The 57,671-nt window shown below is 45.5% G+C and carries 37 protein-coding genes and 1 tRNA gene (1 of these 38 running past the window's edge); 22 read left to right on the top strand and 16 right to left on the bottom strand.

Going from position 1 to position 57,671, the window contains the following annotated elements; genetic code table 11:
- Positions 1-267 precede the first annotated feature (267 nt).
- From QUB70_RS00910 to QUB70_RS00920, 3 genes are all read left to right on the top strand, one after another.
- Entirely contained in the window at positions 268-1,716 is a 1,449-nt protein-coding gene (locus QUB70_RS00910; RefSeq protein WP_332977858.1) for a RecQ family ATP-dependent DNA helicase, read from the top strand.
- A gap of 304 nt (positions 1,717-2,020) precedes the next feature.
- Positions 2,021-2,959 (top strand): RluA family pseudouridine synthase, encoded by a 939-nt coding sequence (locus QUB70_RS00915; RefSeq protein ID WP_442927673.1) that lies wholly within the window; start codon positions 2,021-2,023, stop codon positions 2,957-2,959.
- 30 nt (positions 2,960-2,989) lie between these two features.
- Positions 2,990-3,424, top strand: coding sequence for a hypothetical protein (locus QUB70_RS00920; protein WP_332977860.1), 435 nt, complete (start codon positions 2,990-2,992; stop codon positions 3,422-3,424).
- 287 nt (positions 3,425-3,711) lie between these two features.
- On the opposite strand, the gene QUB70_RS00925 is transcribed toward QUB70_RS00920, so the two are convergent.
- Positions 3,712-4,470: a phycobilisome rod-core linker polypeptide gene (locus tag QUB70_RS00925; protein ID WP_332977861.1), complete on the bottom strand. Its 759-nt coding sequence runs from the start codon at positions 4,468-4,470 to the stop codon at positions 3,712-3,714.
- 300 nt (positions 4,471-4,770) lie between these two features.
- Positions 4,771-5,367, bottom strand: coding sequence for a phycobiliprotein lyase (locus tag QUB70_RS00930; RefSeq protein ID WP_332977862.1), 597 nt, complete (start codon positions 5,365-5,367; stop codon positions 4,771-4,773).
- A 135-nt stretch (positions 5,368-5,502) separates the two neighbouring features.
- On the opposite strand from QUB70_RS00930, the gene QUB70_RS32580 reads away from it, so the two are divergent.
- From QUB70_RS32580 to QUB70_RS00955, 5 genes are all read left to right on the top strand, one after another.
- Positions 5,503-5,766, top strand: coding sequence for an NblA/ycf18 family protein (locus tag QUB70_RS32580; RefSeq protein WP_442927670.1), 264 nt, complete (start codon positions 5,503-5,505; stop codon positions 5,764-5,766).
- Between the two features lie 1,450 nt (positions 5,767-7,216).
- Positions 7,217-7,708 (top strand): hypothetical protein, encoded by a 492-nt coding sequence (locus QUB70_RS00940; protein WP_332977863.1) that lies wholly within the window; start codon positions 7,217-7,219, stop codon positions 7,706-7,708.
- A gap of 194 nt (positions 7,709-7,902) precedes the next feature.
- A complete protein-coding gene (locus QUB70_RS00945; RefSeq protein ID WP_332977864.1) occupies positions 7,903-9,150 on the top strand; it encodes an aromatic ring-hydroxylating oxygenase subunit alpha in 1,248 nt (415 codons plus the stop codon).
- Positions 9,151-9,152: 2 nt separating this feature from the next.
- On the top strand, positions 9,153-9,632 hold the full coding sequence (locus tag QUB70_RS00950; protein WP_332977865.1) for an aromatic-ring-hydroxylating dioxygenase subunit beta: 480 nt from the start codon (positions 9,153-9,155) through the stop codon (positions 9,630-9,632).
- Between the two features lie 199 nt (positions 9,633-9,831).
- Positions 9,832-10,620, top strand: coding sequence for a bestrophin family ion channel (locus tag QUB70_RS00955; protein ID WP_332977866.1), 789 nt, complete (start codon positions 9,832-9,834; stop codon positions 10,618-10,620).
- A 310-nt stretch (positions 10,621-10,930) separates the two neighbouring features.
- Here the strand turns inward: QUB70_RS00955 and pstB are convergent, their stop codons facing one another.
- From pstB to pstS, 4 genes are all read right to left on the bottom strand, one after another.
- Positions 10,931-11,731, bottom strand: coding sequence for a phosphate ABC transporter ATP-binding protein PstB (gene pstB / locus QUB70_RS00960; protein ID WP_332977867.1), 801 nt, complete (start codon positions 11,729-11,731; stop codon positions 10,931-10,933).
- Between the two features lie 231 nt (positions 11,732-11,962).
- Positions 11,963-12,856, bottom strand: a complete 894-nt coding sequence (gene pstA, locus QUB70_RS00965; protein ID WP_332977868.1) for a phosphate ABC transporter permease PstA — start codon at positions 12,854-12,856, stop codon at positions 11,963-11,965.
- 34 nt (positions 12,857-12,890) lie between these two features.
- Positions 12,891-13,847, bottom strand: a complete 957-nt coding sequence (gene pstC / locus QUB70_RS00970) for a phosphate ABC transporter permease subunit PstC (RefSeq protein ID WP_332977869.1) — start codon at positions 13,845-13,847, stop codon at positions 12,891-12,893.
- Positions 13,848-14,179: 332 nt separating this feature from the next.
- Positions 14,180-15,358 carry a phosphate ABC transporter substrate-binding protein PstS gene (gene pstS, locus QUB70_RS00975; RefSeq protein WP_332977987.1) on the bottom strand — a complete coding sequence of 393 codons (1,179 nt, stop codon included), beginning with the start codon at positions 15,356-15,358 and terminating at the stop codon, positions 14,180-14,182.
- Positions 15,359-15,718: 360 nt separating this feature from the next.
- Between pstS and QUB70_RS00980 the strand changes: the two genes are divergently transcribed.
- The 3 genes from QUB70_RS00980 to QUB70_RS00995 all read left to right on the top strand — a co-directional run bounded on the left by QUB70_RS00980 (position 15,719) and on the right by QUB70_RS00995 (position 18,390).
- Positions 15,719-16,297, top strand: a complete 579-nt coding sequence (locus tag QUB70_RS00980) for a biotin transporter BioY (protein WP_332977870.1) — start codon at positions 15,719-15,721, stop codon at positions 16,295-16,297.
- Between the two features lie 1,074 nt (positions 16,298-17,371).
- Positions 17,372-18,085, top strand: coding sequence for a peptidoglycan-binding domain-containing protein (locus QUB70_RS00990; RefSeq protein ID WP_332977871.1), 714 nt, complete (start codon positions 17,372-17,374; stop codon positions 18,083-18,085).
- Between the two features lie 223 nt (positions 18,086-18,308).
- Positions 18,309-18,390, top strand: a tRNA-Leu gene (locus QUB70_RS00995).
- Between the two features lie 471 nt (positions 18,391-18,861).
- On the opposite strand, the gene QUB70_RS01000 is transcribed toward QUB70_RS00995, so the two are convergent.
- From QUB70_RS01000 to hetZ, 3 genes are all read right to left on the bottom strand, one after another.
- Positions 18,862-21,225, bottom strand: coding sequence for a DUF3488 and DUF4129 domain-containing transglutaminase family protein (locus QUB70_RS01000; RefSeq protein ID WP_332977872.1), 2,364 nt, complete (start codon positions 21,223-21,225; stop codon positions 18,862-18,864).
- A 272-nt stretch (positions 21,226-21,497) separates the two neighbouring features.
- Positions 21,498-22,568, bottom strand: coding sequence for a hypothetical protein (locus QUB70_RS01005; RefSeq protein WP_332977873.1), 1,071 nt, complete (start codon positions 22,566-22,568; stop codon positions 21,498-21,500).
- Entirely contained in the window at positions 22,561-23,742 is a 1,182-nt protein-coding gene (gene hetZ / locus QUB70_RS01010) for a heterocyst differentiation protein HetZ (protein ID WP_332977874.1), read from the bottom strand. Before hetZ ends, QUB70_RS01005 begins: the two co-directional genes overlap by 8 nt.
- Before the next feature lie 151 nt (positions 23,743-23,893).
- Here hetZ and QUB70_RS01015 point away from each other — a divergent pair, with 151 nt between their 5' ends.
- Positions 23,894-24,358: a hypothetical protein gene (locus QUB70_RS01015; protein ID WP_332977875.1), complete on the top strand. Its 465-nt coding sequence runs from the start codon at positions 23,894-23,896 to the stop codon at positions 24,356-24,358.
- Positions 24,359-24,455: 97 nt separating this feature from the next.
- Here the strand turns inward: QUB70_RS01015 and sds are convergent, their stop codons facing one another.
- Both sds and QUB70_RS01025 read right to left on the bottom strand, forming a co-directional pair.
- Positions 24,456-25,427, bottom strand: a complete 972-nt coding sequence (gene sds / locus QUB70_RS01020) for a solanesyl diphosphate synthase (RefSeq protein ID WP_332977876.1) — start codon at positions 25,425-25,427, stop codon at positions 24,456-24,458.
- A 1,902-nt stretch (positions 25,428-27,329) separates the two neighbouring features.
- Positions 27,330-27,500, bottom strand: a complete 171-nt coding sequence (locus QUB70_RS01025) for a hypothetical protein (RefSeq protein ID WP_332977877.1) — start codon at positions 27,498-27,500, stop codon at positions 27,330-27,332.
- A 77-nt stretch (positions 27,501-27,577) separates the two neighbouring features.
- On the opposite strand from QUB70_RS01025, the gene QUB70_RS01030 reads away from it, so the two are divergent.
- On the top strand, positions 27,578-27,958 hold the full coding sequence (locus tag QUB70_RS01030; protein ID WP_332977988.1) for an ATP-binding protein: 381 nt from the start codon (positions 27,578-27,580) through the stop codon (positions 27,956-27,958).
- Positions 27,959-28,029: 71 nt separating this feature from the next.
- On the opposite strand, the gene QUB70_RS01035 is transcribed toward QUB70_RS01030, so the two are convergent.
- A complete protein-coding gene (locus QUB70_RS01035; protein ID WP_332977878.1) occupies positions 28,030-28,260 on the bottom strand; it encodes a hypothetical protein in 231 nt (76 codons plus the stop codon).
- Between the two features lie 59 nt (positions 28,261-28,319).
- On the opposite strand from QUB70_RS01035, the gene QUB70_RS01040 reads away from it, so the two are divergent.
- The 9 genes from QUB70_RS01040 to QUB70_RS01080 all read left to right on the top strand — a co-directional run bounded on the left by QUB70_RS01040 (position 28,320) and on the right by QUB70_RS01080 (position 40,955).
- Positions 28,320-28,592 (top strand): CBS domain-containing protein, encoded by a 273-nt coding sequence (locus tag QUB70_RS01040; RefSeq protein ID WP_332977879.1) that lies wholly within the window; start codon positions 28,320-28,322, stop codon positions 28,590-28,592.
- 12 nt (positions 28,593-28,604) lie between these two features.
- Positions 28,605-30,281, top strand: a complete 1,677-nt coding sequence (locus QUB70_RS01045) for a sensor histidine kinase (RefSeq protein WP_332977880.1) — start codon at positions 28,605-28,607, stop codon at positions 30,279-30,281.
- 56 nt (positions 30,282-30,337) lie between these two features.
- A complete protein-coding gene (locus QUB70_RS01050; protein WP_332977881.1) occupies positions 30,338-30,736 on the top strand; it encodes a response regulator in 399 nt (132 codons plus the stop codon).
- Positions 30,733-33,891 (top strand): PAS domain S-box protein, encoded by a 3,159-nt coding sequence (locus tag QUB70_RS01055; RefSeq protein WP_332977882.1) that lies wholly within the window; start codon positions 30,733-30,735, stop codon positions 33,889-33,891. Before QUB70_RS01050 ends, QUB70_RS01055 begins: the two co-directional genes overlap by 4 nt.
- An 89-nt stretch (positions 33,892-33,980) precedes the next feature.
- On the top strand, positions 33,981-34,247 hold the full coding sequence (locus QUB70_RS01060; protein ID WP_332977883.1) for a hypothetical protein: 267 nt from the start codon (positions 33,981-33,983) through the stop codon (positions 34,245-34,247).
- A 136-nt stretch (positions 34,248-34,383) separates the two neighbouring features.
- On the top strand, positions 34,384-36,318 hold the full coding sequence (locus QUB70_RS01065; RefSeq protein ID WP_332977884.1) for a response regulator: 1,935 nt from the start codon (positions 34,384-34,386) through the stop codon (positions 36,316-36,318).
- Entirely contained in the window at positions 36,319-38,226 is a 1,908-nt protein-coding gene (locus QUB70_RS01070; RefSeq protein WP_332977885.1) for a PAS domain S-box protein, read from the top strand.
- A 485-nt stretch (positions 38,227-38,711) separates the two neighbouring features.
- Complete coding sequence (locus tag QUB70_RS01075; protein ID WP_332977886.1) at positions 38,712-39,164, top strand: response regulator; 453 nt, start codon at positions 38,712-38,714, stop codon at positions 39,162-39,164.
- A 129-nt stretch (positions 39,165-39,293) separates the two neighbouring features.
- Positions 39,294-40,955 (top strand): diguanylate cyclase domain-containing protein, encoded by a 1,662-nt coding sequence (locus QUB70_RS01080; RefSeq protein ID WP_332977887.1) that lies wholly within the window; start codon positions 39,294-39,296, stop codon positions 40,953-40,955.
- A 162-nt stretch (positions 40,956-41,117) separates the two neighbouring features.
- Here QUB70_RS01080 and QUB70_RS01085 read toward each other — a convergent pair whose 3' ends face one another.
- The 4 genes from QUB70_RS01085 to QUB70_RS01100 form a co-directional block, all read right to left on the bottom strand.
- Positions 41,118-43,979 carry a PAS domain S-box protein gene (locus QUB70_RS01085; protein WP_332977888.1) on the bottom strand — a complete coding sequence of 954 codons (2,862 nt, stop codon included), beginning with the start codon at positions 43,977-43,979 and terminating at the stop codon, positions 41,118-41,120.
- A 422-nt stretch (positions 43,980-44,401) separates the two neighbouring features.
- Positions 44,402-49,426 carry a PAS domain S-box protein gene (locus tag QUB70_RS01090; protein ID WP_332977889.1) on the bottom strand — a complete coding sequence of 1,675 codons (5,025 nt, stop codon included), beginning with the start codon at positions 49,424-49,426 and terminating at the stop codon, positions 44,402-44,404.
- Positions 49,427-49,967: 541 nt separating this feature from the next.
- On the bottom strand, positions 49,968-51,173 hold the full coding sequence (locus tag QUB70_RS01095; RefSeq protein WP_442927674.1) for a hybrid sensor histidine kinase/response regulator: 1,206 nt from the start codon (positions 51,171-51,173) through the stop codon (positions 49,968-49,970).
- Between the two features lie 274 nt (positions 51,174-51,447).
- Positions 51,448-57,671, bottom strand: partial view of a PAS domain S-box protein gene (locus QUB70_RS01100; protein WP_332977891.1) — the 3' portion only. 271 nt of this gene lie beyond the right edge of the window; the window shows 6,224 of its 6,495 coding nt (coding positions 272-6,495); its start codon lies beyond the right edge, outside the window; its stop codon occupies positions 51,448-51,450.

Here is a 57,671-nt window from a genome sequence, read left to right on the forward strand (position 1 = left end):
TCTAAGTTTCCCACGATCCAGATCAATGTCAATACTACCCTTGACAATTTCCCTTTTTCCTTAACTTGTCACCAATGGTTATTGTAGGGTGCGTCAGTTATAAAATCTTTGCTAAACACAGATCGGACTTTTGCTGACGCACGCTACGGAATCAGGTATTGTAGGGTGCGTCAGTTATAAAATCTTTGCTAAACACAGATCGGACTTTTGCTGACGCACCCTACGGACTCAGGTATAATTGACAGGTCTGATTTGGGAATAAACCACATGAAATACCCACCAGAACCAACATCATTAAATCAAGCCCGCACAGCCTTTAAAAAAATCTGGGGATACGACGACTTTCGGCCGCCGCAAGGAGAAATAGTTAGCAGTTTATTAGCGGGAAAAGATACAATTATAATTATGCCGACAGGTGGCGGCAAATCAATCTGCTTTCAACTGCCAGCTTTGTTACAAACAGGCTTAACTTTGGTCGTTTCGCCGCTGGTAGCACTTATGGAAAATCAAGTGCAAGAATTGCGCGATCGCAATCTCCCCGCTTCCCTCCTCCACAGTCAATTGCCAACACCGCAGCGCCGCCAAACTATGCAATCGCTGCAACAAAACAAATTAAGATTGCTGTACTTGTCTCCTGAAACATTACTCAGCAAACCTGTTTGGGAAATTATCAGTCAGCCGCACATACCCATCAATGGTTTAATATTAGATGAAGCTCACTGTTTGGTGCAGTGGGGCGATACTTTTCGACCAGCTTACCGCCGTTTGGGCGCAGTGCGATCGGCTTTATTGAAAACCAAGCCGGAAGGTAGTAAAATTGCGATCGCAGCTTTCACCGCTACCGCCAACCCGGAAGCACAGCAGACAATCAAAAAAGTCTTGCAACTGCAAAAACCAGAAGCATTTCTGCTAAGTCCCTACCGTTCTAACCTGCACCTGCAAGTGCAAACTGTCTGGACGCCCAGAGGACGCAAGCAGCAATTATTAAATTTTATCAAAGCTCGACCAAAACAAGCAGGTTTAGTGTATGTTCGCACTAGAAAAGATAGCGAAAATTTGGCCGAGTTGCTGGAAGAATCAGGCTATGAAACAGCAGCATATCATGCAGGTTTGAGTCCCGAAGAACGGCGAAAAATAGAAAAAGCTTGGCTGAACAATGAGCTTAAATTTGTGACTTGTACCTCAGCCTTCGGTATGGGAATTAACAAGCCCGATGTCAGATGGGTTGTGCATTTTCAAGCACCTTTGCTATTATCAGAATACATTCAGGAAATTGGTAGAGGCGGACGCGACGGCAAATCGGCGATCGCCCTGACATTGATTAGCGAACCGACGGGTTTGCTTTATCCCGAAGATAAACAAAGAAGGCAATTTTTTCAAGATAAATTGCGATCGCAATACCGAGAAGCGCAGCAGTTAGCCAAAAAACTGCCAGTTAAAGGCGATATAGAAGCAGTTTCCCGCGAATTTCCCGAAAGTGCGATCGCCCTTTCTATCTTGCACAGCAGCGGACAATTAACATGGCAAGATCCTTTTAATTATGCGATCGATAAATCTCCACAGCAAAAAGCGGAAAAATCAAATTTTACCGCCGCTGAGGAAATGGTAAAATATCTCAAACACAGGGAATGCAGGTGGCAATTTTTGCTGCAAGCTTTTGGGTTTGCAAAGGAAGCTAAATCAATGCGCTGCGGTCACTGCGATAATTGTCGGTAATTTTAGTTAATGGCGATTTACTGTTGGGTGGGGCGGGTTTACTATAATAGACCTCTTGCAAAAATAACTAGGACGGGCAAGATGCCCATCCCACAAAAAACATTTTTCCTTGTGGAACGGGCATCTTGCCCGTTCCAAAATTTGATTAAAAGGACTTTTGCAAGAGGTCTATTGTTGATTTTAGGCAATTACGATCGGTGAACCCGCCCCTACAACAGATTGACTCCACGCAAATAGATAGATTTTCTATTACGGATTACCTCTTACCAAAAGAAACTAAATGATAGAAATAGACACAGAACAAATGTACACAGTTGAAAATACAGGGGAATTAAATCAAAATAATGTCAATCAGCGATTAGATATTTGGCTGTCAAACCAGATACCGGACTTATCCCGATCGCGAATCCAAACCCTCATATCACAAGGCAACGTCAAAGTCAACGACGAAACCTGCACCTCGAAAAAAATCTCAGTCAAAACGGGCGATCGCATCCACCTCACTTTACCCGAAACCCAGCCCACTTCCTTGCAGCCGGAATCAATTCCCCTCGACATTCTCTACGAAGACGACAGCCTAATTATCATCAACAAACCAGCCGGATTAGTCGTCCACCCAGCAGCCGGACACGCAGACGGTACATTAGTCAACGCCCTCTTAGCCCACTGTCCCCTAGCAGAAATAGGCGGAGTTCAGCGGCCGGGAATCGTACACAGATTAGACAAAGATACAACAGGTGCGATCGCGATCGCCAAAACCGACATTGCCCACCAACACCTGCAAGCCCAACTCAAAACCAAAACCGCCCGCCGCGAATATTTAGGCATAGTTTACGGCGCTCCCAACACCGAAACAGGCACAATAGACTTACCCATCGGGCGGCATCCCACAGACCGCAAAAAAATGGCGGTAGTACCAGTAGAAAAAGGCGGCCGCCCCGCAGTTACTCACTGGACAATCAAAGAAAGAATCGGCAACTATTGCTTAATGCACTATCAATTAGAAACCGGCCGCACCCATCAAATTCGCGTTCACACAGCCGAAATAAAACATCCCATTGTCGGCGACCCGATGTACAGTTCCAACCGTTCTATCGGCGTCAATTTAACCGGACAAGCCCTCCACGCATGGCGGCTGACATTGCAGCATCCCGTAACCGGAGAATTAATAGAGGCGATCGCGCCTTTGCCCGCTCAATTCAACACCTTGTTAAAAATATTGCGCCTGCGATCTCATATTTGATATTCTGGTCAATTAAAACTGGTAATTTCTATGTCTAAATTTGAGGAACTTTGCAAAGCTTACGCCACATCCCGGCAAGCATATCGCGAATCCTGCCAAGCTTGTTTGGATTTTAGTGAAATTTTCCTCAACCAAATGAGCGATTACTTGGAATGTGCGATCGAAAAACAAAATCAAAAGTTTGACGAAGATGGCGTACTGCATTTTGATGGGGCGATCGATGTTTGCGAAAATCCCGAAAATCCCGAAAAGGGCGATCGCGAAACAGTCACAATATATTTGAGTGTTAACAAAGTTATTGACAATTTCATTGTGAATGTTTATCCTTGGGGTCGCGATTTCAAAATTCTCATTGATGAACCCAGACACTTTGAAGAAGCTTTTGAATACATTTTTGATACACTCCAATCGGCTTATACGGGCGCAAGCCAGTTACCATCAGAACCCGATCCTGTACCTTTTTAAAGAAAGACTACTTGAAATCCATCTGCGTTTATCTGCGTTATCTGCCTTACATCTGCGGTTGACTTATCAATCAAAAATTGACGCAATAAGTCTAATATACATCCGCTACATCCCGCACATCGCTCGCTGCCGAACTTCCTTCAAAAAATTATGAGTCCCGAGTTTTGGATTCCAAGTTTATCAAAAAACTCAAACCTCAAAACTCAAGACTCAAAACTCTCTCAGCTTAAAAGCCGATCGATTCAGTCGATCGCCCGACACAAATAATCGCATCAGGGCAGCATCAATTACCGGCGACGGGGAACCATCGTCTCGATATTGATATTAGCCAGAGGAACGCGCTGCGGCGGACTAGCAGGCAGGGGCATATTGCGCGCCATACCCAAATAGTTCGACGGATCGCCAGCCTTGGGCTGCTGTTCTTGAGGAACAAAACGGCGCACGCCTGTCTGCCAGATGATTTGCGGGAAGCCAAGCTGCGAACGGTGGTACTCGCTGTAGCGGGGCGTCTTCAAGTTGAAAGGAGTGTCCCCTCCAACTCGCTGAGGCAAAATTCGGCGCTGCTGGTAAGGTACGGTATCGTAGCCGAACTTATCCAGGTACTCTTCGCTATTGACCAACTCGTCAATAAAGCCTTGAGGCCCCTTATTAGCGACCACGATCGACCAAGCAATCTTTTCGCGATCGCTGTACACATCCCGGCCCAAAACGCGCTGCACGCACATTTCCACAAATCGATAGTTGCTGTTAGTTTGGTAATTCCGCTCTAGGAAAGGAGAAGAAGTCGCCAAACCGCGAATAAAGTCCCGCACCGTAATCTGGCCGAACTTAAGTTGCGACTCCAAAGACTTTTGGCGGTTGCTCTTGAGGATTTGGTGTTCGCTGTAAATCTGGCGATATCCAGCCCAAATCAAATTTTCCATGTCTCCAGACGAGAGCACATTTTCAGTTGTGAAAATTCTGGGCTTCTCGTCGCTCCCCACTTCAAAACCAGCAACGCGCTGGTTTTGGCTCTTGGGGGCGTAGCTTAACAAAGGTAGCGCCACGTTAAAATCTCCGTTATCTCAAATTTCAGAAATAGTTGACACCGTGAGCTGCCAGCAAAACGGATACAACTAACCAACATACAGATTAGGGGATTCCCGCAATCTAAATCTGATTTTCCTGAATTTTTGCAACAATCTGTAACATTTGTTGACTTTGGGGAAGTCATTAGTCATTGGTCATTGGTCATTGGTCATTAGTCATTGGTCATTGGTCATTAGTCATTACTTTGGCGTCGTTTCGAGACTCAGCCCACTGCTGACTGCTGACTAATGACTGCGGACTGCGGACTAATGACTAAATTACCAGCCCAGAGCCGAATAAAACTCGCTGGCGGGTATTTGAGATGCTGCTGGTTCTGATGTTGCATCCGAGTCTGGTTTCACGCGAATTTCGGTGCAAAAAGTCGAAGTGCTGAAACCGCCAAAGCGCTTTACACTACTCGTCCGCATCCGCACGTTGGGATTGGGAAACCAGAAACGCTCGATCGAACTCATCGTCTCGTATTCGGTAATCAGCAGCAGCCCATCCTCGTCATCCATCTCAAAACGGCCAGCCACCGGCACAATTTCCGCATAGCCCCGTTCGCGCAACATCAAGCCCTGTCGGGGATTTTCAGGATCGGGGACGATCGCGAACACCGTAGACCCTTTATGATTCTCATCATCCTTATCCCACGCCATAGAGCCGTGCCAAGTCACAAAAGCCCCCCCAGCAGCCCGGCTCGGATCGACTTCGTGCATCTTGCAAATCTCCGCGACTTTCGCGTCATCCGCACCCAGGGCCGTTACCTGAATATTTGAATCCCCAATCTCCGCTTGGCGGAAAGCGAGGTGGTGAGTGCTGCGCTGCGATCGCCACTCCCCAGCGCTGCTTTGAAAAAACTCCATTGCATCCATACGAACTAGCTCCTTTGGCTTGTGCTTCCCGGTCTTTACGCCTTTTTATGATAAGGCTCCCCCCACTTAGATGTACTTTTGCGGCACAAATTAGTCTTAAAATGTGTACTTTGGACATATTGTCAAGGGAATGTTATGATAGTTTACAATGTAGGAGAAACAACAAATCCTGCGAAACATCATTTCGATCGATCTCGCATCGATCTCAGCAAACTGGAGGAGCGACTTATGGATATGCCTACAACCAGCCTCAGCATGGAACAGCAGTTCAAACTACAAGTGCTGCGCGAAGAAGTCAAAAGCTTAAGCCAAAGCCAAGCTCAGGAATACTTGCTCGAAGTTATGCGGCAAAACATGGTTAAAGAAAACCTGTTAAAGCATTGGATGAAGAATATGTGAACTCTTCGAGCATTTCTTCACAAAAATTAGTGGCTTGTATCTGCAAAAAGTGCGATCGAGCTTTTAAACAAAAAATCCAGAATCCCGCTTTTTCCAAGAAAGCGGGATTCTCAATTCAGAAAAGTTTTACGCAGTTTTTTTTGTCGCTACCATACTCAGCAAATTAAATGTTTTTAGCTAAGGGGGTGACCACAAGAGTCAAAACATCTGTATAATTAAGGACATAGCCCTGTTCCCCTCTGATAAAATAGCAGCTTGTTGCGTCTTGTTGCCATTAATTCCGCAAGAATTTCTCCATAAATTTCCATTCCTATTATCCAATATTGACCATACAATCCACCCCAAAAACTACTGTGTCGGCGGAGCGTTCGCTTGGATGCTGTAAGGCAACCAATATATTTTTGTATTCCCATTCCCATGATGAATGATTTTTTGACATGGGAAGATAGCGCAATTGTAAGCGATAGCAATCAAAAGAACAAAATTTTTGATCCGCTCAGCCGACGCATGGCTCTTCTCGCTTATTATAACCACCTGTCTTGCAGTCTTTGAACATAGCTTAAATCCCACTGCGACATTTGAATGCAGCAATCGCTGCTTGTGAGCTGGTTAAATTAGTCAGCAGCTACCAACCCTCATCTTCAACCTTATCCCGATATTTACGCCGCCAATAACCAGCGACATTAAACTTACCCAACTCTTGTTATTTCGCGACTTTAATGTCGCTGATAAACAACCTAATTCCTGGCAACAATCCTAACTAGGACAGGTTGATATATTCGGGGAATTCTTGCTGGATATATCACTATTTTTTTACCATGAAAATTTACTTTTTTGTCGCAGACCCACCTGCCCACCTTGACTCTACCAGATTTACGATCGCCTAAACGGAGAATTTTATAACTTTTAAATAGTGATAAAATTGGTGCAATTAGATATTTTTATCTTAAATATTACTGATGCATTTTTTAGCAAAAATTTTCCAGCTAATGGAATAGGAGGAAACATATTTAACGGATGGAGTTGGTTGAGAAAAATGACCCCATCTTTTTTTCGCTTAAGTTGTCACTGGTCCACTACGGGCATTGGTAACAAGTTAAGCTAAGAAAGCATTTGTCAATCAGGAATTATGCTCAACATTTACTCGGATTTTGGGCATAAAACTGAGATTTGGGCGATCGATAAATCATGCCGAGGGTGATATTTATATCTACTCTCTCTCAAATCGTGAATTTTCCACTCCTAAAAAAGCAGTTTTTTTGAGTAATATTACTAATTGACAAATGCAATTAAGTCTTAACTTGTCACCAATGGCTACGGGCAAAGCTTTTGATTCTTGGTGTAACCCCGTCAGGATTTATTGTAAAGTAAAGTTTTGTAACAAGAAATATATTCTTGCCAAAATAGAATATAGTAGTGTTACTTTCACATTAACAGGACAAAGCTAATTATGTCTAACAATGTTCGTCACACCATTGCTAAGTGGATTTTTAAACAATCACGAGGTTTCGACGAATTGCCGCCTGAAGATAGTACAATTACGTACGCAAAAGCTCTTTTTATTTGTGCAAGTGGCGATGGAGAAATAGCTCCAGCAGAAAAAGATTGGATTATGGGGCTTACTGCGGCAAAAGGAGCCTCTGATTCAGATATTGAAGAACTCAAAAACTATCCGGCAACAGATAGCCTCGAACAGGTAATAGCCAGTAACGATCATATTTCTGGAAATGCAAGACACGCCATAATTTATGATGCAATAGGTGCTTGTTCTGCTGATGGAGCATACCAGGAAGGTGAGAAAGCAGCGGTTCGTAAAGCAGCCACACTAATTGGAGTTTCTGAAGATGTAGTCCAGCAGCTTGAGGAACTATACGCAGAAGAAAAGAAACTTTTTGATCGAAAAATACAGCTTTTTTACCCCACAGGGCACCCCTATGGTTAAGCCGTAAAGCTACCGCTCTCATATGGGGAAGGTTAGAGAGGGAAAAAATATATTAATGCTTTTCTATCTCCCCTCGCTATATCCTCCTCAAACCTTCCCGCGTTTATTGGATAGCCAGCCGTAATTCTCAAAATATTTTAGTAGTGTGTCAAGGCTACTCTCTTATACTAAAGATAAACATGAATATAACGGATATGGATACGTTGCCTGTTGTTGAACCCGAAGCACAAAGAAATTCTACCGAAGCGGTCTGTTGGCGGATTCCGTATAAGTTTTACACCGATCCAGCTATCTATGCGCGTGAGCAAGAGCGAATTTTTGGGGGTCGGACTTGGAACTACGTGGGTCTGTCGGCTGAGATTCCGAATCCTGGTGACTTTAAGCGTGCTACGATCGGCGATAAACCTGTCGTCGTCACCCGCGACAAAGACGGCTTCATAAATGTCTTTATCAATAAATGTACACATCGCGGCATGGCATTTTGTGTACGGGATTTTGGAAACGCGACTTCGTTGCAATGCCCTTACCATAAATGGACATTCGACCTTAAGGGTAACCTTCGGGGTGTGACGTTTCAGCAAGGTTTGAAAGGTCAGGGTGGAATGCCCAAAGATTTTGATCTCAAAGCGCATTCTCTGCATAAACTGAAGGTTGCAGAGCGCAATGGGGTCATCTTCGCTTCGTTCGATCCGGACATTGAGCCGTTTGAAGATTATCTCGATTCCTCAATGCTCACGTACTTTGACCGTGTTTTCGATGGTCGAGAATTGCGCGTCCTTGGCTACTCACGGCAGCTCATCAACAGCAACTGGAAATTGATCTTCGAGAACCTCAAAGATCAGTATCACGCGACCACGCTGCACGTCTTCTTTGTGACGTTCAACCTCGTGCGAGCTGACCAACGCTCAGCGGTCGTGATAGATAAGACTGGTCGCCATGCTTGTCTGATCAATACCAAGGAAGAAGCGAGCGCATCAAGTGCGGCACTCCAGACAAAAGCATTCATGGCCGACTTAAAGTTGCAAGGTTCGCAGATGCTTGACAGCGTACACGAGTTTCCGGGACACTCCACTTCTGTAATTCAGACGATCTATCCAAACGTTATTGTGCAGCAGCAATTAAATACACTTGCAACTCGACAAATTGTTACCCGCAGTCCCGAAGCTTTTGAATTCATTTGGACGTTCTTCGGATACGCTGATGATACTCCCGAAATGACAAAAAGACGTCTTTTGCAAGCAAACCTTATGGGTCCTGCTGGCTACGTTTCAATTGACGACAGCGAAGTTATGCAATGCTTGCAAAATGGCATACAGGCGTATGACAAGGATGAAGCTGTTGTCGAGATGGGCGGTCACGGATGCCAGAGCGAAAACCACATGCTGACCGAAGCAGGGATGCGCGCTTTCTATAAATACTATCGGGACATCATGGGGGTGTAGTCATGACAGTCATTGAAAGCAAAATTTCCCGTGACGAGCTTGAAACCCTATATTATAATTACGCGAACGCCCTCGACGACGAACTTGCGTGCTGGCCCGAGTTCTTCACCAATGATTGCCTGTACAAAATCGTCACACGTGAGAATTACGACCGAGATCTTCCTCTTGCACTGATGCTCTGTGAGGGACGCGGAATGGTTCTCGATCGAGTTGATGCGATTAAGAGGGTCAACTTCTACACGCCACGTTTTTTCCGTCATGTGATCTCGAACATCTGCATTGTTAAAAATACCTGCGGAACGCTTTACGCGCAAGCTAATTTTGTCGTCTTCGAGAGCTTCGTCGATGACACAATCCATGTGTTCAATGCAGGACGCTACTTCGATGTTATCGTTCGCGAGGAGACCACTCTCAAGTTTCGTCAGAAGATCTGCGTACTCGACGGTAATCTAATTCCCGGATCGCTCATTTTCCCGATCTAGAGGCTGAAATTTACTATTTAGCAGCCTCTCCCTTTGACTGCGAACCCTAGTTTAAACTTTAGTTATTAGCTGTTTTTTGAAAATCAAAAACATTATGGCAAGGACAAGAGGAAGAGAAAAAACACACTGGTTTACATTAGCTTTAAATGTAAAAAATTCAGTGATTCCCTCAATTTTGAATCAAGTGATTTTCTAGGGTTTGTTTGCTGTATTTATTTCGGTGGCATACCTGTGGTTTAAATTACCTGTAAATCAGCCTAGTTTTGCGGCTATTCTTCCGAGTGTTGTTTTAGGTTTATTATTGGTATTCCGCACCAACACGGCTTACGAGCGTTTTTGGGAGGGTCGGAAGCTCTGGTCAATCCTAGCTTCTCAGAGTCTAAACGTGTCTAGGCAAATTTGGGCAGGTGCGGCAGAAGTTGAACCCGAGGAACGAGCTAAAAGAGCTTCCATTCTACAACTAATAATTGCTTTTACATTTGCTAGTAAATTGGCTTTGAGATTGGAACCTGTAAATGGTGAGCTAGAGGAGTTGATGCCCTCATCTCAGTATTTTCACCACCTAAAGACATCAAGCAATCCTCAGCTACAAATTATATTATGGATTGGGGATTATCTTCGGCATCAGCTCGATCAAAAACAAATACAAGCCCCGGAGATAATACCATTGCAAGTGTCAATCAATTTACTGGTAGACAGCTTGGAAGGTTGTCAGCGTATTGCAGACACACCTATTCCTTTAGCTGGTGCGGTTCATCTTATGCAACTATTACTGCTGTTTTGTTTATTATTACCGTTTCAACTGGTGGGGCAAATGGGTTGGTTGACTATTCCGATAGTTACTCTAGTTAGTTTTACGCTATTTGGCATAGAAGAAATAGGAATCGAAATAGAAAATCCTTTTGGTTACGATGCAAATGACTTACACTTGGATGCAATTTGTACAACCCTGAAGCGTGATATAGAGTTTATGTTAACTTCTTTTTAAGTTTTAAACTTGATTGTTTAACAATTGCTCATAGCAAAAAGTAAGGCTTGTTGAGAATAAGTAAAATAAATAAGCCCAGTCATATTAAGTAGGTAAGCGGAAATAAACACCTCTATGTAAATAAATGTAAAGAAAACCAGCTCACCTGAGAGATACTTAAACAGGGTTTCTTTCCGTTTTGGGTAAAAGAGCTTCCTCGATCATCTCAGGTAAGTAAATTTGCTGACGGGGTTGTCACCCCGTCAGTGTTTTTAGTCTCTTAGAGAGAGACGAGATTTTGTGTAGCGACAGGTTTCAACCTGTCGGGGACTCAACCAAAACGGCCGCTGACATAATCCAAAGTAGACTCTTCCTTCGGACTTTGGAAAATCACCTCGGTTTTGTCACACTCCACAAGATAGCCAAACCGCTTCCCATCGTCAGAAAGTTTAGCATTGAAAAAAGCAGTCAGGTCAGAAACCCGAGAAGCCTGCTGCATATTGTGAGTAACGATCACGATCGTATACTTCTCCTTGAGTTCCCGCATCAACTCCTCAACCTTAATCGTAGAAATCGGGTCGAGAGAAGCGCAAGGTTCATCCATTAACACTACATCAGGATTAATCGCGATCGCCCTAGCAATACACAAACGCTGCTGCTGGCCGCCCGAAAGCGAAAAACCGCTTTGCTTTAACTTATCCTTCACCTCATCCCACAAATAAGCTTGTTTGAGCGACTTTTCCACCAGCTCATCCATATCTCCCTTATAATTGTTTACCCTCGCACCGTAAGCAATATTGTCATAAATCGACTTCGGGAAAGGATTCGGCTTTTGAAACACCATCCCAATCTTGCGGCGCACCTCCACAGCATCGATATCAGGATCGTAAAGATTTTGACCTTGGTAATTAATTCTACCCTCTAAACGAAAACCGTTAACTAAATCGTTCAGGCGGTTAAAACATCGCAGAATTGTACTTTTACCGCAACCAGACGGCCCTATCAAAGCAGTAATGCGATTTTTAGGAATCTCCATAGAAACATTTTTCACCGCGTGAAAAGCGCCGTAAAAAATATTGATATTCTCTGCCCGCAAAACTGTTTCCGTTTGCTTGTCCAAATCCATCATCATACAGTTAATACTCCTATCGATTTTTTCAAATTACCGCTGAACAACGATCTCAATTCCGGTAGATTGCTTATAATTTATTGGTCGGGGCGGGTTTACTGGAACTCGGGTTTGTATTGAATATCTTGGCGAACCCGCCCCTACAATAATTATATTTATTTAACCGAAAATGATATGACTAATGAAAACTGACAACTGTCAACAGTCAACTGACAACAGTCAACAGTCAACTGACTAATAAACTTTTTGGCGAGTTGCCCAGCGAGAAAGAATACTCGTCAGCAACACCATAAACACCAAAATCAAAGATGCAGCCCAAGCCAATTCTTTCTGTGCCTTAAAAGGAACAGTTGCAAAGTTGTACACCAAAACCGAAAGCGACGGAGTTGGCTTATCAAACCCTGCCGGCCAAAAAGGCGAATTCAGCGCCGTGAAAATCAAAGGAGCAGTTTCTCCAGCAGCGCGAGCAATTGCCAGCGTCACACCCGTTAGAATAGCCGGAATTGCCGCAGGCAAAACCACCTGCAACACCGTTTGATAATTAGAAGCACCAACACCAACCGACGCCCATCTAATATCCTGCGGGACGATTTGTAGAGCTTCGTCAGTAGTCCGCACAATCGTCGGCAACATCAGCACTGCCAGCGCCGCGCCCCCTGCAATTGCCGAAAAACCTCCCATATTTACCACGAACAAACCGTAGGCAAACACCCCGGCAATAATCGAAGGAACGCCGCTGAGGACATTAGTGGCAAAGCGCACCCAGCGAGCTATTTGACCGCTGCTGAACTCCGACAAATAAACTGCTGCCAATATACCAAAAGGAACAGCAATTAAAGAAGCAATTCCTACCGTCATCAATGTACCGACAATTGCATTCGCGATACCGCCTCCCGACAGTCCTGGCGGCGGTGGCAGCTTGGTAAACAAGTCTAAATTCAGGCGGTTGAAACCTTGTACCGTGACGTAGGAAAGCACTGCAAACAAAGGCAGGAGAGTGATCGCCAGACCAGCTCCCGCCAGTAGAGTCATCCCCAGATTAAACAGCGATTGCGGGCTGTTTTTAACCTTCTTCAAACTGCCTGTTTTCGATACCAAAGGATTCTCATCGGAGACGCTATTTGACATAAACTAAAACTGTGTAGAAAATTGCGACAAACTTCTAGTTGTACTTTGCTTTTACTTGAGAAACAATCCACTCTGCCAAAATATTAACAATCAGCGTCATAATAAACAGAATTAGCCCTGTGTACATCAGAGCTGATACTTGCAACCCGGAGGCTTCTGCAAACTGATTTGCCATCAGAGAAGCAATAGTATTTGCCGGAGCTAGGACAGAAAGACTTAACTGATTGGAATTGCCAATTAACAGAGTTGCAGCCATTGTTTCTCCCATAGCGCGACCGAGCCCGAGCATAATTCCGCCGACAATGCCTGAGAAAGCAGCAGGTACGAGTACCCGAAAAATTGTCGTCCAGCGAGTGGCTCCCAAACCTAAAGATGCTTGTCGCAAATCGGGCGGGAGACTTGCCAAAGAGTCGCGGGAGATAGCAGTAATAATGGGCAATGTCATGATTCCCAAAATTACTCCGGCTGGCAACATTCCCGGGCCCACTGGCGGGGTGCTAAAAATCGGTAGCCATCCCAAAGTGCTGTTGAGAAACTTGCCGAGAGTGGTAATAATGGGAATTAATACAGCAATTCCCCACAAACCGTAGACTACGCTGGGAATGGCGGCTAAAAGTTCTACTAAAAAAACTAAAGCTGTACGCACTGGCAGCGGCAAAAAATCTTCACTCAAGAAGATGGCAGTCCCTACTCCTAATGGTACTGCAATTAGGAGCGCGATCGCCGAACTGACGATCGTCCCGTAAATCATCGGCAGCGCACCGTACTCTTCCTTAACCGGATTCCAATCGCTGCTAAATAGAAAGCCCAAACCGTACTGTTGAATCGCAGGTAAAGCCCTGTAAGCAACGGTGAGGGCGATTACCACCAAAATTACACCAACTCCTATTCCCAAAATCCGCGTCAGCCAGATAAAGCCTTGGTCTAAGGATTTTTCTGCTTGAGAGCGGGAACGTTTCTCTGATTGAGCGCTGCGAGTATCTGAAATCATAGACAAAAAACCAAAAAGTAGTAATGAGAAATAGTCTGTTTCGGAAAAACCTAGAAAGAAGTAGAAACAAAAACCGTAAATCAAATCCCAGAAGGGCGGGTTGATTAATTCCCTGACTTTTTAACAAATATTTCTGGTAAAACCTGACCCTTGTATTTTGAAAGAGGTAAATGGCGATTTACCGTTGGGTGGGGCGGGTTTATCAGATTATTGATTTTCGGCAATTATTGTCGGTGAAACCCGCCCCTACAGAAATATCTCTCTTGCTTCTTTCTTTTTCCTTTTTTCCAACGGCCAACTGTCAACGGACAACAGTCAACAGTCAACAATTACTATTTGGCAACCTCAATCTTGTAGTCTGGGCTGATGCCATCGGCTGCCAAAGCTACTTTTTCTTTAACGCTTTGGGGCAGAGGAACGTAGCCCAATTCGGAACTAACTTTTTGACCTTCATTCAAGCCGTATTCAACCATTGCCTCGATAGCTTTAGCTTTGTTGGGGTCAGCAACTGTTTTGGGTACGAGCATCCAAGTGTAGGTGACAATTGGATAGGATTGAGCGCCTTCTGGGTCTTCGATAAATGCTCGCAGGTTTTCCGGCAGGGGCACAGTCGCTAGAGCTTGAGAAGCTGACTCGTCGGTAGGTGCGACAAAGCTGCCTGCTTTGTTTTGCAAAGATGCAAATTTGAGATTGTTGTTTTTGGCGTAGCCGTATTCTACGTAGCCGATGCTGCCTGCGGTTTGCAGGACTTGGGCTGTAACGCCTTCGTTGCCTTTTGCGCCTACGCCTACTGGCCACTGCACTGTTTTGCCGTCGCCTACTGCTGCTTTCCAGTCGGGGCTGATTGCACTCAGGTGTTTGGTGAAGACGGCGGTGGTACCGCTACCGTCGGAACGGTGGACGATGGTGATGGCTTGGTCTGGCAATTTAGCGCCCGGATTGGCTGCTGCAATTTTGGGGTCGTTCCACTTGGTAATTTTACCTTGGAAGATTTCTGTGTAAACGTCTCTGGGCAGTTTGAGTTCGGGTAAATCTGGCAAGTTGTAGCCGATGACGATGCTGCCGGCTGTCATGGGCAGCAAGAGCACGCCTTTGTCTGCTGGAATTTTGGCGATTTCGTCGTCTTTCATGGCGGTGTCGCTGGCCCCAAAGTCTACTGTGCCTTTGGTAAATTGTTCGACTCCGGCGCCGCTGCCTACTGATTGATAGTTAATTTGTACTTTTGGGTTGATTTTGTTGAAGTCTTGAAACCAACGCTGGTACAGGGGTGCGGGGAATGAGGCGCCTGCTGCGGTGATGGCTACATCTGAGGCTAGGGCGAGTTTGCTGGGGGCTGCTGTGCCGGTGGCTGCAACGGGGGATGCGCCAGGGGATGCTGCGGTGTCGCCGGGGCTGGGGCTGCTGCTGGTTGTGCTGCCGCCGCCGCAAGCTGCTAAGCTGAGGGCGATCGCCATTGCGGAAATTGTAGTAGTCAGCCGATTCGGATTAATCAAGTTGAGACGAAAAAGCATAGGTATAAAAGCTTCGATCGTTATAGGTGTGTCCCGCACCAGCATATCGCGCGAAAGTAAAGGTTAGGTTAAGAATCTTTACATTTAATCACAACTTAATATTAATTAATATTCAATAAAAATCATTTATGGGCTTGACAATTGTGATTTCATAAGGTATGGACAAGATGAATTAATGCGGAAACAAGCATTCGATCGCCCGATCGCGAAAAATTCCGCATTATAACGATCGGAATATCCGGGATTAAGAACCAGAAACCATAGAATGGTGGTTGTTTTGACGAGGTGCTAGTATTAAGAACTTAAAAGCTGCGGGCACTCTAGCTTGCATCTGACAAATACCTTCTGACGAATGCTATAATGCCTGCTCCTATTGAATTAATCTGGGCTTTTATTGGTTTGCTGCTGACGATAGGAGGCACTTTTTTGCCTGCATCTGTCACAATTCCGATCGGGTTTTGGGACGATCGCGGACTTCAGGCGTACTCTTTAGGTGTTACCTATCAAATTGGAGCAGTTTTGCTAGTAGGCTGCATGGGGGGAAAAAATGCTGCGGCTCTCTCGCAAATTGCTTATTTAGCTTTAGGATTAACTTTGTGGCCAGTTTTTTCTCAAGGCGGCGGCATCGGCTATCTCAAACAAGCGAGTTTTGGGTATTTGCTGGGTTTTGTCCCTGGCGCTTGGGTGTGCGGCTGGGTGGCTTTTAAGGTGGCTTCGCGGCTGGAATCTATGGCTTTTAGCTGTTTGTGCGGTTTGTTCACTGTTCACGCGATCGGCTTAATTTATCTAATTTTTACATACTTGCTGCTTCCAGGCAAAAAAACACCTTTATTCGATGAGATTCTTAAATATTCGATTTATCCTCTGCCGGGACAATTGGCAGTAGTTTGTGCGATCGCATTGCTGTCATTTACTTTGCGCCGCTTGATGTTTTATTAATTTGTCAGTTGTCATTAGTCATTAGTCATTAGTCATTAGTCATTAGTCATTAGTCATTAGTCATTAGTCATTAGACCTCTTGCAAAAATAACTAGGACTGGCTCTCCGGCCCATCCCACAATTTTTTTTTCTTGTGGAATGGGCCGGAGAGCCCGTTCCAGAATTTGATTAAAAGGATTTTTGCAAGAGGTCTATTACCGGAATTCCCATTTGCGGGACGCAGTTTGGCGGCCCGCTGGAAATCATTCAAGATGGCGTAAATGGGTTTTATATCAACCCGACAAACCACCCGGAAACCGCCCAAAAAGTTCTAGATTTTTTATCGAAATGCGAACACAATCCCAACTATTGGTATGAAATTTCAACGCGAGGAATTGACCTAGTTTACAGCACGTATACCTATAAAATTCATACTGCCAGGCTGCTGACGCTGGCCCGGACTTACGGTTTCTGGAACTACTCGTCCAAGGAAAACCGCGAAGATATGCTCCGCTACATAGAAGCGCTGTTTTATCTGATTTACAAGCCGAGAGCAAAGGCTTTATTAGCAGAACACGCGAACCGATAAGTGGCGACTTTTGCTTCTTACGGGCTGGTTGAAGGAAAAAACTTGGTCTCTCACCGATCGACTTTTTACACAACCCGCCCGTAAAGATTTGTGAATGAGAGCAGGTTTTATACAAGAGGACAGAGGCTAAGAAACGCGGTTTCTACTAAAATATTGGCTTTAGTAACAAAACATCTCGGAATCAACCGGGTTTCTGAGGAATAGTGCGAACCCGTCCCTGCTTCCAACTCATAACTTCTGAGTGCGGCCGTCCCGATTGCCGAACTTCTAGAAGCTGTGGCACATATAGCAACCGCGCCCGACACTTAGGACGTTCTTAATGGCCCAAACCAATTCGGTCTATTACCCCTTCTCTCGGACTTTTTGTTACCCGCTCGCGAAGTGGAAGAGCCTTCTTCCTTCTTCATTCTGCTAGATTTCTCAGAAAGCAGTCCGGGTAATACAATTAGATTGAGAAACTTGAAAACAGCGAAACCTTGTCAAACCTCACCAACAGGATGAAATTTATGCGTGTGACTACTGTTACGATTTTCAGCTTGCTTGCTCTGCTCGCTCCCGCGTTGACCAGAAAGGCAACTGCTGCCTTTGACGACTCCAAACCCTTTGTGCAGGAACAGTACCGCAGAGACTTTGCGGCTCCAGCCGATCCGGGTGCGTCGGCATCGCCCGATGCAAATTCCCAAGAAGATATGTTTAACAAGCCTTTTTACGCGGGCGAGCAAAAGCCAGTAAGAAAGGAAAAAACTATCTCAGCAGGAGCTGACGGGCCAGAAGTTGCGGCTATACAGCAGCGCTTGCAGGTGCACAGTTTCAAGGTAGGGACGATCGACGGTTCCTATGGATCTCGCACCGCATCGGCTGTCAGTGCCTTTCAAGAGTCTAAGGGGTTGAAGTCAGACGGCATTGTGGACAAAGAAACTTGGACAGCTTTAGCAGCCGAGCCGGCGCGGGCTCCTGAAACTTTACAGAGCAATGCTCCAACTCAGAACAGCGCTCCTGCTATCCGCAATCCTGCAACGGCCCTAACCAAAGGCGCTGCTGGTTCCAAGGTGAAGACGCTACAGGTGCGTTTGCAAATACAGGGTTACAATCCGGGCCCGATTGACGGCATTTTTGGTGTTCGCACTGCTACGGCTGTCAAGAGCTTTCAGGAGTATAAGGGTTTGACGGCGGACGGCGTGGTGGACGAAAAAACCTGGAAGGCGATCGGTCAAAGCTAAGTCACGAGTGAGAAATAGGGAAAATTCCTGTGGCAATAACTCATCAGTGAACCCGGTGTCCAAAAATGACCGGGTTTCTCAATGTTGACCGATCGAGCAATTTCGTCGTAAGCCTGCGGATTTATCAGTGGGTCGCTTTCTTCAATCTAAAATCTAAAATCTAAAATCTAAAATCGATTGACCGATCGCTCTGTTGTGTGCTATAGTTTTTGAATGTCAAAATGCGGATATGGCGAAATTGGCAGACGCGCCAGATTTAGGTTCTGGTTCCGAAAGGAGTGAAGGTTCAAGTCCTTTTATCCGCATAGCAGATGGTATTCCCAAAGAAAAAAACCCACCGGGTCGTACAGTAACAAATTATTTGTCACTGTACAGAAAGATTGCGAAAATTGAAGGCTGAACTAGAAATTTGCTATGATATTTTGAGCGATCGCACTATTATATATTAGACCTCTTGCAAAAATAGCTGTGACGGGCTCTCCGGCCCATCCCACAAAAAGTTTTTTTCTTGTGGAATGGGCATCTTGCCCGTTCCAAAATTTGATTAAAAGGACTTTTGCAAGAGGTCTATTCTGTAAATTACCAGCTATGAACATTCAGTTGGTTGACTCCTTAATTCAAGTCATTGAGTCGCTGACACCTGAAGAGAGTTTGGGCGTTGCTTAATCAGGGTATGAAAAAAATCATTTGAAAATCCCCAAGTTTTGTCGATACTGGTTTCTATGACTGGCCTATTTAGGCTTTCATACCGTAAATCAGCAACGCCAGAATTTATATTATCTTAACTTTTTCAGTTTCTGCAAGTGCGATCGCCTCAAATTTTCCACCAACTGTCGCAACTGACTCAAATTTCCCGCTTCGCCCCCGTACTTCCACCGCACGTAAGCTTGCGAAACTTCATCAATCACCTCCGCTTCATCAGTTGCATGATTCCCGCGCATAGCCTCAGCATACTCCAAAGGCGTTTGAGCTTTCTGCTTGGCAAATCCCCGACTCGCCAAATCCTTCAGCATTTGCTGATAAACCCCCTCCACCGGCGGCAACTTCGCCAGCCAGCGGCGGTAGCGCCACTTGCGCCACACTTGCCAAATTAACCAGCCAAAGAAGCCAAATGCGATCGCACTAATCAAACCAGTAAATAACCCCACCCAACCCTTAGCAAACTGTCCCAGAAACCAGCCCAGAATCAAACTTATCCAGCCAATTACAAAACCTATAACTGAATCCAACCCGCTTCTCAGAGGCGTCGGCAGCCAACCCGCAATCCACTTCCAAAACGATTCCAGCGCACTAAAAGTCTGGTTGTCTTCCACCGAAGCCGGAATCAGCGGATAACCGGGAATCGGATTAAAAGCAAACCAGCCGTTATTGGGAAAATATACCTCAGTCATCAAGAAAGCGTCGGTATTTTTCACAACATACAAACCAGTAAACGGGTTGAATTCTCCCGTATCGAAACCGCCCGCCAGCCGCGCCGGAATCCCGATCGACCTCAGCATAATTGTCAGTACAGTCGAAAAGTGGTCTGGATATCCGCCTGTCACCTTTTTGCCGGCCTGAGTGTTTTTGTAGCCAAACAAAAAACCCTCGACTAAATCTTCACTTTCCTCTAAGTAAGGCAAAGCTTTTTCAATTTTATAATTCGGGTTTTGCTTCAAATATTGAGCTAAGTACAAAGCTTTTTCGTAGGGAGAGTCGATCGATCTATCTGATTTAGCTACTCTCGTCCTTGCTAGCAATATTTCCTGTGTTTTTGCCCGCACCTTGGCTGCAATTTTGGGCGGAACATCTAAATAGAAATTGCGAATGTTTTTCGGGTAATTAGTACCAGTTTTACCCAACAGAGCTCGATCGCGAAAAGGCACATTAGAAATCACCGTATAAGTCAAGCCTTCCGCCAATTCCACAGGCGATCGCAAACCGCCCTCGGCATCAACCGCTACCTCTGTCGTCGGAAAATAAAGTTCCCTCGGCTTGTTTAAAGCCGGAATCAAATTCGGCAACTGAGCAACAATAGTATAACTTTGAATCACCTCTTGAGTCCGAGGCGCATTGGGAAAAGGATTCAGATAAAATTGATAAGACCATCTAGGTCGATTCACCTTAAAAGCTTGTTCGTTGCGAGAAATTTCCCAACCCTGACCGGTGTATTTGTCAAAGCCCAACACCCGCCAAAAGCCCGCAGCCTGCGATCGCACCCGCATCACCACTTGAGGTTTCATTTCCCCCCGCAAATTTTGATTTATGCGCTGGTTGAAACCGTAATAAAAAGTAGAGTCCACCTCTCCTGGTCCTTTGTCTGGGTTTCTCCCCCTTCCTCCGCCAGTTCCTTTTTTATCTCCTCCTCTGACATACCCAGGATTGAGAATGCTGCGCGAGTCAAACTCCCCCTGATATTCAATAGGAGCACTCACCGGAAAAGTCCGCAATTGATAGCCAGGGAGGCGCGGCAAAAACGCAAAAATAGTCAGCCCCAACCCGACAGTTATCAGCAGCAGCCAACCAAAATACTTGGGGGATAAAGTAGCAGCAAATAACGACCAGTTGTTGTTTTTCTCTTTACCTTCTACCTTGTGCTTTCTATCTTCTACTTTCTTGAGTCCCAAGCGCGATCGATAATCCAAAACCAAAGTCGGCAGCGCTAAAGCCAAAAACACCAACAGCAGCGGCCCAAAAGTCAGCGTTTGGCTGAGAGTCGCCGCTACACTCAACAGAATCAGCCCGATGACTATCGAATAGCCCAAATCCTTGCGGCGGGGCAAATCGAAGCTGTGCAGCACTTGAATTTGAATTAACAGTTGGGCTAAAACTAGCCGCGTATCGTTTAACTCTCCCACCAAGCGGGTAAAAAAAGCGAACAGCGCCACCAGCATTCCAATAGCTATGCAGAACTTAGCAGCTACATTGCGATCGCGGCGGCGGTACCAACTCCAAGTTGCTCCCACAATACTAACAGGCACAGCCCACAGGTTCTGGGCTTCTTCAGCAGCAACGTCAGTAGCAACAATTCCCACAATTACCAACAACTGAACTAGGATTCGCAGCAGTAAAGAATCCTCAATCACCGGCGGAGGCATTGCCTCGATCTGCTCCCACAGCTTACCCAAAACAGGTATATTTCGCAGGTTATCAGTTGTCATGTGCACCCATCCAACGAGTTTAGACTTTAGATTTTAGATTTTAGATTGAATCCACAGATAAATCCGGGTTTCAACTAATATCTTAATCTTATTTCTCTGTCATTAGATTTTAGATTGAATCCACAGATTAACTTCACAGATTAATCTGGGGGATTTAACTAATATCTAAAATTTTTGGCTTTCCGCGACAGAAGTCTGGAGATTGCATCCGTTTGTGTGTGAGGTCAAACCGCCGAGTAAAAACCTAAATTATTTACTCTAATTTTACCTTTCTAATTGCTATTTTCTCCTGCCAAAATTGGACGAATAGCAAACATCAAAGGTCTGGCCTCGAAGTTTTGGAAGCGAACTTCTAGACCGTAAGTCTTGTCAGGTTTCGGGTCAAACAACTCCACACTTAAATGCCCCGAATTCGGACGTTGTGCAGTTGCTTCGGCATCTCCTCCCTTGAGTTCCAAACTTCCTCCCCCCGGAAATTGGCACTCAACTCTTAAACACGGCATTGGCTGTTCTCTGTTGCGGTTTGACAGGTATTGAGCCTCCAGAGTGAGCGAACCCAAACCAGTCAGCCACTCCCGCGAAACAGGCGGCTGATTCACAGGACAATTCAAAGTTAGAGACTCAATGATTTCCCGGGCGGCCAACAGCGACAGCACCATTTGTTGATCGGTAGTCGCCGCTTCGTAATTCGGGACATCTTCTAAATCTAAAAGTCCCCGCAAGGAACCTCTGAGAACTAAACCAGCTAATTCGTTGAGTTCCTGAGACTGGCCCGGAAACAAGCTATCTACAGCGCGAACTAACTTCGAGCCTTCCCGCAGCGACGACATTACCAGTTCCTGACAAGGTTCTAGCAGTTGAGCAAAAACCCTTTCGGCGATCGGAATTGGCAGGCGACCCCACCTGATATTTTGTAGTTGGGGAGTCCAGAGGTGCAGGGGGGGAACCCATTGCGGGGCTACATCGTCTGGGTAGTCGTGGTCGTAGCTTTTGAATTCTGTTTCCCAGGGGAACAGCGGCGGGTTGGATTCAATTTCGGCTCTAAGCCTCTCTTTTAACAAGGTCTGAAAACGGTCTTGCACGGTCGGTATTTCTCCAATTGTCTGCGGTTGTGCGGGTGCATTGCTGTGCGCCCCCACTTGATAGTCCAGCGGGTCTGGTTCGTCCCATTCCCAGTATTCCACCCCGGAATTCTCTTCTGTGCTGCCCCACTCTTCTGAGGGAGGGGGCGGATTGAGATTTTCCTCATCTTCGCTAGAGGCATTCGCGATTGGCGCCTGCAATATCCAGTCTAAAAAATGGCGCTCGAAAGCCTCTGCATCCCTGTTGGTTTCGTTATTCATCACTAGATGCCCCTTCTCCGGAATCTGAACTATTTCGCAGTTCCCACGCAAGTTCCAGCAATTTAAACCACCGTTTCTGTACCTGGGCTACCGTGCTGCCGAGGGTTTGCGCGATCGCAGACTCTGACAGACCCTGTTGCTTCAACTTTAGCAAACGCTGTCCTTCTGGGCCAATTTGCTCGCAAAAAGCTTGCCACTGAGAAGGCAGCAAACCCAAATTTCGATCTAAGTCTGCTTCCAGCCACTGGTGAACGAGTTCCCAGCGGTGCGACATGGCGAACCTGAGCAAATGGTACTTGAAGCGCTGCTGCAAATAGTCTCTTTGACGGGGATTTATGCCCAGAAGCGACTCTATTTCATTAGTCGGCAAGTCTTGCAAGCGCAGCACGAAGTAATCAGCGCAGTCTTGTTGGTTGCGCTCTTTCAAGTAAGCGACTAATTCGTCTATCACGTTTTGCCGCAGAGATTCTGACTCGTCGCCTAGCGGACGAATTGCCGCCGAACCCTGTCCTGCCATCGCTTCCCGCACGGAGTGCACCGAGGTGTCGTTCCAAGTTTGGTCGGAATCTGAAGCCCCTCCGTCGGCGGCTTGTTCCATATCTACGGAGGTTTCTTTGGGCTGTTGCTGGGAAAAGGTTTGGGCCCGTAAAATAATTAGTTGCTGGCTGCGGTTCCGAGGTAATGGAATGCGCCGCTTGCCGAAGCGCTCTACAAAGGCCATGTACTCTGCTAGTTCTAAGCGAGTGCGGGGACTGTAGGTGGGTGGCAGTTGGGTTTCGCGCCGGAATGCCTTTAAAGCTTCGAGATAAAATCCTTGCAAAAAATCTCTGATCAGTTCTACTCGCGCCTGATAGCTAGACTGCACCTGGGGAGGAGTGATGTAGCGATAGACGATCGCGCTGAGGGTACTGTGCAATTCTACTCGCCCGGGCCCGGAGCCTAAATTGTAATAGTGGAGGCATTGTTGCAAGCGGTGCTGAGCGAGGCTCTGGGCTGAACCTTCTATGTCTCCAGAGGCTTGAATCCGCTGGCTTTCGGTGCATATCCTGGTGACTTCTGCTGCCAGTCGTCCTGCTACATCCCGGCAGTTCTGCTCAGACGCGCGAGTGGACTTTTTGAGTTCGTCTAACAGCAGTTGAAATATGGTTTCCACGCTCTGGCAGATTTCCCGCATGATGGTTTACAGCTAATAATGAAACTAGCACACCCTGCGACTTTAAATTTGGAATTTTACATTTTATAGCGGGCTGTGCTGGCTATCACATACTTGGACGCGCACCTGTTAACCTGAAATTCTTAAACTCAAATCTCAAATTAACTGACTGATGGATTTAGACCAACAGATTCAAGCACTGATCGAGAAAGCTCCCCCCGACGGTTCGACGCCAGAAATCTTAAAGGCGATCGCTCCGGCGCTGGTGTTAATTGCCCAACAGCTACAGCACCTCGAATACTCGATCCTGCAAGCGGTAGACCAAAGTTGGGCGATCGTGGTTTTGAGCAATCTCAAGCAACCGGGACGCCAGAAGAGGGTGATTTATGCTTGGAGCACTCTTAAAGATGCGTCACAGGCCGCGTCGGCTGCGGGCGATCGCCTCAGACCGGTGACTTTGCCGGTCACTCACATTTTATTTCAGATGATAGCTCTTGAAGGTCTCGACAGCATTGTTTTTTTTGAAAGTCCCGGCGAGCGGGAAGTGGGGACGGAAATCCCTCGCGAGCAAGTACAGAGCTTAATTAATGTTTACTTGCAACAGTATCGATCGGCTCCACCGCCGGATATTGCCTAAACAACTCAATTTCCTATTAATTGGTAATCGGGCATTGGGCATCGGACATTAACCATTACCAATTCCCCATTACCAATAAAATGTAAGTTTTTCACCTCTAATAAAGCCGGCTTAAAACGTAATCTGCCAAGTCAATCAAAGCTTGGCGGGACTCTGAATGGGGCAGCGCAGCTAAGTATTCGACGGCTTTCTTTGCGTGATTTGTGGCTAGTTCTCGCGATCGCTCTATGCCTCTAGAATCTTCTACCAGTGCCAGGGCCTGCTCTATATCTCCTTCTTGTGCGAATTCGCGTTCTATGAGAACTTCCAAGTAAGGCTTTTCTTCTAGAGCAAATAGCGCTGGCGCTGTCAGATTACCGCTGATGAGATCCGAGCCTGCGGGTTTCCCCAAGGTTTCTGTTGAAGCGGTGAAATCTAATATATCATCTACTATTTGGAATGCCAAACCAATGTTGCGACCGTAGTTGTACAAATCGTCTGCTATTTCCGGTGAAACCTGGCTCAAACAGCCCGCTGCTTTGGAACTGTTGGCAATTAAAGACGCTGTTTTGTAATAACTTTTTTCTAGGTAAGCTTCGATCGACAAGCTGGTGTCAAATCCATTTAGTCCCTGTTGAATTTCCCCCTCAGCTAAATCCATAATCACTTCTGAAAGCAGTTTGACTACTGGCAGGTTGTCCAGATTTGCCAAATGCCAGCTCGATTGAGCAAACAGAAAATCTCCCGCCAATACTGCCACTCGGTTGTTAAACCGACTGTGAACTGTCGGCACTCCCCGCCGCAGATCCGACTCGTCCACCACGTCGTCATGAACTAGACTAGCTGTGTGGATCATTTCCGTGATTTCAGCGAGGCGGCGGTGTTTTTCCGTGATTGGACGATCGGGCATCGTCGCCTTGGCCATCAACAAGACTATTGCGGGTCTCACCCGTTTTCCCTTTGTGCCGAATAAGTATTCTGCGGCCGCGTACAAGATGGGATGGCGGGCACCCACTAACTGTTTCAAGTTTTCTGTCAACAGTCGCAGGTCTTCTTCAACCGAGGAAAATAGGAGAGTGCTAGAGATCATGGATACGCCGACTCAAGCCGTAAAGTAACAAAATTTTACATATCATATCTTTATTTTAAGGTAATTCTCTGCAATCTGGAATAAAAATCTATTCGCTCAGCAGTTATTTGTCATCTGCCACCGACCGGAGTCAGCCGAATCCCTCCGGCGAGAGGCCCGCTGCCACAGGAGTTGCCCCTATTGTAACGAATTGTTAAGGACACTGCCAAAAAATCTCTAAATCCCAAAAACCCTGTGTTATTATAGGAGTTAAGGATTTAAACAATTCTATACATTAAGTACAGGCTGTACTTCATCCAGAACTTCATCCAGACTGGCAGGTAGCTTTTAGGTGCCTGTAATAGTTTCGTAGAGCCAGCCTTGTTACTCGATCGCAGCGAAAATTTCTGGGAGAGATTTTTAGTTCCTCGCGACTAAAAGTTTTCAGAAGTTAATAGTAGCGCATCTTATGTGCACGGTAGCTCAAAGCAGCTAAAGTGGATAGTTTTAGGCTGTTTAAGCATCTGTAAAGCAGTAAATCATTATTGATAGACCGGGAACGCCTAAATGTTCCCGCAGGCTTGATATGGAAAAGCAGCCTTCAGAACCAAGGCATGGTCTTGCGTGCTGACTTAATGTAGTAGGTATTGAACTTGTCCTCCTCCTCCTCCTCCTCCTAGTCCTTGACTTTTGGTTCTAATTATGATTTATCGCGATATTCCTCTAATTATTCCCATTCTGGCCGCAGGCTATGTAATGACTATTTATGTATTGCTGATGTTGGCCGAACGCAGCTCTAAAATAACTCGATTGGGCGAGTAGTGCATTGCTCGGCAGCCGAAGTCGGCCTTTGCGTGCCTGCTTCACCGCTGAGAAATCCGAATACTCAATAATAACCCTGCCTTGAATGCTTGCGCACGAGAGGCAGGGTTATTCTTTACAATTGGCGGCCGAAAGTGATTTTCTGGGGTACGAGTTACTGCAACACGTAGCAGCAGTTTCAGCGCTTACGCATGGGGGCGCTTATTTCCGGTTTCTACGAAAATCTTGCCAACAGGAACGAGAAATATACGAAGAAACCCGGTTTCTTCAGTCTGCGCGCGCAAGCGAACTAAGGATCGCAAATTAAATAACTTACAATTTTAATTGTTATTGTGGGATGGGCGTCCCGCCCGTCCAAAAAGGGCGGGCGGGACGCCCACCCCACAAATTTGTGTAAGTTATTTAATTCTCATTCCTAAGTTTTGAGGTCGTAGTTTGAAACCTTTGATTTACCGGAAAGCCTATAGTGTGCCTCGGCAAGCGAAGCCCTCGAAAAGGAGCGCCCTGAAACCCATATTAGACCTCTTGCAAAAATCCTTTTAATCAAATTCTGGAACGGGCTCTCCGGCCCATTCCACAAGAAAAAAACTTTTGTGGGATGGGCATCTTGCCCGTCCTAGTTATTTTTGCAAGAGGTCTATTCTACAGTTTGCAATCAAAAACTGTCCGAAGTGTTGCAGTAGGGAAATTAACCGATTTCTGCCTTTTTATACGCAGCTTGGGGCGTAGTTTTAAACGGCAAATCTCAAGACATTGAATCGGTAAATAAGTTAGGCGAATTGGCTTTAAACTTAGTATCGATGTTCAATGTCAAAAGCCTGAGAGACCGGATATTATATGTAGTAGCAGTTTGTATCGCTCGCAGCAAGTATTATGTCAGGGAAACCCTGCCAATGTTCCGATAAAACTATCAAAGTGCGCTCAAAAACGCTGATTTTGAAGTTGTCGATTATTGTAACCCACAAAAATTTCAATATTCCTATTTGCTAGGGCAAGAACTTACAGACATAAAACGCGGAATTGCTGTATCTAGCAACCTGCTTGCTCAATTCAAGCAATCAATAAACTTGCAGTGCAATCAAATATTTCATCAAGCGGTGCTTAAGTTGCTGAGTCAGGCAGATAATCCCTGCAATTTATCCACAGCTTGCCAAGAAGATCGTCTGCTGCCGCTGCTACAGATAGAGCAGCAAAAGTAGTTTTTGCTTTTAAAAGATATTCTCGCTCAAACTGTACTGGAGAAAAGGTAATTGCCAATATTACTGACGGCATTTAAAATATCTTAATTTTTTATTACAACCAACTCAAATACGCAGTAGAAGTTGTCATAAATTATCAATATCGACGGCCTGAATTGCTGTGCCTATCGTGACGAACTCAATCAAGTTTGGATAAATTTGATTCACAATGCTTTACAAGCAAGGGACAATTGCGGAGTGTTAAAAGTAGAGGTGAAATCAGAAAATCAGAGCCGGATCGTCAGCGTCACGGATAGCGGCAAGGGAATTTTCCCAGGGATTTTGCCAATATTTGAGCCGTTCTCTACCACAAAACCAGCCGGCGAAGGCAGCGGGTTGGGAGTGGAGATTGTTAAAAAAAGTGTAGAAAGACCTTCGGGTAAAATGGAAGTAACATCAGTTATCGGTCAAAGGACGTTTATTGTGTCAATTCCGATCGCCCTCAACGGCGATCGCACTAAAAATCATACCGATGCGCGACTAAAAATGTAACTCTAGATCGGTGTCAAACCTTGATTGCGGTCAATGTGTCGCCACGGTCAAATCTCAAATCTAAAATGGTATTAATAGCCGGTTCCGCCTTCATCTATCCCCCTTAATTTGCCCATGTCAACAACAGTTTCTGATACCCACAGCTTGCTAGAACAGGCGATCGACCCCAAACAGCCGGGGAAGCCTCCAGACACACCCTTGAAAGTCGCGCCACCCTGACTCAGACGAGTGCCAGTTGCATTTGTATCAGTTTGAGAAGTCGCAAAACAGATGGCAACAAGGCGCAAAAGCTGCACAGTCATTTGCAGTGACAGCGACAACAAAAATCAGAAACCTGTCGGCATAATTACAGAACGCGACATTGTTAAATTCCAACCTGCCGGAATCGATTTCGCCGACACGACCGTCGCCGCCTTGTCGGAGTTTTCACCTGATGCCGTTGCAGGTAAAAGCCACATTGTGGCAGGCTCACCAGTTCATGCAGCAGCACCGCATCCGGCGCTTGGTGGTGGTGGACGAGCGAGGCTATTTAGCCGGAATTGTGACCCAAAGTACCCTGCTGCACGCCTTAGATCCGGTAGAAATCCACGCGAATGCCGAGCTTTTGCAGGAAACAGTTGCCAAAAATATCTAGGAGTTGAAAAAAGTGAACGAACAATTGCAAAAAGAAGCGATTCTGAGAACCGAAGTTGAGGAACAGTTGCGGCTTTTAAATGAAAATTTAGAAGAACAAATTAAACAGCGAACTTTAGAATTAATTAACGCTAACAGTCAGTTAAAAAAGGAAATACAAGACCGCGCCACTGCTGAATCTGAAGTCCGCCGTCTCAACACCGAACTCGAACAGCGAGTTCGAGAGCGCACGGTTCAACTAGCAGCCAGCAACGCAGAATTGCAGCAAGAAATTAGCGATCGCAAATTGCTCGAAGAAAAATTGCACTTTTCTGAAAGCAAAGTCCGCGCCGTTTTTGAAGCGATGGCAGACATCGTTCTCGTGCTAGACATTCAGGGTAATGTAGAAGTTTTGCCGACAAATACGGCGCAGTTTTCCGAGCCGGATTGCGATATAGTCAGCCTGACGATAGAACATTTTTTTGACGACGACAACCCGGATGATTGGTGGATGTTAGTTCAGCAAGTGTTAGAGACGCAACAAACGCTCAATTTTGATTACAGCTTAACAGTTGGCGATCGGGAAATTTGGTTTTCAGCCTGCATTTCCCTGTTTTCAAAAGATGCAGTGATTTGGGTTGCGCGCAACATCAGCGCCCGCAAACTAGCAGAGTCAGCGCTGTGCCAAAAAAATGCAGAATTAGATCATACCCTGCAAGAACTTAAGCGCACTCAAAAAGAACTGATTCAATCCGAAAAAATGGCAGCCCTCGGACAGTTAATTGCCGGAGTTGCCCACGAAATCAATTCTCCTTTAGGGGCGATTCGCTCCTCCGTGCAGAACATCACCGCCTTCTGGGTCGAACAATTGCAGCAGTTGCCGATATTTTTCCAGCAACTATCCCCGGAACGGCGGCAGGATTTCTTTGCGCTGCTGCACAAGTCAAGCCAAGAAACAGACACCTTATCTAGTAAAGAAAAACGTCAGTTGAAAAAACTATTGCAGCGGCAATTAGAAGCAGAACAAATTGACGGCGCGGACAGTCTTGCCTGTACCTTATTAGATATTGGAATTAGCAATGTAGAACCTTTTTTACCTTTGTTGAAAGACAGCGAAAATCCAAATCTTTTACAAACCGCCTACCAATTCGCTACCGTACAAAAAAGCACTAAAAATATTGCTACTGCGACAGATAGGGCTGCTAAAATCGTTTTTGCTTTGAAAAGCTACTCTCGTTACGACCAGTCGGGTTCCAAGGCGATCGCTAATATTACCGACGGCATTGATACTGTTTTAACGCTTTATCACTACCAAATCAAACACGGTGTGGAAGTAGTCAGAAACTATGGTACTGATTTGCCCTCTGTGCTATGCTATCCTGATGAACTAAATCAAGTTTGGACAAATTTGCTTCACAATGCTTTACAAGCTATGGGCAACAAAGGAGTATTGAAAATTGATGTCAAACACCAAGATAACGCAATATCAGTCAGTATTACCGACAGCGGCCAAGGCATTCCCCCAGAGATTATGCCGAGAATTTTTGAGCCTTTTTTCACGACAAAACCTCCAGGAGAAGGCAGCGGTTTGGGATTGGATATAGTTCATAAAATTATTGAAAAACACCAAGGTAAACTGCAAGTAGAAAGCGTGCCAGGTCAAACCAAATTTACTGTATCCTTGCCTAGCGAAATCACTGACGGCAATTAAAAATCTGGGCAATACGCCCCGCCCCCAATTAAACAATCAAAGAAAAGTAAAATTTTATGCCCAAACCAGTCATTTTGTGCGTTGACGATGAAGTTGTGGTCTTAAACAGTTTGAAAATCCAACTTAAAAAAGAATTTGGCGATGCTTACCTCTACGAAGTAGCAGAAAATGCCGATGAAGCTCTGGAAATTATCGATGAAATTCAAGAAGAAGATGAAAGCGATATTTTGGTCATCGTATCTGACTGGTTAATGCCCGGTATTAAAGGAGATGAATTTTTGATCCGGGTTCACCAAAAATATCCCAAAATTGTGAAAGTCATGCTGACCGGGCAAGCCGACGAAGTAGCAATAGAACGGGTGAAAAAGCAAGCAAACTTGCACCGCTGTTTGTACAAGCCGTGGGACGGCAAAGAATTAATAGAAACTATCAAATCTGGTTTGGCAAAATTATGAGCAATAAACCTGTGATTATTTGCGTGGATGACGAACCGATAATCCTTCAAAGTTTAAAAATTGAGTTAAAAAAAGCTCTGGGAGAAGAACAATTATTAGAAACTGCTGAAGGCGGCGAAGATGCTTTAGAGTTAATTGAAGAATTGCTGGCAGATGGCTGCGAAATTGTGGCAGTGATTTCCGACTATCTGATGCCCAATATCAAAGGGGACGAATTGCTGAAGCAGATTCACAGAATTTTGCCAAAAACTATCAAAATTATGCTGACGGGGCAAGCAGACCTCGAAGCGGTGGCGAATACTATTAAATATGCTAAATTGTACCGCTACATATCGAAGCCTTGGCAGTCAGAAGATTTGAAGTTAACCCTAAAAGAAGCGGTCAACAGCTATTTTATGGAGAAGCAATTAGGGGAACAAAATGCTCAACTCCAAAAGCTGAATCAAGAGTTGGAAACTTTAGTCGAGAAGCGGACTGCACAACTGCGCTTGTCTGAGGAAAAGTTTGCCAAAGCTTTTCGTTCTTCTCCCAACCCGATTACTATTACCAGACTTAAAGACGGTCGTTATTTAGAAATTAATGAGGCATTTTGCCAGACAATCGGTTATTCGGCAGCAGAAATTCTCGATCGCACGGCGCTTGATTTTAATCTTTGGGAAAGTATACAAGCCCGCGCCGAGTTGTTTAAAATGTTAGACGAGAAACAAATTGTTCGCAACTACGAATTTGATTGGCGCACTAAAACTGGGGCCCTCAGAACCGGGCTGCTGTCTGCCGAAATCATTGACATTCACGGTGAAACCTGCGTGATTTCTGTGATTCAAGATATTAGCGATCGCAAATTAGCCGAAGAAAAACTCCGGGCTGTAGCGGCTTCTTTAGCAGCAGCGCAAAGAATCGCCCGCGTCGGCAATTGGGAATACGATTTCTCGGCCAACACAACTACTTGGTCGGAAGAATTATCTCGGATTTTTGGTCTCAATTCAAGTCAGGCTGCGCCAACACTAACTGAGTTTGGGCAATACGTGCATCCAGAAGATCGACAAAAGTGGCAAACAACGATCGACGCTGCTATTGCTAGCGGGCAATCTTATAGTTTGGAATATCGAATCCTGCGACCGGAAGTGACAATTGCTGCGGATAATTGCCCGTTACAAACAAGTGAAGGCGGTTTCATCCGCTACATCGAAGCCAGAGGAGAAGCAGTTGTCAACCAACAAGGGCAAGTGACAAAACTCTTTAAAACTCTGATGGACATTACCCCCCGCAAGCTGGCAGAAATAGCTCTAGCAGAGAGCGAAGAAAAATACCGCCATTTAGTTGAGACTTCTCAAGATATCATCTGGTCTTGCGATGCTGAAGGACACATTACTTTTGTGAACCAAGCAGTGAAACAAATCTACGGTTACGACCCGGAAGAAATGCTCGGATGTTCTTTTGGCGATTTTTTAGCGCCAGCACAAATAGACCGGAACCGGGAACTTCAGCAGCACTTGCTGACGGGAGATACTGTGTTTCAGTACGAAAGTATAGTATTAGGAAAAGACGGCAGACCCATTGATGTAAATACGAAGGCGATCGCCCGCTTGGACGCTGAAGGAAACATCACGGGTACAACAGGCACGGCTAGCGATGTTACCGAGCGCAAACAAGCAGAAATAGCGCTGAAAAAAGCCAAAGAAGAAGCCGACAGAGCCAACAGGGCTAAAAGCGAATTCCTCTCGAATATGAGCCACGAATTGCGAACTCCCCTCAACGCAATTCTCGGTTTCAGCCAACTGCTGGCCCGATCGGCAGCCCTTGGTGCCGACCAACAGCAATACTTAGGAATTATTAGCCGCAGCGGGGAACATTTGCTCGATCTGATCAACAATATTCTGCATATGTCAAAAATTGAGGTGGGGTTGGTGACAGTTAATAAAAACACCTTCGACTTGCACAAAATGCTAAAAAATACTGAAGATATGCTGAAGCTGCAAGCCGAAAAAAAAGGGTTGCATTTAATTTTTGATTGCACACCCGACCTACCTCAATATGTAGAAGCCGACGAAAGCAAGTTGCGCCAAATATTAATTAATGTGGTGGGAAATGCTATTAAGTTTACTGCGGAAGGTGGTGTTAATTTGAGAATTAAACATGAGCTGTTGACGCATAAAAATTACGGAGAGATGCCGCTAATTGACAATTGCTGCTTGCTCTTTGAAGTTGAAGACACGGGAGCGGGAATTTCTGCGGAAGAAATGGACAATGTGTTTAAACCTTTTGCGCAAACAGAAAGCGGAAAAAAAGCTCAAGAAGGAACCGGTTTAGGCTTGCCGATCAGCAAACAGTTCGTCCAGTTAATGGGAGGAAAAATGACGGTGACAAGCAGCGTGGGTCGCGGCAGCATTTTTAGATTTGATGTTAAAGTTTCGCTCCCTAATTCAGTGGAAATTCAGGTTGCTCAAACAGCTCGCCGCGTTGTGGGTCTCGAACCGGGACAGCCGGAATACCGCATTTTAGCTGTTGACGATCGCCTGGAAAGCCGCTTGCTATTAGTGAAAATACTGACATCCCTCGGCTTTGCTGTGCAGGACGCTGAAAATGGTGTTAAAGCTGTGGAAATGTGGTCGAGTTGGGAACCTCATTTGATTTGGATGGATATGCGGATGCCGGTGATGGACGGTTACGAAGCTACTAAACGGATCAAAGCGCATTTGAAAGGTCAAGCAACGGTGATTATTGCTCTGACGGCAAGTGCTTTTGATGAGGAGCGATCGGTGATTTTGTCTGCTGGTTGCGATGATTTTGTAGCAAAGCCTTTTCGGGAACAAGTGATTCTGGAAAAGATCGCTAAGTATCTGGGAGTCCGCTATGTTTACGATCGAGAAGTTTCGCTGAGTTCTGATGCTGTCGCGTCCCGTAACGTTTCCGCGCCAACTGGAAATGCCCATTTGCCTTTTACGCTCAATGCTTCATTTTTTGAAGCTATGCCTGCTGAATGGGTTGATGAGTTGTACTCTGCGGCGGATTCGGTTGATAATGAGCGGATTTTTGGGCTGCTGTTGTCGATTCCTCCTGTTAATGCTAGTTTCCGCAGTGCGCTTGCTGATTTGGTGAATAACTTCCGGTGCGATCGGATTATTGATTTGATTGAGGAGTTTAGAAATGTTTGAAGGAAAAAAAGAGAGGGGGAGAGGAGCGGGTTTGGGATGATTAGACAAGATTGCAAAAATCCTTTTAATCAAATTCTGGAACGGGCAAGATGCCCATTCCACAAGAAAAAAAATTTTGTGGGATGGGCCCCAGAGCCCGTCCTAGTTATTTTTGCAAGAGGTCTATTGATGATTTAGGTAGATCGACTATTTCAGTCCTGGACGCAGAACCTATATATGTAGGGTGCGAAATGCGCACCTTACCGCTGCATCGGAATAATAATTTGGATGATGTCAGTGCGATCGTCTCGCTGGCTACCCAAATCGTTCGCTATGGACGCTCGCGCTACATAATTCCGAAGTCCTATCCCGGTTAAAAACCCGGTTTCTTGGGTTGGCGTGCGTAAGTTTTGTAAATATAAAAGTAGTTGCTTCACGAGCGAATGCTATAATGACGATTTAATTAATCTGTTTTCACCCTATCAGCACTTCTCAATTTAAGAAAAAATAGCGATGAGCAGCAATCAAACAGAAGAGAATAAAGGCAACATATTAATTGTTGACGACACTCCAGAAAATTTGCAAGTTTTATCGGCAACGCTGTCGGATCGGGGCTACAAAGTGCGGGGCGTAATTAACGGCAAAATGGCACTCAGAGCCGCGCTATCGGGTTCTCCAGATTTGATTTTGCTCGACATCAAAATGCCGGAAATGGACGGCTACGAAGTCTGCACGCAGCTCAAGGCCCAAGCGAAAACATCAGAAATTCCCGTTATTTTTATCAGCGCTTTAGATGAAGTATTGGACAAAGTAACCGCCTTTCAAGTTGGAGGGGTCGATTATATCACAAAACCGTTTCATGTAGCGGAAGTTTTAGCGCGGATCGAACACCAATTGACTATCCAAAGACTGAAAAGACAATTGATCGATCGCAATACCCAACTGCAACAAGAAATAATAGAACGCAAAAAAGCCGAAGAAGCCGCAGCCGCTGCATCGCTGGCAAAAAGTCAATTCGTTGCCAACATGAGCCACGAATTGCGGACTCCCCTGAACGCCATCCTGGGTTTTACCCAAGTCATGAGCCGCGACTCTTTCCTGAGCAACGAAAATATTGAAAATCTCCGAATTATTAACCGCAGCGGTCAACATTTGCTGGAACTAATTAATGATGTTTTAGACTTGTCGAAAATAGAAGCCGGGATAATTAGCTTGGATGAACGCAGCTTTGACCTTTATCAACTCCTCGACACTCTGGAAGAGATGTTTCAAATCAAAGCTGAAACCAAAAGTTTGCAACTGAGATTTTCCGTGCAGGCGAATGTTCCCCAATATATAAAAACTGACGAAAAAAAGCTGCGCGTCTGCTTAATTAACCTGCTGGGAAATGCCATAAAGTTTACTCAGGACGGCGGCAGCATTTGGCTGCGGGCGAGCGTGGAATGCCAGCCTCCGCCTGAATCGGAGATTTATCCTAACTCTACCTCGGTTGAGGAATGTTTAATTTTGTTTGAAGTTGAAGACACGGGAGTTGGCATAGCAGCAGCAGAAATCGACACTTTGTTTGATGCTTTCGTGCAAACAGAAGCTGGCAGAAAAACGGCTGATGGTACGGGATTGGGTTTGACAATTACTAAAAAATACGTCCAGATAATGGGCGGAGATATTGCGGTCGAAAGTGTTTTAGGTGAGGGAAGCAGTTTTAAATTTAATATCCGAGTATTTCCCGCTATTTCGTCTGAAATAACAGTCGCGACATTGCAGCGGGCGATCGGACTAGAAGCAGACCAACCGGTTTATCGGATTTTAGCAGTTGACGACAATCAAGAAAATCGGCTGCTGCTGGTTAAAATGCTGCAACCAATTGGTTTTGAAGTCCGAGAAGCGGAAAACGGCCTCCAAGCAGTTGAACTTTGGGAAAGTTGGCAGCCTGATTTAATTTGGCTGGATACGCGAATGCCAGTAATGGACGGTTTTGAAGCTGTCAGACAAATTAGAGCTAAAGAGAAAGAAGCTCAGCCGCGAACTGTAATTATTGCTCTGACTGCTAGCATTTTTGAGGAAAAAGAAGGCGAAATTATCGCCGCAGGTTGCGACGATTTTGTGCGGAAACCTTTTCAAGAACAAATCCTCTTTGATAAGATGGCTTGCTACTTGGGAGTACACTATATTTATCAAGAGTTTACCGGACTGGAAACGGGGGCTTTACGGCGTTATTTCGTTAGCGAAAAACCAGATTCATTTTTCTTGCCGCTGCTGGCCCAGATGCCTCAAAATTGGGTGCAGGAACTCTACGAGGCAGTTAATGATGTTAATGAAGAGCTGGCTATTCAAATTGTCGATCGCATTTGTGAAAGTCATCCAACTTTAGCTGATGCTTTAAAAGATTTGCTGGCAGATTACCGACTCGACAGGATAATGGATTTAACTAAATCGATTTTAAAATAAATGGATAATAGCGGAATTAAAATATTGGTGGTTGACGACCAACCGGGCAATCTGCGGTTCTTGTCCAAGCTGCTAACAGCCCAGGGGTATCAGGTTTACCGAGCTATTTGCGGTGAACTGGCGTTGAATGTTGCGATCGCCCATTGCCCCGATTTGATTTTGCTCGACATTAGAATGCCGGAAATGAGCGGTTATGAAGTTTGTCGGAGACTGAAAGCGACAGCGGAAACTGAACAAATTCCGGTGATTTTTTTAAGCGTATTAGATGACATCAACGATAAATTACAAGCTTTTAGAGTTGGCGGCGCCGACTATATTGCCAAACCATTTCAAGTAGAAGAAGTTTTAGCGCGCATCGACAAGCAAGTCTGCTTGCAAAAACTGCAACAGCAACTAAAAGAGCAAAACGCTCAACTGCAACAGTCGCAGTCGCTGCTTGCTAGCATATTAAATAGTTCCTTAGACGGTGTGGTGGCTTATTCTGCCGTCCGCAACAGTCAGGGAAATATTGTGGATTTCCAGTGGCTGTTGGTCAACCCTGCCGCCGAAAAAATTTCTGGTTTACTATTAAATGAGATAGTTGGCAAGAATTTGTTGGCAGAAATTTCCCAACTTCGCAAGAACGGGTTATTTGATTTGTATGTTTCTGTAGTAGAAACAGGAGAAACTGTAGACCAAGAATTTTATTACGAACACGAGCGAGATATAAGTGCTTGGCTGCACATTGTTGCGGTCAAGTTAAACGATGGCCTGGCAGTAACATTTCGCAACGTCACCGATCGCAAACGAGCAGAAATTGCCCTGCGAGAAAGCGAAGAACGCTTCCGCGCGATCTTCGAGCAAGCGGCAGTAGGCATAGCTAAAACCGCGCTTTCCGGTCAATTTATGCGTGTAAATCCCGGGTTTTGCCAAATTGTCCGGTATGCAGAATCGGAATTGTTGCAGCAAAATTGGGAGGCAATTACTCAGCCGGATGACATGGAATCTGACAGAAAATACGTGCGCTTGCTGTTATCCGGGGAGATTCAAACTTTTTCTAGAGAAAAGCGTTTGATCTGCAAAGATGGGGAAGTGCGCTGGGCGAATGTTACGGTTTCGGCAATGCGGGATGCCGAGGGTACGCCGCAGTATTTGATTTGTGCGATCGAGGATATTTCCGAGCGCAAGCAGGTACAAGAACTGCTGCAAGCGAGTTTAGAAACTCAAACCCGCTACGCTCAAGAATTAACTCGTTCTAATGCCGAACTCGAACAGTTTGCCTACGTGGCTTCTCACGATTTGCAAGCGCCTTTGAACACGATTGCCGGCTACGCTCAACTATTAGAAAAGCGCTGTCACAACCAAGTTGATGCCCAAGCAAATAAATTTATCCGCAATATTGTTAATTCTTGCGGGCGGATGCAGGCGCTGATTGATGACTTGCTGGAGTATTCGCGGGTCGGCAGCAGTCATAAACCTTTTGAGCTGATAGATTGCAATCTAGTTTTTGAAGATGCTTGCGCTAATTTGCAGTTGGCGATCCGCAAGAATCAAGCTTCTGTTACTAGGGGCAATTTGCCGAGGGTAATAGGTGACGGTTTTCAACTGCTGCAACTGTTTCAAAATTTAATTTGCAATGCGATTAAGTACCGCAGCAGTTGGGCGCCGGTGGTGTTCTTCGGCGCCCAGCGTCAGGGGGATAACTGGGTGTTTTCGGTGCAGGACAACGGTATTGGCATTGCCGAAGAGTACCACCGGCGAATTTTTCAAATTTTTCAGCGCTTGCACGCCCAAAAAGAGTATTCTGGAACCGGTATCGGTTTAGCGATTTGTCAAAGAATTGTCGATCGGCACGGCGGCTGCCTGTGGGTAGAATCAGAACCCGATCGAGGCTCGACTTTTTATTTTTCTGTTCCTGTACCAAAGTGAAGTCAGCAGTCAGCCTGAAGCTGTCACCAGTCATTTACTTAATCTTTAAAGAGCTTTATCTTGTCTTTACATAAATGCTCGTAAAAGTTTAGCATATTCACTGATGACATTGAGCTAAAAATCTATCAGTATAAATCTATTAGCCCTATTCTTATACAATAACAATCAGCGGTGCGTGCAAGACTTGTCAGTTTGTTTCAACTTTATCCAGAGCATCTTGCTTTGGGATGCAGCAGTTTCCCTAGTAGTTCGGGGATAAGCCTTTGTGATGTCTTTGCAGTTGGCCGGTTCTCGGACAGACTGCTAAGTGAAACAAGCATTAGCGGAAAACCTTTGCGAATCTGGCAAAGCCGCAAATTGCTGCAACACAAATTCAGTTTTTTCAGCCTGATTCGCGGGATGATGGCAACAGATGCTTTGCAGGTGCTCGGACACCGATCCAAGTCCCGTCACCTCACAGAATGCGTTGGTAGTGAGGCAAAGCGGTGAATTCTAAAAAGAAAAATTTTACTCTTTTAATAGCCAACGATGACGAGGACACGCGCTTTTTGGTGGAGGAAGCACTGCGAGAAGTTCGATTAGTAATTAGGAGGGAATTTGTGGAAAATGGAGAACAAGTGCTGGACTATTTGTACCGTCGCGGTCAATATGCTAGTAGCAGCAATTGGCACCGGCCAGACTTGATACTTTTGGATCTAAATATGCCGAGGCTTGACGGGCGAGAAGCACTAACTTCGATCAGAGCTGACCCCGACTTGCAACAAATTCCGGTTGTGATCCTAACAACGTCGCACCGCAGCGGAGATATCTTGCTTTGCTACCGCTTGGGTGCTAATTCTTTCATATCCAAACCAGTCACTTTTGAAGGATTGGTTGAAGTAATGAAAACTTTATGTCAGTATTGGTTTGAAATCGTTTCGCTCCCGCCGGCTCTGTAAGCTTTAATTAAAAGCTAGATCGATAGTTTGAGTGTTGACTAAATTTGATAGACTGACATATTAGCCCGATCGCAAGTATCGCTCTCAAAACTAAAAAATTTCCTTCAACCCGCTCCGAACGCTATAGTTGTGTTAACACGTAACCAATCTCTGAAAATTTTGTTGGTTGAGGATGACCTCGCAGATGCGACGCTGCTCGAAGACCTTTTAGGCTCATTCAGTGAGTCTCTGTTTCGCCTCCAAACTGTTAAGTCTGTGGAGATAGCACTGGCGTGTCTGGAAGCAGAAAAGTTTGACGCCGTACTATTAGATTTGTCCGTGTCAGACAGCTTGGGAGGAAGCGAGGCGATCGCGGTTTTGAAAGCCCGATCGCCCACAGTGCCAGTTGTGGTGCTGACAGATATCAACGATGAACATACCGGGCTGTCGGTATTGCGCTCGGGCGCTCAAGATTGTTTGGTAAAGGGAAGATTTCATAGAACTCTGCTGGTGCGGGCAATCCATTACGCGATCGAACGTCAGCGCATAGAAGAACAACTGCGGCAGCAAGCCCTCCGAGAGCGACTGTTGGGCAAAATGATCGAAAATATTCGATCGTCAATAGACGCGGCAAGCATTCTCCAAAGTACCGTCGCAGAAGTGCGCCAATTTCTCAAAACAGACCGCGTTTTAATTTATCGCTGTCAGGATTGGGCGTCTCAATTCGACAGGGAAGAGCCAAAAGGTGCGATCGTCGCAGGTGACGGTTTGCCATTCGGTTATATTGAAAACCCAAATATTAGTGCTGCTTTGGCGGTGTCATGCTTTGTTTTAGTCGAATCCCAGTCGGTACAAGCAATAGCAGATGTCAGCGCTACCGACTTGGCTGGCAGTTGCAAAGAATTGCTGGCAGATTGTGAAATTGCAGCAGTTGTAAGCGTGCCAATTTGGCAATCTGGCGACTGGGAAACGGCAAACAAAACACAAGAAGGTATTGTTTTGGAAGCAGAAAAAATAGAAGATGCAGCCGAAAATTATATCTGGCTGCCGGCGATCGACAAACCGCAGGCACAGGGTTCAAATGCGCCGGATTCGATCGCCGAAAATCGCAATAATTTGTGGGGAATGCTGACAGCATACAATTGCAGCGGTGTCAGGGAATGGCAGCAGTGGGAAATAGATTTTTTACAGCAGTTGGCAAATCAAGTGGCGATCGCGATCGAACAATCTCAACTTTACCGCAAGCTAGCAATAGCCAATCAAAAATTGCAGCAACTGGCAACTACTGACGGACTGACAGGCATTGCTAACCGCCGCCAGTTCGATCGCGTTTTGATGTTAGAGTGGCGCCGATTGGCAAGAGAGAAACTGCCGCTGTCTTTAATAATATTTGACATCGACTTTTTTAAACTTTACAACGAGTTTTACGGCCACCTCGGTGGGGACGATTGTTTGCGCCAAGTTGCTGGGGCGATCGCCATATCTGCCAAGCGGGCTGGGGATTTGGCCGCCCGCTACGGCGGCGAAGAATTTGCCGTAGTGCTGCCCAACACTAGCGCCGAAGGGGCAAACGCTGTCGCCCGGAAAATTTGCGACGGTATCGCCAGCTTGAAACTGCCCCACGCCCGATCGCCGATCGACCCCTACGTTACCCTCAGTTGCGGCATTGCTACGGCGGTTCCTTCTGGCGAGGAATCTCCCGACACCCTAATTCGCAGCGCTGACAGCGCCCTTTATCAAGCCAAAACCGAAGGCAAAAATCGCATTTGTCACGCCAGCAGCAAATCGGAATCTTCCCCGATTTTGATGTAAAGTTTAAGGTAATTGGTAATATCACGTCCGCTCGAATTACCGCAAAAAAATTGGTTTGTAGTGAGGACTTTAGTCCTCATCAATCTGAGGAATAAAGTCCTCACTACAAACACTATAATAGTTATTTTATCAGACACGAGCGCAACTTATAACTCACAACTTTTATTTTGCCTGCGGTTGGCGGATCGGTATTTCGATCGCAAACTCCGTACCGATTCCTAATTCTGAATTGCAAAGCAATTTTCCTTGATGTTTTTTAACTACAATTTCGTAACTAATAGCCAATCCCAATCCCGTACCTTTGCCGACGGGTTTCGTGGTAAAAAACGGGTCGAACAACCGCTGCTGCATTGATTCGGGAATGCCGGTACCGCTGTCGGCGATCGCAATTTTCACTCGCTCGCCCTCCATAACTTCCGTGCGAATCTTAATTGTAGGAACTGACGAGCTACCCCCGGCAGATTGGGAATTTCTTTCCCTTTCTTCCACAGCATCGATCGCATTAATCAACAAATTCATAAACACCTGATTCAATTGACCCGAATAACATTCAACTTGCGGTAAATTGCCGTACTCTTTAATTATAGAAATAGCGAGTTTATCTCCTTGCGGATTCAAACGGTGAGCGATAATCATCAAAGCGCTGTCAATTCCTTCGTGCAAATTAACCGCCTTAAAATCTGCTTCGTCCAGACGCGAAAAAGTTCGCAAAGACTTGACAATTTCCTGAATGCGAACCGCTCCAACTGCCATTGAATCCAGCAGGTTAGGCAAATCTTCTTGGATAAACTCTAACTCAATTGCCTCAAGTTCTGCCTGAATTTCTGCGGTGGGTTCTGGGTACGCTGCGCGGTAAAGTTCGAGAACCCTCAACAAATCATTTGTGTAATCTTTGGCATAGCTGACATTGCCAAAGATAAAGCTGACAGGATTGTTAATTTCGTGAGCAACTCCAGCAACTAATTGACCCAAAGAAGACATTTTTTCGCTTTGTACGAGCTGCGCTTGGGTATGGGTGAGCGCGTGATAAGCTATTTCTAATTGCGCTGCTTGTTCTCTGAGTTGCGCTTCCGATTCTCGCAGGGCCAATTCTGCTGCTGTTCGCTCCGTAACATCGACACCGATTCCCCAAAAATCCCAGCCGGGAACATAAAAATCAGCAGAAACATTAGACCAAGCAATTGTTTTAATGCTGCCGTCAGCCGCCTTAATTTCTACTTCTAAATCTCGAAAGTTGTGACCGAGTTCTACAACTTTTTTAAAGATTTGTTTGCGGTAGTTAACATCAGGCATGAGCAGTTGTATTGCTTGCTGGTTGCCGACAAGTTCTGCGGTGCTGTAACCCAGCACTCGTTCGGATTCTCGATTCCAGACTATGATATTGCGATCGGCATCAACAGCGATCAGCATTACTGGCATATTTTCGAGAATTAGGCGCAACTTTGCTTCGCTTTGTCTCAAAGCTTCTTCAACCTGTGCTCTTTCTGTGATGTCAATGGAAACAGCAATTAATCCTGCAACTTCTCCTTTTTCATCTAATATTGGTGTGGCGCGATTTTCATGAATGTAACCTTTGAGTTCGGACGACCAAATTCTTTCCTCGCCTGCTAAGACAAAGTTAATACTTTCGATGATTTGGGGATAATCTTTGTAGAATTCGTCAACTGATAAGCCAACTACTTGTCCCGGCTTAAATCCTAAAGGTTCTAAGCCTTTTCCTTCAGAAAGGGTAAATATGCCGTAGCGATCGATGCAGTATAAAACTATGGGTGCATTGTTGATAACCGCGCGGAGGCGTTTTTGGCTGACTTGCAGTGCCAATTCTGCTTGTTTGCGCTCGGTAATATCGATCGCGGCTCCGAATAATTTTACCACTTCGCCTTGCTGGTTTTGCAAGATTTGTCCCCAACCGATCAGATATCTCATTTGTCCGTTGAAACTGTAAACGCGGTAGTCAATTTCGTAGGGTTGGCGGCGCGCGATCGCTTCCTCTATGGTTTGTTGAAAGCGTTCTCGATCGTTGGGATGAATTTGCTGCAAAAGTTCTGAATAACTTGGTGTTGGCGAATCTAGTTCTAGATTGTAAATTCTTTTTAATTCATCCGACCAACTAATTTCGCCAGTAATGACGTCGAATTCCCAGTTACCGATATGAGCAACTTTTTGAGTTTCTTCGAGTTTTCGCTGGGATTCTAATAGTTCGTCGGCGGCTTTTTTGCGGTCTGTAACTTCTTTGTAGTTGCCGATAATTCGATAGATTCTGCCTGCTTCGTCCCGCAGCGGAGTTAGGGTAACTAGCCACCAAGTATCTGCTCCTTGGAACTTGAAGCATTGTTCGGAAGTAACTGAATTTTGCGATCGCGCGCAACTGATATAAGTTTGCCGCAGCACGGTTCCGACTTCCTCGCCAAATACAGCTTCGGGAGTTTTGCCGCACCACTCGCTATCGTCCCCGATGCCCAGAATTCGCTTGCCGAGCGGGTTCAAACCGACATAACGAAATTCGCCGTCAGCCTCTGCATCGATCGCAAAAATTATTTGGTCAATACCGTCATAAATACTGCGCAAAAATTGTTCTTGAGAGCTGAGTTGTTCTTGTACTTTTTTGCGATCGCTAATATCTGTCGCCGTCCCGATAAACCCTTGAAATTCACCTGAAGGCGTGAATGTAGGAACTGCTGTCTCTTCAATCCACCGATACTCTCCGTCAGCTCTTTTCAGCCGATATTCTCGTTTAAAATTAGAGTTTAAATTCCAAGCATTCAGATATATTTGCTCCCAAGAGTCTAAATCGTCTGGGTGAATGTTTGGCCTCCAACCCCGAGCAGAAATTTGTGCTTCAGTCAGCCCAGTAAATTCTGTCCACTGCAAATTAAAGTAATTGCAACCGCTCTCTGCATCTGCGATCCACAGCATTACTGGGACGCGATCGGCCCAGTCGCGCCAGCAATTTTCGCTCGCACCCGATAAAGCGGCGATCGGCGCTTGTTTGGGCAGTTGAGTTTCACTTGGAGAATCCGTCATAACTTTACAAATGGTAAGTTGACAGTTGCTATTTCTGTTGTTATAATGCGCCCCAATTCACCCTCACAATATCTCAGCTTTTCACAACTAATATATCAAGGTGAGATTGATTTGTGCAAGCGGCATAAAACTTGTTTGCAATAAACGTAGGATGCACACTGCGCACATAAATAGAAGGAGTACAAGCGCCACAAAAAATGTTCACAATAAACGTAGCTCTATGTAGGTGCACACCGCGCACATAAATAGAAAGAGTGGAAGCGCCACAAGACTTGTTCGCGCTCAATGTAGAGTGCGTGCTGAGTACATTAAATACAGATGAATATTGATTAAAATCCCTGATTTTTATCCGGTGCGCGGTGCGCACCCTACACATAGATTATTCAGAAAATTATTGCCAATTACCAATTACCAATTACCAATTACCCCAAATTTCGGTTCGTACCAGTTAAATTCGATCGCACGGGAATTTCAATCAAAAACTCCGCTCCCTCTCCCGGTGTTGAAATACAGCTCAATCGGCCGCCGTGCCGATCGACTACAATCGAGTGAGAAATCGACAGTCCCAAACCCGTACCCTTGCCCACAGGCTTAGTCGTGAAAAACGGGTCAAACAGCCTCGATCGCACCGGCTCCGGTATCCCCCACCCGTTGTCCGCAATAGATACCGCTGCGAAGCCCGCAGCAGCCTGATAACTGCGAATAGCGATCGTGCTCGGATGCCGATCGCACTCCTCGATCGAACGCTGCTTGTCCCGTTCTTCCAAAGCATCGATCGCATTAATCAAAATATTCATAAATACCTGATTCAACTCCCCCGGAAAACACTCAACTTGCGGCAATAGCTGGTAATCTTTAACTACCTGAATCCCCGGACGGCTGCTGTGAGATTTCAAGCGATTTTGCAAAATCATCAAAGTGCTATCAATTCCCTCGTGAATGTTAACCGACTTCCCAGCGGACTCGTCCAAGCGGGAAAAGTTGCGCAATGATTTGACTATCTCGATAATTCGCTCGGTTCCTACTTGCATCGAACTAAACAATTTAGGGAAATCTTCAGCAATATAATCCAAGTCTATTTCATCGATTTTATCCAACACTTGGGCCGGAACCTCTGGACAGTAATGCTGGTAAACTTTAATCAATTCCAGCAAATCTAAGCTGTAAGTGCGAGCCGGAATGAGATTGCCGTGAATAAAGCTGACGGGGTTATTAATTTCGTGAGCAACACCAGCAACTAACTGACCCAAACTCACCATTTTTTCATTTTGAACAAGCTGAGCTTGAGTGGTTCTGAGTTTGTTAATAGCTGTTTCTAACTCTAGCGCTTTTGAGCGTTCTCGCGCTTCCGATTCCAGCAAAGCTAACTCGGCTTGTTTGCGATCGGCAATTTCAGTTTGTGCTTGCTCGAACAGCGTCGATTGCTGGATCGCGATCGCCAACTGCACGCCAATTTGTTGCAGACACTCGACCTCAATTTCCTGCCAATGGCGGGGGCCATTACACTCGTGGGCGATCAGCAGTCCCCACACATTGTCGCCTTGCAAAATCGGCACTACCAAATTAGCTCGCACCTGAAACTGAGCTAATAAATTAATGTGGCACTGGGAAAGACCCGCATTGTGAATATCGTCCACAACTCTAATCCGACCGTGCTTGTAAACAGAAGCATAGCTGTCTTCTAAGCAGTAATCCTTAATAGTTATTCCCAGAACCGAGCGCCAATTTTCGCTCACCGACTCGACAATTACAAAACCGCTCCAATCTTGATTAAACCGATAAATAATTGTCCGGTCTGTTTGCAAAAATAGCCGTACTTCCGCAACAGCTTTTGTCAAGATTTCTTCTAAATTGAGAGAAGAGCGAATGCGTTCCAGCATCCCTACCACCAGGCGTTCTCGTTTTAATTGCTGGCGCAAGATAGACTCCGCAAGTTTGCGATCGCTAATATCTTCAATTACACCAATTAAGTAGCTCGGTTCACCAAATCCATCCCGCACTAAAGATACAGTCACATTAGTCCAAACAAATGAACCGTCTTTGCGAACAAAGCGTTTCTCAATTGAATAATTAAAAATTTTCCCAGCTAACAGTCTTTGGCCAGATTCGACATCTGCTTCTACATCTTCCGGGTGCGAAATCTCCCATATATTTCGCGCTTTCAGTTCCAATTCTGAGTATCTGACAATATTGCAAAAGCCTTGATTTGCATTCAAAAATTGACCGTCCGGCCACACTTTAACAATGCCGATCGCCGCTTGTTCAAATACGGCTCGAAATCGCTGTTCGCTTTCTTGCAAAGCAATTTCTGATTTTTTGCGATCGGTAATGTCCATTGCCGTGCCAAACAGCCGCACCACCTGACCGAACTCATTTTTAACAGCTTGTCCTTTACCGTTAACGTGCCTGATTTCTCCCGATCGAAAATAGATGCGGTGGTCGATATCGTAAGCTGTGCCTTCAATCACGGCCTTTTGCACAACTTCTGTAAACCTTTCTTTGTCATCGGCATGAATTTGCTCTAAAAGTTCTTCCATTGTCGGCGGTCGATTAACTTCTCGACCGTAAACTCGAAACACTTCCTCCGACCAAGTAACAACTCCTGCCTCAATATCGAATTCCCAATTACCGATGCAGGCAATTTTTTGCGCGTCTTGCAACTGTGCGGCAAGTAGTTGCAGAGATGCGATCAACTGCGTTTTTTCGGCTTCGGCCCCAACGCGGGCGCTGATATCTTTGTGAGTACCAGCCATCCGCAACGGCGCACCCCATTCGTCGTACTCGACCACCTTGCCCATCGCCATAATCCACTGCCAATTTCCCGCTTTTTTGAGCATTCTAAATTCAATTTCATAGATATCAGCGCCACCTTCCAAATAGGAAGTTAAAGATGCCATTACCTTCTCTCGGTCTTCGGGATGCAGCAAAGTTTCCCAAGCTTGGAAGTTATTTTCAATTTCAGTTTCTTCGTAACCGAGCATTGATTTCCAATGCGAGTCGAAATATGTTTCGCCAGTAGCTATGTTCCAATCCCACAGCCCCAAAGAGCTGCCTGAAACCGCTAACTGCAATCGCTCTTGACTGAGTTTCAATGCCGATTCGGCGCGTTTTAGTTCTGTGAGGTCGGCAATTACTGCCATCATTCCTATTGGTTGACTGGCGCTATCTTTAATGCAGTCAGATCGCAATTGAGTTTCTATAATTTTGCCATTTTTAGCCTTGAGTTCAATTTCACTGCAAACAGACAAACCTTTCCGCAGCACCTTAAATAACTTTCTCAAATCTTGAGATTTGGCGTACATTACTCCTGGGCCACCGGCATTATTTAGTTCCTCAACTGTATAGCCGTAGCGCTGAATAAATGCTTGGTTGTGATAAATTGAACAGCCGTCCAAATCTGCGATCGCGATCGCATCGCTAGCGCTGTCTACAGCTTGAGTTACCAAGCACAGAGTCAGTTCAGCGCCTTTGCGATCGGTAATATCAAAAATCGCTCCGTCGAGCCACAAAACTCGCCCTGCTGAATCGTAACTCGGCCTTCCTCTTTCCGACATCCACCGCAGGGCGCCGTCAGCGCGAACAATCCGGTATTCTAGATTGTACGGCTGTCTCGACTCTACCGCTGCCCTGAGTTGTTTCGCGAGCATTTCCCGATCGGCCGGGTGGATGATGCTAGCAAAACTCAAGCGGTTGTTGCCAATAAAATCCCCAGCAGGATAGCCGCTAATTGCCTCAATTTCATCGCTAATAAATACCATCGTCCACTCAGCATCGTACAAGCTGCGGCAGATAGCGCCGGGGATATTCTCAACGAGCGATCGAAATTTTGCTTCGCTTTCCCGCAAAGCTGCTTCGACCTGTTTTAAATCAGTAATATCCAGCACCATCCCTTCCCAAACTATATCCCCTTCCTGCCCTATTTCTGTCGGACAATCAACTCGTTCCGGTCTCGACGAAGCCCCTCGCATCCACTTAAGTTTCCCCGACGGCAGAATCGCGCGCCATTCCTGCTGCCAGGGCTGCATATTTGCCGCAGAAACAGCAAGAGATTCTGCCACTTTTTGGCTGTCGTCTGGATGAAGACAACTGAACATAAGTTCGGGATTCTGCTGAATATTTTCTGGTTCCAATTCATATAAAACCCGGCAGCCCGAAGAAATGTAAGGAAAAGATATTTTGCCGCCTGTTGAGAGCCGAAATTGATAAATTATTCCCGGCAAATTGGCAGCAACTTGCCGCAATATAGCTGCGCTTTCTTCTTGCAGCGCTAAATGTTTGCGCCTATCCTGAGTGATATCTCGAATTATCCCCACGAGAATTTTACTGCCGTCGGTATTTTCAAAGACAGCTTTTTTAGTAGACAGAATGTGCTTGGCACCGCTGGCGTCCGTAAATATTTCCTCGCTCTCGTTTTCTTCCCCCCTCCCAAACACTTGTTCGTCATTCTGCCAAAAAATCTCAGCTTCTTGTTTTGGGAAAAAGTCGCCATCCGACTTACCCAGCAGTTCCTCGCGCTGCTTGCCGAGCAGCTTGCAAAAAGCATCATTTAACAGTATCCAGCGGTGCTGTTCGTCCTTGACAAAAATTGGCTCGGCAACTGCATCGATCGTATAATTCAAAAACTTTTTACTAGCTTCCAGTTCTGAGAGTGCTAAAACTTTATCCGTAATATCGTTGATAGTTCCTGTCGTCCCGGCAGCCGCGCCGTTCCAGCCAAACATCAAAAATTCTTGCACTTGCACCCAGCGAATTTCGCCTTTTTTGGTAACATATCGAATTTGATAGCAGCAGGATGTTTCTTGATTTTCGCTCCGGCGTCTCAACAAATTTAAATATTGGTATTGGTCGTCATAATGAATGCAACTCAAACAGGAAGTTCCTAAGCTTTCATCAACGGTAAACCCGGTAATTTCCGTCCAAGCCGGATTGAGAAAAGTCCAATTTCCAGCAGTATTTGTTTCAAAAACTACTTCTTTGATATTTTCAATAACTTGCAGGTATTTTTGTTGACTTTTTTGCCATTCTGCTTGCCGTTTCTGGCGGGCGATCGCGCACCGGATCGTCCGCACCAGCAGCCGGCTGTCTGCTTGTCTTTTCACCAGATAATCTTGGGCGCCGACCGCAATTAACTCGACGGCGAGTTCTTCGTCATCGGCGGCTGTCAGAATGACGATCGGAATATTTATCCCGCAATCTTGCAGCCGTCCAAGAGTATTAAATTTTTGGCAGTCAGGAAGTGAAAGGTCTAATAAAATTACATCAAAAATTTCGCAGCTTAAAATTTCTATAGCTTCCCGGAGGCGAACTACATTTCTCAACTCAATTGATTGTCCCTGTCTGCGCTCAAACAGCAGTTGTTGAATGAGTTCTGCATCTTCTGCACAGTCTTCTACTAAAAGAACTTTCAAGCAAGCAGGCGTTAAAGTTGACTCAAAAGTAGGTGTCATTTTGGCTGGTATAAATAAAAAAAGCAGCAGTGGATGCAGCTACCTAGCTGATTTTTGGGGAACTTGAACCGCAGGCTTTAGGATGCCCTGCGTGCTTTCAGACTCCCAGATTTATTTGTAAAATTGAGTTGTTCGCCGCAAGTTGTCCGCCTCGCCCCAAACATACAGCGTATTCCAGATTTATGAAGTAGGGACACGGCGAAAGTCTAAGTCCCTACCCGTTATCTGTACTGCACTCAACTGAAAACTGCTATAGTAGCCCAAAGTTCTCGTACTCTTACCTATATTGCAACTCACTTCTGTTTTAATTTACAACATTTGGCAGGGAAGTAGCAAGGGGAAAAGCAAAAGAACGCCCAGGAATCAGGACTTGCATTTTTGACTGCAAACGTAGGATCGTTGCGCTAGATTAAGCGGTTTGTAGTGAGGACTGAAGTCCTCTATCTAGCAGTAAGAAGGACTTGCATTCGGAAACTGCGAAGCTAATTATCAACTTAATAAGGGTTTTCTAACCCGACGCGATTTAACTGAGTTGAGTCGATTAAGTTTTCTGCTGTTTGGGCAGCACAACTGTAAACACGCTGCCTTGGCAGAGATTGCTGCTAATAATAATCTCGCCGTTAAAAGGTTTTAAAAGTTCAATGCAGGTATAAAGTCCTAGACCAGTTCCTGTCGGTTCGCCTTCCGTTTTTTCCTCGCCTTTAGGCGGCTTTGAGGTATAAAAAGGGTCAAAAACTTTTGACAAATCTTCAGGTGCTATGCCGCATCCCGTATCTGCAATATCCATGTATATGTTCGAGTCGTCTTGCCGAGTCACGATTGTTAGTTCCCTGCTTTTCTTTTGCCACATCGCATCCATTGCATTATTGATTAAGTTATAAAATACTTGAGAGATATAGGAATACATTAAGGGAATGGTGGGAATTTCTTCGTCATAAAAGTATTTTTTTCTAATTTTATTTTTAAAATACAGATTGCCTTCCAAGAGCTGAATTTCTCGCTGAACTAAATCGTTGATATTCACCGGTTGCAAATCTTGCTGTTGCTCTTTTCGGCTTTTCATCATCAGAGTATCCATGATCTGATTGATTTTTGTGACAGCTTGAAAAATATACTTAGTATAATTTAAAAGAGATTCTTCTTGAATTTTTGTGGCTTTTGTTTCAATCAAATCGACGCTAGTCTGGATCACTTGCAGCGGACTTTTGAGGTTGTGAACCATTCCCTGGGTCAAACGTCCGATGATGGCTGTTTTTTCCTGGTCGATCAATTGCTTGGTTTTTTGTTCGACAAGTCTTTCGAGGTTTTGGTTGAGGTGGGCAAGTTCGAGGTTTTTTTCTTGGAGTTTTTTTTGTAAGCTGCGGATTGTCAAGTGAGTTTGAATGCGGCTCAATACTTCTTCGTGCTGGAAGGGCTTGGTAATGTAGTCAACAGCTCCTGTCTGAAAGCCTTTTACTTTATCAAGCGTATCGGAAAGGGCGCTCATGAATATGATGGGAATCTCTCGCGTTGACGGGTCTGCTTTCAAACGCAGGCAAGTTTCAAAACCGTCAATTCCGGGCATCATGATGTCCAAAAGTATCAAGTCTGGATGGATGTATTCAATTTGCTCGATCGCACTTTCGCCGTCTAGAGCCACTAATACTTTAAACCCGTAATTCCTTAACAACTCGAAAAGTACGTCGAGATTTGTTTGGTTGTCATCGACAATTAGTATGATGCTTCTTTCGGAATTCTTATCGTTCATATTCAAGGGAAACATTCACTTTTTTTGAGTTGGGAGTTGTGACTTGTGATTTTAAATCTGATTCAAGGGATTTTCTGCCGCTCTAGAAACCCGGTTGCTTCGTAGATGCCTTTATTTGCAATCGCTCTTTTCTTTTATGGGCGGGCAGGATGCCCAACCCCTACTCCCCACCATAAATTCAGTCTCTGTGGAACAGGCATCTTGCCTGTTGCTGAAACTGGTGCAAGATGTAAGATTTTACACATTTTGAGTTTTCTGTTAGCTACCGTCAATTTTAGGACAAATGTTGCTTCAAAAAATCTCGCATTTGCTTGAGCTGAAATCCTTTAGTAAGTTGGCGCAGGTGATGAACGAAAGGCCCTAATGTCGGGTCTGAATGTTCGATTTTAGCAGTTTCCTCCTGAATAGCTTCAATATCGCCCATTGCAGCCAATCTTAGCAAGGCCAAGACTGAATCTGAGGCAGGAGACACCATCGTTGAGTCAGCAGCAATCTCAGATGATGCTTTGGGAGTTTGAGCTTTCCGCTTTTTGGTTTCCGATCCTTCTTCGTAAATCCATTCTAGTTTCAAATGCAGGCGCAACAATTCTAAAAGCTCGTTAGTTTGAAGCGGCTTGGTGAGAAAATTATCGCAACCTGCAAGTATGCTCTCTTGTTTGGTAGTCTCGTAAACGCTTGCGGACAAAGCAAAGATAACCGCATCTTTTAATTCCGGCAACTGTCGCAGTCGCCTGGTAGCTTCCCAACCGTCCATTACGGGCATCAGCAAGTCCATTAAAATTACATCCGGTAGAAATTCCCGTGCTTTTTGCAAGCAGTCTTCGCCGTCTGTGGCTTGTGCAATTTCAAAGCCCAAACGAGAAAGCATCCTGTGCACCCAGGCGCGATTTACTTCGCGATCGTCCACGATTAGGACTTTGCGCTGGTGCCCCCTAAAACCGACAAGCCGCCGTTTTTCTTGCGTGGAGGGGAGTTCAGAAGGCTGGACGACTGCGGGTAAGTCTAGATCCAACCAAAATATGCTGCCTTTGCCGGAAATACTTTGGACGCGGATTTGGCTGCCCATCATGTTGACTAATTTTTGGCTGATGGAAAGTCCCAGTCCGGTACCTTCGACGAAATTGTTACGATCGCCCACTTGATGAAAAGGCAAAAATATTTCTTCTAATTTATTCTGAGAAATGCCAATGCCGGTATCTTCAATTTGAAAGCGAATTTTAGCCGTAGGGACGCGATCGCCCGTATTTGCTGCTGTTATCGCCCCGCACGCTTCTTTTGTTCCCAGGGGTGCGATCGACATTTGCTGCGCGTTTAAATTCGCGGTCGAATTGATTGTTTGACTGGCAATTTCCGCTGTCAAACTAGAATTAGCGCAGTTAATTTGAGGAGGATTTTCGGCTAAATCGTCTGCATAACCGACTTTGAATATAACGCCGCCGCTCTCCGTAAACTTAACGGCATTGCTGAGCAAATTAATCAAAACTTGGCGCAACCTTTTTTCGTCAGCAAAAATGCCGTCTGGCAGCGGCGACACCTGCTCGTAATTAAAGGAAATTCCTTTTTGATCCGCTCGCATCTGGAACAAATCAACAATACTTTTAACAAAGCTGGAAAAATGCACGTTTGTCAGTGACAGTTCCATTTTACTAGCTTCGATTTTCGAGAGGTCTAAAACGTCATTAATCAGCATCAGCAGGTGGTTGCCGCACTGGTAAACGTTGTTGAGACTTTCCTGCTGATCGGCGGTTAAATTATTATCCAATTTGAGCAATTGAATGTATCCTAAAATCCCGTTCAAAGGCGTCCGCAATTCGTGGCTCATGTTGGCGAGAAAGTCGCTTTTAGCGCGGTTGGCAGATTCGGCGGCTAATGCGGCTAATTGCAGGGCGGCTTCTGCTTGTTTGCGATCGGCTATTTCGATTTGTGCTTGTTCAAATAGGGTCGATTGCTGAATGGCGATCGCCAACTGCACCCCCAATTGTTTCAGGCACTCTGCCTCCAATTGCTGCCAGGGACGAGGGCCCGTGCAGTGGTGGGCAATTAACAGCCCCCACAAGCTTTCGCCTTGCAAAATCGGCACTACCAGATTCGCTCTCACATCGAACCGAGCCAACAAATCCAAGTGGCACTCGGCGATGCCGGCATTGTAAACATCATCTGTGGCTCTAATTCTGCCGTCTTGGTAAAGAGGAACGTAGGCTTCCCCAAAACAGGGATCGTAAATTTCCATTCCTACAATTGGTCGGGTATTTTCGGCAACCGACTCGACAGCGATCAACCCGCTCCAATCCGGCTTGAATTGGTAAATAACAGTGCGGTCTACTTGCAAAAACTGCCGCACTTCTTCGACAGCTTTGGTAAGAATTTCTTCTAAATTGAGAGAAGAGCGAATGCGTTCCATCATGGCGAATGCCAACTGTTCGCGCTTTAATTGTTGGCGCAAAATTGCTTCTGATTCTTTGCGTTTGGTGATATCGGTTATCACTGCTATTAATCCGATTGAGTTGCCATTTATATCTTTAATGCTGTCGGCTCGCACCAGAGCAATAACAGCTTCATCGCTCTTATTTCGCAGCGCAACTTCGCCGCACCAAGAGCGACCTTGGCGAAGGTTTTTATATATTTTTTTGTAACTTTTAGGGCGGACGAAAAGCAGGGTGCTATCGCCGATCTCGTTGAGTTCTTGCACCGTGTAGCCGTAACGCTGAATGAAGGCTTGATTGTGGTAAATAGACCGCCCTTTCAAGTCGGCGATCGCGATCGCGTCGCTGGTGCTTTCGACGGCTTGAGTGACCCGCAGCAAAGCTAATTCTGCTGCTTTGCGATCGCTGATATCGGTCATCGAACCCACCATCCGCAGGGGGTTTCCGGCTTCGTCCCACACTGCTTGAGCGCGGGCGAGCACCCACTTGTAGCTGCCGTCTTTGCACTGCAAGCGGTATTCGGAGGCGTAATTGGGGGTTTGGCTGTCGAGGTAATTTTGAATTGCTGCTTGCACTCGTGAGCGATCGTCTGGATGGACGCGATCGATCCATGCGCTGTTGCTGTTTTCGATTTCGCCGTCTGCGTAACCGATAATTTCTTGCCAGCGGGCCGATCTAAAAGCTTCATTTGTTTGAAGATTCAGATCCCAAATTCCGTCTTGATTGCCTTTGAGAACTAACTGCCAGCGTTCTTCACTTTTGCGCAATTCTTCTTCGGCTTGTTTGCGCTGAATGTGAGAACCCAACTGAGTCGCTACCGCCTTGACCAACTCTACTATACGCGGTTCCATAATCGATCGGTCGCGCTTGCAGAATACTAAAACTGCCAGCACCTCTTTCCTAGTGCCAATCGGCACTCCGAAACAAGCTTTCAATCCGACTGCTGCCGCCATTTGCGATCGCAAAAAAAGATGATTTTTGGCTATAGAAATATCTTCAATCCATTCTACCTTTCGGGTTGACCAAATCCGTCCCGCCACTCCCACTCCGGGGGCGAATCTAATTTTTTTACTTTCGCGGGCGAATCTATCTAAATCGCGATCGCTAGCGTACCAAGTTTCGCTGTGTTCCAAAAAAGTACCGCTAGCAGCCGGTATCCAAGCTTCTGCAAAATTCCAGCCGATCGCATTGCAAAGCAACCGCAAAACATCTGCGATCGCGCTCTCAAAATCTACGCACTCATTAATTGCTTGAGTAGCCGCCAGCAATAACTTAATTTCATCTTCTGCTTGCTTGCTTTCTGTAATATCAGTTCCCGTACCGAGAATTTGCTTTAACTTGCCGTCTGCTGTTTTCGCAAATACCGTATCTCGGCTGACAATCCAGCGCCAAGAACCATCCTTGTGCCTGATTCGGTATTCAATTTCAAAGATATCCCCTTCGCAGCCAGTTTCAACTTGCTGTAAATAATCCGGCATTTTGATTGAATCTTCCGGGTGGATTAAAGTTGACATCATCCACGGCCCTATTGCCTGAATCTCCTCTACCTTATAGCCGAGAATGTGGTATATAGAAGCGTTCGCATAAATAATTTTTTGTTCTATTAAGTCATAAACATACAAAATATTAGGACTTGCCTCAGCAATTTGTTGACTGAACCGCTGGCTTTCTCGCAGTGCTGCTTCTGTTTGTTTTCTTTGGGAAATATCGCGAACAATGCAAATGAGTTCCCCGTCTGGCAGCATTGTCAGCGAGACATCTATAGGGACTTTCGAGCGATCGCGGCGACATCCTACTGCTTCGGTGATGTAATAACCTTTCTGCACTAAAGCCGGTACAACTTCTTGCTCGAACCTTTGCAGTTCTGCACCTTCGTAGAATATTTTCCAACTTTTGCCCAACAGTTCTTCGATAGAGTCGTAACCGTAGATTTTTAGTCGGGCTGCGTTGCAATAAATCACTTCTCCGCCGGCATTGAGCATGGCGATACCGTCAGAAGCTTTGGCCATTGCTACTGCTTGCCTGTGGAGTTCAGCTTCTGATCGCTTGCGCTGAGTGATGTCGCGGACGATGCCGATAATTTCATTTTTTGTGCAGAAGACTATTCTCGCTTCAAATTCGCACACTTGGCCGTTGACAGGCAGTTGATATTCTACGATTTCAATTTCGCCATTATCAACAGCTTGTTTGTTGTAGGACAATATTTTTTCAGCAAAAGCTGTCGGCAATATGTCTTGTGCTTTTTTGCCGATAAATATATTGTTTTCCGGTACGATACTGCGGAAGTCTTTTGCGGGTTTGAAGTCTACAAAAGTGCCGTCTCCCCGGCAGCGAAACATCATGTCCGGTATCGCATTTAAAAGAGCGCGATTAGTGGCTTCGCTTTGGCGCAATTCTGCTTCTGCTTGTTTGGTAAATGTCACGTCGCGGGCAACTGCATAAACTAAACCTTCTTCCGCAAATGGCGATGCCGTCCATGACAGCCATTTATAACTGCCATCTTTGCAAAGATAGCGGTTCTCCACGTTAACGATGGATTTCCCACTTTTGAGTGTTTCTAATTGGGCTAAAACCGCTTTTCGGTCTTTTAGATACACGAATTCTATAAAAGGTTGGGCTAGCATTTCATCGCTGCTGTAACCCAATACAGTAAACCAAGCGGGGTTTAAGCGTTTGAAATAGCCGTCAAAACCTGCAATGCAAAGCAAATCTAGCGAGATCGTAAAAAAGCGATCGCGCTCTTTCTGGGTTTGTTTTAATTCGGTGACATCCATCACCAAACCGTCCCAAACTATATCGCCGTTGGCTTGTTTTTCCGGTCTCGACGCACCTTGCAGCCACTTCACATTGCCGTGGATAATTTGCCGCCACTGGTGCTGCCAAGGTTGCAGAGTCGTTGCAGAAATTTTTATCGTTTTTTCAAAGCCTGAGAGGTCATCTGGATGAATTGTTTCATAAACAAAATTTGTCTTTTTTTCTATTTCTTTTGCTTCTAATTGGTAGAGGTTCTTGCTGCCAGAAGAAACGTAGGTAAAATACTTTCTACCGCCCGGCTCTAGGCGGAATTGATAAATCATTCCCGGCACGTTGGCTGCCATTTTTTTAAACCGAGCTTCGCTCTCTTCCAAAGCTAATTGTTGGCATTTGTACTCGGTGACATCTCGAATTGTGCCGACCAACATTTTACTGCTGTCAGTTGTTTTAAAAACACTTTTTTTGATCGAAATAATTCTTTTTTTGCCTGCGCTGTCTGTAAAATTTTCTTCCGTTTCGACCGCGTTGCCAGTTCTGAATACTTCTTCGTCTTTTTGCCAAAATATTTGGGCTTTTGCTGGTGGCAAAAAGTCGTATCCCGACTTACCGATCAGTTCTTCTCGGGGTTTTCCCATTAACTCGCAGAAAGCATCGTTTAATACGATCCAGCGATGCTGCTCGTCTTTGACAAAAATTGGATCGGGAGTAGCATTAATCGTATGCTTAAAAAACTCTTCTGATGCTTTTAATTCAGCTTCGTAGCGGTAGCGATCGCTCACGTCCAAGACTACTTTAATCATCCGGTCAATCGAGCCGTCCCGACCGCGAATACAGCGCATGGAAACTCTAGTATAAACTATTTTTCCGTCTTTTCTGCGCCATCTTTTGTCTAAAACATAGCCTTCGCTCTCCCCTGCAAAAATTTTATTTAACTGCTCTAAACTGGCAGGCCAATCTTCAGGAAAACCCCACTGTTCCCAATTTTTGTTCAAAAGTTCTTGGCGCTCGTATAAGAGCAAATCGCACAAAGCATCGTTAACTTCCAACCACTCGCATTTTTCAGGTTCTGAGGGGGAATTGGGAGGAGCAAGAATCGCAATTCCGACGAGAGAATTCTCGACTACCGAGCGATATTTTTCTTCACTTTTTCGCAAAGCTTCTTGGTTGTGCTGCCGCTCGACTGCGTAGCGGAGCGATCGCATTAACACTTCCCTGTCGATGTTTCGCTTGACTAGATAATCCTGAGCTCCTGCTTGGATTGACTGCACGGCGAGTTCTTCATCATTGCGGGCCGTCAGTACGACGATCGGAGTATTTAGGC

Origin of the sequence: Microcoleus sp. A003_D6, assembly GCF_036702825.1 — a bacterium.
In the GTDB taxonomy this organism is placed as follows: domain Bacteria; phylum Cyanobacteriota; class Cyanobacteriia; order Cyanobacteriales; family Microcoleaceae; genus Microcoleus.

Excerpts from the sequence above, each read along its gene's own strand:
- QUB70_RS01070 (WP_332977885.1), top strand. The coding sequence starts at position 36,319 with ATGGATAATAGCGGAATTAAAATATTGGTGGTTGACGACCAACCGGGC.
- QUB70_RS00940 (WP_332977863.1), top strand. The coding sequence starts at position 7,217 with ATGTCTAACAATGTTCGTCACACCATTGCTAAGTGGATTTTTAAACAA.
- QUB70_RS00920 (WP_332977860.1), top strand. The coding sequence starts at position 2,990 with ATGTCTAAATTTGAGGAACTTTGCAAAGCTTACGCCACATCCCGGCAA.
- QUB70_RS01090 (WP_332977889.1), bottom strand. The coding sequence starts at position 49,426 with ATGACACCTACTTTTGAGTCAACTTTAACGCCTGCTTGCTTGAAAGTT.
- pstA (WP_332977868.1), bottom strand. The coding sequence starts at position 12,856 with ATGTCAAATAGCGTCTCCGATGAGAATCCTTTGGTATCGAAAACAGGC.
- QUB70_RS01095 (WP_442927674.1), bottom strand. The coding sequence starts at position 51,173 with ATGAACGATAAGAATTCCGAAAGAAGCATCATACTAATTGTCGATGAC.
- pstB (WP_332977867.1), bottom strand. The coding sequence starts at position 11,731 with ATGATGATGGATTTGGACAAGCAAACGGAAACAGTTTTGCGGGCAGAG.
- QUB70_RS00945 (WP_332977864.1), top strand. The coding sequence starts at position 7,903 with ATGGATACGTTGCCTGTTGTTGAACCCGAAGCACAAAGAAATTCTACC.
- QUB70_RS01085 (WP_332977888.1), bottom strand. The coding sequence starts at position 43,979 with ATGACGGATTCTCCAAGTGAAACTCAACTGCCCAAACAAGCGCCGATC.
- QUB70_RS01025 (WP_332977877.1), bottom strand. The coding sequence starts at position 27,500 with ATGCCGTCAGTAATATTGGCAATTACCTTTTCTCCAGTACAGTTTGAG.
- QUB70_RS01035 (WP_332977878.1), bottom strand. The coding sequence starts at position 28,260 with ATGACTGTGCAGCTTTTGCGCCTTGTTGCCATCTGTTTTGCGACTTCT.
- QUB70_RS01000 (WP_332977872.1), bottom strand. The coding sequence starts at position 21,225 with ATGACAACTGATAACCTGCGAAATATACCTGTTTTGGGTAAGCTGTGG.
- QUB70_RS32580 (WP_442927670.1), top strand. The coding sequence starts at position 5,503 with ATGATAGTTTACAATGTAGGAGAAACAACAAATCCTGCGAAACATCAT.
- QUB70_RS00990 (WP_332977871.1), top strand. The coding sequence starts at position 17,372 with ATGCGTGTGACTACTGTTACGATTTTCAGCTTGCTTGCTCTGCTCGCT.
- QUB70_RS00915 (WP_442927673.1), top strand. The coding sequence starts at position 2,021 with ATGTACACAGTTGAAAATACAGGGGAATTAAATCAAAATAATGTCAAT.
- QUB70_RS01060 (WP_332977883.1), top strand. The coding sequence starts at position 33,981 with ATGCCCATTCCACAAGAAAAAAAATTTTGTGGGATGGGCCCCAGAGCC.
- QUB70_RS01015 (WP_332977875.1), top strand. The coding sequence starts at position 23,894 with ATGGATTTAGACCAACAGATTCAAGCACTGATCGAGAAAGCTCCCCCC.
- QUB70_RS01055 (WP_332977882.1), top strand. The coding sequence starts at position 30,733 with ATGAGCAATAAACCTGTGATTATTTGCGTGGATGACGAACCGATAATC.
- QUB70_RS01005 (WP_332977873.1), bottom strand. The coding sequence starts at position 22,568 with ATGAATAACGAAACCAACAGGGATGCAGAGGCTTTCGAGCGCCATTTT.
- sds (WP_332977876.1), bottom strand. The coding sequence starts at position 25,427 with ATGATCTCTAGCACTCTCCTATTTTCCTCGGTTGAAGAAGACCTGCGA.
- QUB70_RS01065 (WP_332977884.1), top strand. The coding sequence starts at position 34,384 with ATGAGCAGCAATCAAACAGAAGAGAATAAAGGCAACATATTAATTGTT.
- QUB70_RS00910 (WP_332977858.1), top strand. The coding sequence starts at position 268 with ATGAAATACCCACCAGAACCAACATCATTAAATCAAGCCCGCACAGCC.
- QUB70_RS01050 (WP_332977881.1), top strand. The coding sequence starts at position 30,338 with ATGCCCAAACCAGTCATTTTGTGCGTTGACGATGAAGTTGTGGTCTTA.
- QUB70_RS00950 (WP_332977865.1), top strand. The coding sequence starts at position 9,153 with ATGACAGTCATTGAAAGCAAAATTTCCCGTGACGAGCTTGAAACCCTA.
- hetZ (WP_332977874.1), bottom strand. The coding sequence starts at position 23,742 with ATGCGGGAAATCTGCCAGAGCGTGGAAACCATATTTCAACTGCTGTTA.
- pstS (WP_332977987.1), bottom strand. The coding sequence starts at position 15,358 with ATGCTTTTTCGTCTCAACTTGATTAATCCGAATCGGCTGACTACTACA.
- QUB70_RS00980 (WP_332977870.1), top strand. The coding sequence starts at position 15,719 with ATGCCTGCTCCTATTGAATTAATCTGGGCTTTTATTGGTTTGCTGCTG.
- pstC (WP_332977869.1), bottom strand. The coding sequence starts at position 13,847 with ATGATTTCAGATACTCGCAGCGCTCAATCAGAGAAACGTTCCCGCTCT.
- QUB70_RS00930 (WP_332977862.1), bottom strand. The coding sequence starts at position 5,367 with ATGGATGCAATGGAGTTTTTTCAAAGCAGCGCTGGGGAGTGGCGATCG.